Origin of the sequence: Streptomyces sp. HmicA12 (genome assembly GCF_000373565.1) — a bacterium.
Lineage (GTDB): Bacteria > Actinomycetota > Actinomycetes > Streptomycetales > Streptomycetaceae > Streptomyces.
Genome location: NZ_KB891831.1, coordinates 57,672 through 113,436, shown reverse-complemented (window position 1 = coordinate 113,436; position 55,765 = coordinate 57,672). Strand labels below are relative to the sequence as shown.

At 71.9% G+C, this 55,765-nt stretch carries 54 protein-coding genes, 1 pseudogene and 1 riboswitch (2 of these 56 only partly in view); of the genes and pseudogenes, 34 read left to right on the top strand and 21 right to left on the bottom strand.

Annotation, left to right across the window (positions count from 1 at the left end):
• Positions 1-386, bottom strand: the beginning of a protein-coding gene (locus B072_RS0130695) for a creatininase family protein (protein ID WP_026246477.1). It extends 406 nt beyond the left edge of the window; the window shows 386 of its 792 coding nt (coding positions 1-386); its start codon is at positions 384-386; the stop codon falls past the left edge of the window.
• Positions 387-427: 41 nt separating this feature from the next.
• Here B072_RS0130695 and B072_RS0130690 point away from each other — a divergent pair, with 41 nt between their 5' ends.
• Complete coding sequence (locus tag B072_RS0130690) at positions 428-1,378, top strand: ROK family protein (RefSeq protein ID WP_199791112.1); 951 nt, start codon at positions 428-430, stop codon at positions 1,376-1,378.
• A gap of 11 nt (positions 1,379-1,389) precedes the next feature.
• Here B072_RS0130690 and B072_RS0130685 read toward each other — a convergent pair whose 3' ends face one another.
• The 5 genes from B072_RS0130685 to B072_RS0130665 are packed head-to-tail and all read right to left on the bottom strand — an operon-like array spanning position 1,390 to position 6,455.
• On the bottom strand, positions 1,390-2,211 hold the full coding sequence (locus tag B072_RS0130685) for an ATP-binding cassette domain-containing protein (protein ID WP_018533789.1): 822 nt from the start codon (positions 2,209-2,211) through the stop codon (positions 1,390-1,392).
• Positions 2,208-3,026, bottom strand: coding sequence for an ATP-binding cassette domain-containing protein (locus tag B072_RS44445; protein ID WP_018533788.1), 819 nt, complete (start codon positions 3,024-3,026; stop codon positions 2,208-2,210). The genes B072_RS0130685 and B072_RS44445 overlap by 4 nt, the downstream gene beginning before the upstream one ends.
• Positions 3,023-3,919, bottom strand: a complete 897-nt coding sequence (locus tag B072_RS0130675) for an ABC transporter permease (protein ID WP_018533787.1) — start codon at positions 3,917-3,919, stop codon at positions 3,023-3,025. The genes B072_RS44445 and B072_RS0130675 overlap by 4 nt, the downstream gene beginning before the upstream one ends.
• Entirely contained in the window at positions 3,916-4,881 is a 966-nt protein-coding gene (locus tag B072_RS0130670) for an ABC transporter permease (protein ID WP_018533786.1), read from the bottom strand. The genes B072_RS0130675 and B072_RS0130670 overlap by 4 nt, the downstream gene beginning before the upstream one ends.
• A complete protein-coding gene (locus B072_RS0130665; RefSeq protein ID WP_051127321.1) occupies positions 4,881-6,455 on the bottom strand; it encodes an ABC transporter substrate-binding protein in 1,575 nt (524 codons plus the stop codon). The genes B072_RS0130670 and B072_RS0130665 overlap by 1 nt, the downstream gene beginning before the upstream one ends.
• Positions 6,456-6,509: 54 nt before the next feature.
• On the opposite strand from B072_RS0130665, the gene B072_RS0130660 reads away from it, so the two are divergent.
• Both B072_RS0130660 and B072_RS0130655 read left to right on the top strand, forming a co-directional pair.
• Positions 6,510-7,406 carry an IclR family transcriptional regulator gene (locus tag B072_RS0130660; RefSeq protein ID WP_018533784.1) on the top strand — a complete coding sequence of 299 codons (897 nt, stop codon included), beginning with the start codon at positions 6,510-6,512 and terminating at the stop codon, positions 7,404-7,406.
• Positions 7,403-8,455 carry a serine hydrolase domain-containing protein gene (locus B072_RS0130655; protein WP_018533783.1) on the top strand — a complete coding sequence of 351 codons (1,053 nt, stop codon included), beginning with the start codon at positions 7,403-7,405 and terminating at the stop codon, positions 8,453-8,455. The genes B072_RS0130660 and B072_RS0130655 overlap by 4 nt, the downstream gene beginning before the upstream one ends.
• Here the strand turns inward: B072_RS0130655 and B072_RS0130650 are convergent.
• The 3 genes from B072_RS0130650 to B072_RS0130640 all read right to left on the bottom strand — a co-directional run bounded on the left by B072_RS0130650 (position 8,433) and on the right by B072_RS0130640 (position 11,459).
• The gene (locus B072_RS0130650) at positions 8,433-9,344 is read right to left on the bottom strand and encodes a helix-turn-helix domain-containing GNAT family N-acetyltransferase (RefSeq protein ID WP_018533782.1); all 912 of its coding nucleotides are present in this window, start codon (positions 9,342-9,344) and stop codon (positions 8,433-8,435) included. The two genes, B072_RS0130655 and B072_RS0130650, sit on opposite strands and share 23 nt — an antisense overlap.
• 74 nt (positions 9,345-9,418) lie before the next feature.
• Positions 9,419-10,186, bottom strand: a complete 768-nt coding sequence (locus B072_RS0130645) for an SDR family NAD(P)-dependent oxidoreductase (RefSeq protein ID WP_018533781.1) — start codon at positions 10,184-10,186, stop codon at positions 9,419-9,421.
• Between the two features lie 391 nt (positions 10,187-10,577).
• Positions 10,578-11,459 (bottom strand): alpha/beta fold hydrolase, encoded by an 882-nt coding sequence (locus B072_RS0130640; RefSeq protein ID WP_018533780.1) that lies wholly within the window; start codon positions 11,457-11,459, stop codon positions 10,578-10,580.
• A 276-nt stretch (positions 11,460-11,735) separates the two neighbouring features.
• Here B072_RS0130640 and B072_RS0130635 point away from each other — a divergent pair.
• Positions 11,736-12,344 (top strand): annotated as a pseudogene (locus B072_RS0130635) (DUF6537 domain-containing protein); the annotation flags it as partial.
• A gap of 120 nt (positions 12,345-12,464) precedes the next feature.
• Positions 12,465-13,358 carry an alpha/beta hydrolase gene (locus B072_RS44440; protein WP_018533778.1) on the top strand — a complete coding sequence of 298 codons (894 nt, stop codon included), beginning with the start codon at positions 12,465-12,467 and terminating at the stop codon, positions 13,356-13,358.
• A gap of 97 nt (positions 13,359-13,455) precedes the next feature.
• On the opposite strand, the gene B072_RS0130625 is transcribed toward B072_RS44440, so the two are convergent.
• Both B072_RS0130625 and B072_RS0130620 read right to left on the bottom strand, forming a co-directional pair.
• Positions 13,456-14,238, bottom strand: a complete 783-nt coding sequence (locus B072_RS0130625; protein ID WP_018533777.1) for a CbtA family protein — start codon at positions 14,236-14,238, stop codon at positions 13,456-13,458.
• A 40-nt stretch (positions 14,239-14,278) separates the two neighbouring features.
• Positions 14,279-14,503 carry a CbtB domain-containing protein gene (locus tag B072_RS0130620; protein WP_018533776.1) on the bottom strand — a complete coding sequence of 75 codons (225 nt, stop codon included), beginning with the start codon at positions 14,501-14,503 and terminating at the stop codon, positions 14,279-14,281.
• Between the two features lie 58 nt (positions 14,504-14,561).
• A riboswitch (cobalamin riboswitch) is annotated at positions 14,562-14,636 on the bottom strand.
• 124 nt (positions 14,637-14,760) lie between these two features.
• On the opposite strand from B072_RS0130620, the gene B072_RS0130615 reads away from it, so the two are divergent.
• Positions 14,761-15,330: a histidine phosphatase family protein gene (locus B072_RS0130615; protein WP_018533775.1), complete on the top strand. Its 570-nt coding sequence runs from the start codon at positions 14,761-14,763 to the stop codon at positions 15,328-15,330.
• 94 nt (positions 15,331-15,424) lie between these two features.
• Here the strand turns inward: B072_RS0130615 and B072_RS0130610 are convergent, their stop codons facing one another.
• The gene (locus B072_RS0130610) at positions 15,425-15,712 is read right to left on the bottom strand and encodes a DUF4190 domain-containing protein (protein WP_026246475.1); all 288 of its coding nucleotides are present in this window, start codon (positions 15,710-15,712) and stop codon (positions 15,425-15,427) included.
• A 562-nt stretch (positions 15,713-16,274) separates the two neighbouring features.
• Between B072_RS0130610 and proP the strand changes: the two genes are divergently transcribed.
• Positions 16,275-17,756 (top strand): glycine betaine/L-proline transporter ProP, encoded by a 1,482-nt coding sequence (proP, locus tag B072_RS0130605; RefSeq protein WP_018533773.1) that lies wholly within the window; start codon positions 16,275-16,277, stop codon positions 17,754-17,756.
• Between the two features lie 36 nt (positions 17,757-17,792).
• Here the strand turns inward: proP and B072_RS0130600 are convergent, their stop codons facing one another.
• Positions 17,793-18,887 carry a glutamate--cysteine ligase gene (locus B072_RS0130600; protein ID WP_018533772.1) on the bottom strand — a complete coding sequence of 365 codons (1,095 nt, stop codon included), beginning with the start codon at positions 18,885-18,887 and terminating at the stop codon, positions 17,793-17,795.
• 233 nt (positions 18,888-19,120) lie between these two features.
• On the opposite strand from B072_RS0130600, the gene B072_RS0130595 reads away from it, so the two are divergent.
• The 9 genes from B072_RS0130595 to B072_RS0130555 all read left to right on the top strand — a co-directional run bounded on the left by B072_RS0130595 (position 19,121) and on the right by B072_RS0130555 (position 31,623).
• A complete protein-coding gene (locus tag B072_RS0130595; RefSeq protein WP_018533771.1) occupies positions 19,121-20,536 on the top strand; it encodes an extracellular solute-binding protein in 1,416 nt (471 codons plus the stop codon).
• On the top strand, positions 20,511-21,497 hold the full coding sequence (locus B072_RS44435) for a carbohydrate ABC transporter permease (protein ID WP_018533770.1): 987 nt from the start codon (positions 20,511-20,513) through the stop codon (positions 21,495-21,497). Before B072_RS0130595 ends, B072_RS44435 begins: the two co-directional genes overlap by 26 nt.
• Entirely contained in the window at positions 21,494-22,345 is an 852-nt protein-coding gene (locus B072_RS0130585) for a carbohydrate ABC transporter permease (RefSeq protein WP_018533769.1), read from the top strand. Before B072_RS44435 ends, B072_RS0130585 begins: the two co-directional genes overlap by 4 nt.
• Positions 22,345-23,466: an ABC transporter ATP-binding protein gene (locus tag B072_RS0130580; protein WP_018533768.1), complete on the top strand. Its 1,122-nt coding sequence runs from the start codon at positions 22,345-22,347 to the stop codon at positions 23,464-23,466. The genes B072_RS0130585 and B072_RS0130580 overlap by 1 nt, the downstream gene beginning before the upstream one ends.
• Positions 23,463-24,686, top strand: a complete 1,224-nt coding sequence (locus B072_RS0130575; RefSeq protein ID WP_018533767.1) for a CehA/McbA family metallohydrolase — start codon at positions 23,463-23,465, stop codon at positions 24,684-24,686. Before B072_RS0130580 ends, B072_RS0130575 begins: the two co-directional genes overlap by 4 nt.
• 237 nt (positions 24,687-24,923) lie before the next feature.
• Positions 24,924-25,862 (top strand): sugar phosphate isomerase/epimerase family protein, encoded by a 939-nt coding sequence (locus B072_RS0130570; protein ID WP_018533766.1) that lies wholly within the window; start codon positions 24,924-24,926, stop codon positions 25,860-25,862.
• Between the two features lie 98 nt (positions 25,863-25,960).
• Positions 25,961-27,118, top strand: coding sequence for a Gfo/Idh/MocA family protein (locus tag B072_RS0130565; protein ID WP_018533765.1), 1,158 nt, complete (start codon positions 25,961-25,963; stop codon positions 27,116-27,118).
• Positions 27,115-29,871 (top strand): glycoside hydrolase family 38 C-terminal domain-containing protein, encoded by a 2,757-nt coding sequence (locus B072_RS0130560; RefSeq protein ID WP_018533764.1) that lies wholly within the window; start codon positions 27,115-27,117, stop codon positions 29,869-29,871. Before B072_RS0130565 ends, B072_RS0130560 begins: the two co-directional genes overlap by 4 nt.
• A 285-nt stretch (positions 29,872-30,156) precedes the next feature.
• Positions 30,157-31,623: a catalase gene (locus B072_RS0130555; RefSeq protein ID WP_018533763.1), complete on the top strand. Its 1,467-nt coding sequence runs from the start codon at positions 30,157-30,159 to the stop codon at positions 31,621-31,623.
• Positions 31,624-31,654: 31 nt separating this feature from the next.
• Here B072_RS0130555 and B072_RS44430 read toward each other — a convergent pair whose 3' ends face one another.
• Positions 31,655-32,029, bottom strand: coding sequence for a helix-turn-helix transcriptional regulator (locus B072_RS44430; protein WP_051127332.1), 375 nt, complete (start codon positions 32,027-32,029; stop codon positions 31,655-31,657).
• Positions 32,030-32,173: 144 nt separating this feature from the next.
• On the opposite strand from B072_RS44430, the gene B072_RS44425 reads away from it, so the two are divergent.
• The 3 genes from B072_RS44425 (at position 32,174) to ppk2 (ending at position 35,246) form a co-directional block, all read left to right on the top strand.
• Positions 32,174-32,758 (top strand): ANTAR domain-containing protein, encoded by a 585-nt coding sequence (locus B072_RS44425; RefSeq protein ID WP_018533761.1) that lies wholly within the window; start codon positions 32,174-32,176, stop codon positions 32,756-32,758.
• A gap of 205 nt (positions 32,759-32,963) precedes the next feature.
• Positions 32,964-34,208, top strand: a complete 1,245-nt coding sequence (gene manD / locus B072_RS0130540; RefSeq protein ID WP_026246472.1) for a D-mannonate dehydratase ManD — start codon at positions 32,964-32,966, stop codon at positions 34,206-34,208.
• 48 nt (positions 34,209-34,256) lie between these two features.
• On the top strand, positions 34,257-35,246 hold the full coding sequence (gene ppk2 / locus B072_RS0130535; RefSeq protein WP_018533759.1) for a polyphosphate kinase 2: 990 nt from the start codon (positions 34,257-34,259) through the stop codon (positions 35,244-35,246).
• Between the two features lie 18 nt (positions 35,247-35,264).
• On the opposite strand, the gene B072_RS0130530 is transcribed toward ppk2, so the two are convergent.
• Entirely contained in the window at positions 35,265-35,702 is a 438-nt protein-coding gene (locus tag B072_RS0130530; protein ID WP_018533758.1) for an SRPBCC family protein, read from the bottom strand.
• Between the two features lie 168 nt (positions 35,703-35,870).
• Here B072_RS0130530 and B072_RS50010 point away from each other — a divergent pair, with 168 nt between their 5' ends.
• The 4 genes from B072_RS50010 (at position 35,871) to B072_RS0130515 (ending at position 37,928) form a co-directional block, all read left to right on the top strand.
• Entirely contained in the window at positions 35,871-35,948 is a 78-nt protein-coding gene (locus tag B072_RS50010) for a 50S ribosomal protein bL37 (protein WP_370443954.1), read from the top strand.
• A 227-nt stretch (positions 35,949-36,175) separates the two neighbouring features.
• Positions 36,176-36,535, top strand: a complete 360-nt coding sequence (locus tag B072_RS0130525; protein ID WP_018533757.1) for an STAS domain-containing protein — start codon at positions 36,176-36,178, stop codon at positions 36,533-36,535.
• A gap of 103 nt (positions 36,536-36,638) precedes the next feature.
• Positions 36,639-37,058 carry an ATP-binding protein gene (locus B072_RS45780; RefSeq protein WP_018533756.1) on the top strand — a complete coding sequence of 140 codons (420 nt, stop codon included), beginning with the start codon at positions 36,639-36,641 and terminating at the stop codon, positions 37,056-37,058.
• Positions 37,059-37,085: 27 nt separating this feature from the next.
• A complete protein-coding gene (locus B072_RS0130515; protein ID WP_026246470.1) occupies positions 37,086-37,928 on the top strand; it encodes a DUF1206 domain-containing protein in 843 nt (280 codons plus the stop codon).
• Between the two features lie 85 nt (positions 37,929-38,013).
• Here B072_RS0130515 and B072_RS0130510 read toward each other — a convergent pair whose 3' ends face one another.
• From B072_RS0130510 to B072_RS0130495, 4 genes are all read right to left on the bottom strand, one after another.
• Complete coding sequence (locus tag B072_RS0130510; protein WP_026246469.1) at positions 38,014-39,258, bottom strand: phospholipase D-like domain-containing protein; 1,245 nt, start codon at positions 39,256-39,258, stop codon at positions 38,014-38,016.
• 51 nt (positions 39,259-39,309) lie between these two features.
• Entirely contained in the window at positions 39,310-40,035 is a 726-nt protein-coding gene (locus B072_RS0130505; RefSeq protein WP_018533753.1) for a chitinase, read from the bottom strand.
• A 161-nt stretch (positions 40,036-40,196) separates the two neighbouring features.
• Positions 40,197-40,715, bottom strand: coding sequence for a lytic polysaccharide monooxygenase auxiliary activity family 9 protein (locus tag B072_RS0130500; protein ID WP_018533752.1), 519 nt, complete (start codon positions 40,713-40,715; stop codon positions 40,197-40,199).
• A 227-nt stretch (positions 40,716-40,942) separates the two neighbouring features.
• Positions 40,943-41,371, bottom strand: a complete 429-nt coding sequence (locus tag B072_RS0130495; RefSeq protein WP_018533751.1) for a response regulator — start codon at positions 41,369-41,371, stop codon at positions 40,943-40,945.
• 44 nt (positions 41,372-41,415) lie between these two features.
• Here B072_RS0130495 and B072_RS48385 point away from each other — a divergent pair, with 44 nt between their 5' ends.
• From B072_RS48385 to B072_RS0130455, 8 genes are all read left to right on the top strand, one after another.
• A complete protein-coding gene (locus tag B072_RS48385) occupies positions 41,416-41,718 on the top strand; it encodes a hypothetical protein (protein ID WP_018533750.1) in 303 nt (100 codons plus the stop codon).
• Between the two features lie 135 nt (positions 41,719-41,853).
• Positions 41,854-43,434 (top strand): sensor histidine kinase, encoded by a 1,581-nt coding sequence (locus B072_RS0130485; RefSeq protein WP_043245018.1) that lies wholly within the window; start codon positions 41,854-41,856, stop codon positions 43,432-43,434.
• On the top strand, positions 43,431-44,642 hold the full coding sequence (locus B072_RS0130480) for a PP2C family protein-serine/threonine phosphatase (protein WP_018533748.1): 1,212 nt from the start codon (positions 43,431-43,433) through the stop codon (positions 44,640-44,642). The genes B072_RS0130485 and B072_RS0130480 overlap by 4 nt, the downstream gene beginning before the upstream one ends.
• Positions 44,643-44,782: 140 nt before the next feature.
• On the top strand, positions 44,783-46,963 hold the full coding sequence (locus tag B072_RS0130475; protein WP_018533747.1) for a hypothetical protein: 2,181 nt from the start codon (positions 44,783-44,785) through the stop codon (positions 46,961-46,963).
• Between the two features lie 106 nt (positions 46,964-47,069).
• Positions 47,070-47,630: a hypothetical protein gene (locus B072_RS0130470; RefSeq protein ID WP_018533746.1), complete on the top strand. Its 561-nt coding sequence runs from the start codon at positions 47,070-47,072 to the stop codon at positions 47,628-47,630.
• Between the two features lie 75 nt (positions 47,631-47,705).
• Positions 47,706-47,978: a hypothetical protein gene (locus tag B072_RS0130465; RefSeq protein ID WP_018533745.1), complete on the top strand. Its 273-nt coding sequence runs from the start codon at positions 47,706-47,708 to the stop codon at positions 47,976-47,978.
• Positions 47,979-48,143: 165 nt separating this feature from the next.
• Positions 48,144-48,998 (top strand): PP2C family protein-serine/threonine phosphatase, encoded by an 855-nt coding sequence (locus B072_RS0130460; protein WP_018533744.1) that lies wholly within the window; start codon positions 48,144-48,146, stop codon positions 48,996-48,998.
• Between the two features lie 67 nt (positions 48,999-49,065).
• Entirely contained in the window at positions 49,066-50,094 is a 1,029-nt protein-coding gene (locus B072_RS0130455; RefSeq protein WP_043245016.1) for an MASE1 domain-containing protein, read from the top strand.
• Between the two features lie 21 nt (positions 50,095-50,115).
• Here the strand turns inward: B072_RS0130455 and B072_RS0130450 are convergent, their stop codons facing one another.
• On the bottom strand, positions 50,116-50,679 hold the full coding sequence (locus B072_RS0130450) for a TetR/AcrR family transcriptional regulator (RefSeq protein WP_026246467.1): 564 nt from the start codon (positions 50,677-50,679) through the stop codon (positions 50,116-50,118).
• A gap of 96 nt (positions 50,680-50,775) precedes the next feature.
• Here B072_RS0130450 and B072_RS0130445 point away from each other — a divergent pair, with 96 nt between their 5' ends.
• The 3 genes from B072_RS0130445 to B072_RS0130435 all read left to right on the top strand — a co-directional run bounded on the left by B072_RS0130445 (position 50,776) and on the right by B072_RS0130435 (position 53,449).
• On the top strand, positions 50,776-51,705 hold the full coding sequence (locus tag B072_RS0130445; protein WP_018533741.1) for an SDR family oxidoreductase: 930 nt from the start codon (positions 50,776-50,778) through the stop codon (positions 51,703-51,705).
• Between the two features lie 51 nt (positions 51,706-51,756).
• Complete coding sequence (locus B072_RS0130440) at positions 51,757-51,975, top strand: hypothetical protein (protein WP_026246466.1); 219 nt, start codon at positions 51,757-51,759, stop codon at positions 51,973-51,975.
• Between the two features lie 163 nt (positions 51,976-52,138).
• Entirely contained in the window at positions 52,139-53,449 is a 1,311-nt protein-coding gene (locus B072_RS0130435) for a glycoside hydrolase family 18 protein (RefSeq protein WP_026246465.1), read from the top strand.
• 66 nt (positions 53,450-53,515) lie between these two features.
• Here the strand turns inward: B072_RS0130435 and B072_RS0130430 are convergent, their stop codons facing one another.
• On the bottom strand, positions 53,516-55,765 hold the 3' portion of the coding sequence (locus B072_RS0130430; RefSeq protein ID WP_026246464.1) for a discoidin domain-containing protein. It continues 300 nt past the right edge of the window; the window shows 2,250 of its 2,550 coding nt (coding positions 301-2,550); its start codon lies off the right edge, out of view; the stop codon is at positions 53,516-53,518.

Genomic DNA, 55,765 nt, shown 5'->3' with positions numbered 1-55,765 from the left:
ATGATCTCGTCGTTGCCGCCGTGCCCGTTGACGACGAGCACCCGGCGATGTCCGCAGGCGGCCAGCGAGTCGAGCAACTCGTCGAGGACCGCGCCGAGCACCGGCGCGGACAGGGTGAGCGCCGCGGCGAACGTGTGGTGCGGACTGTGCCCGTACGGCAGCGTCGGCAGCCGCACCAGATCCGGCACGTCGGCACCGGCGGCGGCCTGCTCCGCGAGCAGGTCCAGGGCGCGGGAGAGCACCGCGTCCACCAACATGGTGTCCGTGCCCATGGGCAGGTGCCCGGCGTGCTGTTCCTGCGAGCCGATCGGCAGGACGGCGATCGCCCCGGCCGCCGCCGCGCGCGTCTCGCGCCAGGTGGTCTCGGTCAGATTCCGGAAGGTCATGCCGCTGTCTCCCCGGTCCGGGGGCATGACAGAGTCGGCGCATGGCGCATGAACGTATTCCTTTGCGATTGGTTCCCGAGCCAGGGCCGGACGAGCCGGTCCGTCGGGACGTCGGTGTGCTGGGCGCCGTCGAGGTGCTGCCCGGCGCGGTGCGGGCCGCGCTGCTCACCCGCACCGGAGTCGTACGGGAACGGGCCCAGGCCGCCTTCGACGCGTCGAGCGCCGACCCGGCCGTCGTCGACGCGGCGCTGCGGGCGGCTTCCCAGGTGTTCGCCGGTCAGGTGCCGGCCGGTGTCGGGGTCGCCGCGGCCGGTGTCGTGGACCCGGCGGCGGGCCGCGTCATCGAGGTCAACGACGCGCCCGCGCTGCGCGGCTACCCGGTCGCCGACCGGCTGACGGAACTGACGGGCGCGCCCGTGCGGGTCGAGCACCGGGCCCGCGTGCAGGTCCTCGGCGACCGCTGGTTCGGCGCCGGGCGCGGTCGGCGCTCCTTCGCCTCCGTCGCCACCGGGGAGGTGCTCGGCGTGGGCATCCTCTACGACGGCCAGGTGCTCGCCCCCGCTGGTGGACGCAGCGGCGCCCACATGACCGTCACCGCCAGCGGGGAGCTGTGCACCTGCGGGCGGCGCGGCTGCTGGAAGACGGTCGCGACGACCCGCTGGCTGCGCGGCCGGGCAGTCGAACTGGGCCTGGAATCGGGGGCGTTGGGCGACCTCGTGACCTCGGACGAGGCGGCCGCCCTCGGTCTCGTCGAGGAGTACGCGCAGAACCTGGTGCTCGGCCTCGCCACCGTCCAGCAGCTCTTCGCCTGCGGCCTGTTCGTACTGCACGGCGAGGCGCTGGACGGCGGCGAGCCGTTCCGCGCACTGGTCGAGTCGCGGCTGCGGGAGGACGCGCTCGGCGGGGGCGAGGCTCCCACCGTGGTGCTCGGCGAGCCGTCGGACACCGGTGCGCTGCTCGGCGCGGCGGGCCTGGTCCTCTCCGGACCGTAGGGTGCGCGGGATCATCCCGCCGCCTGGTGCGTCCGTCGCGCCCGCGCCGGATCGGGTACCGGAACGGCGTCCAACAGCCTGCGCGTGTAGGCGTGTTGAGGCTTCTCGAACACCTGCTGAGCGGAGCCGCACTCCACGATCCGCCCCTGCCGCATCACGGCGACCCGGTCGGCGATCTGCCGCACCACGGCCAGGTTGTGCGAGATGAAGAAGTACGTCAGACCCAGGCGCTGCTGAAGATCGGCGAGCAGATCGAGGACGCGGGCCTGCACCGACACGTCCAGGGCGCTCGTCGGCTCGTCGAGGACGACCAGGCGCGGTTCCAGGGCGAGCGCCCGCGCGATCGAGATGCGCTGCCGCTGCCCGCCGGAGAACTCGTGCGGGTACCGGTCGAGGATGGTCGCGTCCAGGCCGACGGCGTCCAGGAGTTCACCGACCCGCTCGCGCACCCGGGCCCGCCCGCGTCGCCCGCGTGCCCACTCCTCGTGCGTGACGAGCGGCTCCCCGACGATCTCGGCGATCCGCAGCCGCGGGTTCATGCTGGAGTACGGGTCCTGCAGCACGACCTGCATCTGCCGGCGCAGCGGCCGCAGCTCGGCCCCCTTCACCGACAGCAGCTCTGCACCGTCGAAGCGGACGCTGCCCGCGGTCGGCTCGAGCAGCCGGAGCAGCAGCCGGGTCAGGGTCGTCTTGCCGCAGCCGGACTCCCCGACCAGCGCGAACGTCTCGCCCTCGCGCACGGTCAGCGACACGTCGTCGACGGCGACGCTCGGCGGCCGCCCGGGGAACTCCTTGCGCAGGCCGCTGATCTCCAGCAGATCGTTCGTGCTCATGCGACGGGCTCCAGTCGAGGGGTGGCGTCCAGCAGGCCGCGCGTGTACGCGGCGGCGGGACGGGTGAAGACCTGCTCCACGTCGCCGCTCTCGACGACCTCGCCGTGGCGCATGACGACGACGCGGTCGGCGGTCTCGGCGACGACCCCCAGGTCGTGGGTGATCAGCAGGACGGCCATGCCGTGCCGTTCCTGGAGGCGCACGAGCAGTTCCAGGATCTGCCGCTGCACCGTCACGTCGAGCGCCGTCGTCGGCTCGTCCGCGATGAGCACGCGCGGCCGGGCGACGAGAGCGGAGGCGATCATCACGCGCTGGCGCAGGCCGCCGGACAGCTCGTGCGGGTACTGCCGGTAGCGCCGCTCGGGGTCGGGGATGCCGACCTCGTCGAGCGCGGTCAGTGCCCGGCGGCGGGCCTCGGCGCGCGAGTGCCCGCCGTGCAGCCGCAGGACCTCGGCGACCTGGTCGCCGACCCGCTGCAACGGGTCGAGGCTCGTCATCGGATCCTGGAACACCATGGAGATCTCGGCGCCGCGCACCGTGCGCAACTCCCGTTCGCGCAGGGCGAGTACGTCCCTGCCGTCGAGGAGCACCTGCCCGCCCGCGTACACGCACGGCGGTTCGGGGTTCAGGCGCAGCGCGGACAGCGCGGTCGCGGACTTGCCGCTGCCGGACTCGCCGACGACGGCGAGGGTCTCACCGGCGGCGACCGAGAAGTTCACACCGCGCACCGCGTGCACGGTGCCGGAGGCGAGGGTGAAGTCGACGCGCAGGTCACGGAATTCGAGGAGCGGCGGGGTGGGGGAGTGGTCGGTCATCGGCGGTACGCCTTCGGGTCCGCGACGTCGCGCAGCGCGTCGCCCAGGATGTTGATGGCCAGGGAGGTGAGCATCAGCGCGACGCCCGGGAACACGGCGATCCACCAGGACGTACCGAGGTACAGCTGCCCGTCGGCGAGCATGCCGCCCCAGGTCACCGTCTCCTTCGGCACACCCAGGCCCAGGTAGCTGAGCGAGGCCTCGGCGACGACGGCCGCCGCGATGTGCAGGGTGCCGATCGTGGCGAGCGGCGCCATGACGTTGGGCAGCAGGTGTCGTCGCATGATGGTCAGGTCGCCGACCCCGATCGCGCGGGCCTCGGTGATGAAGTCGCGGGTGCGCAGCGACAGCACCTCGGAGCGGACCACACGCGCGTACGACACCCATCCGGTGATGCCGAGCACGAGGATCACGTAGCCGAGCCCGGAGCCGACGAACCCGACGACGGCGAGAGCCAACAGGATGGCGGGGAAGGCGAGTTGGACGTCGGCCACGCGCATCACGACGCGGTCCGTCCAGCCGCCGAGGTAGCCGGAGGCGAGGCCCGCGACGGTGCCGATGACCCCGGCGAGCAGGGCGGCGCCCGCGCCGACGAGCAGCGAGACCCGGGTGCCGTACACGACCCGCGAGAGCAGGTCGCGGCCGAGCTGGTCGGTGCCCAGGAGATGAGCGCCGCCGCCGCCGGACTGCCAGGCGGGCGGCCGCAGCCGGGCGAGGAGGTTCTGCGCGTTCGGGTCGGCGGGCGCGATCAGCGGGGCGAACACCGCGCAGACCACGATCAGGACGAGGAAGGCGAGCGCGACGGCGGCGAGCCGGTTGCGCAGCAGGGAGCGCCACATGGAAGTCCGCGCCGCGGCGGTGGCGACAGGAGCAGGGGCGGTGATGGTGGTCATCGGGGGTTCCTCACCCTCGGGTCGAGGAGGCCGTAGGACAGGTCGACGAGCAGGTTCACCACGACGAACGTGGCGGCGAACAGCAGCACGGTGCCCTGGACCAGCGGGAAGTCGCGGTTGGCGATGGCCTGCACGGTCAGCTGCCCGACGCCCGGCCAGGAGAAGACCTGCTCGGTGAGGATCGCGCCGCCGAGCAGGCTGCCGACCTCCAGGCCGACGACGGTCACCACGGGCAGCGAGGCGTTGCGCAGTCCGTGCCGCAGCACGGTGCGCACCGGACCGAGGCCGCGGGCGCGGGCGGTTCGGATGTGGTCGGAGCCGAGGACGTCGATCAGTGAGGAGCGCAGCAGCCGTGCCACGACGGCGACCGAGTACACGGAGAGCGTGATCGACGGAAGCACGAGATGCGCGAACGTGCCGTACCCGGAGGCGGGCAGCGCGTGCAGGCCGACGGCGAACACCAGAATCAGCAGGATACCGATCCAGAACGGGGGCGTGGACTGGCCGACCAGCACGGCCGTGATGACCCCGCGGTCGGCTGCCTTCCCGCGGCGCAGCGCCGCGATGACGCCGGCGGGCAGTGCGACCACCAGCGTCACGACGAGGGCGCCCGCGGCGAGCAGCAGGGTGGCCGGGATGCGGTCGGCGAGGACCTCGCGGACCGGCTGGTTGTAGAAGAGGGAGTCGCCGAAGTCGAGGCGCGGCAGGCCCCACAGGTAATCGAAGTACTGCGTCAGCAGTGGTCGGTCCAGCCCCAGGTTGTGGCGCAGCACGCTCTCCTGCTGGGCGGTCGCGTCGGGCGGCAGCATCACCTTCACCGGGTCGCCCGACAGACGTACCAGGAAGAACACGACGGTGGCGGTGCACAGCAGCACGAGGAGCGCGGTGCCGAGCCGGGCGAGGGCGGGGCGGAGCGCGGTGCCGAGGCGTATCCCGAGGGGCGCGGTCAGGGTCTCGCTCATCACACGGCCACCTTCGCGCTGGCCATGTCGAGGACCCCGGCCGCGCCGGGCGACCACGTCGGCCGGGTGTTGTGCACGTAGATGTTGTCGATCTGGTACAGCGACACGAACGGCGCCTCGTTCTTGATGAGTTGCTGGAGATCGGCGAAGGCGCGGCGCCGCACGGCGGGCTCGACGGAGAGTTCCTCGCGGTCCACGAGCCGGTCGGCGCGCCGGTCGTGCCAGCGGCTCTGGCGGCGGTCGCTGCGCACGTTGGACTGGAGCATGCTCTCGCCGTCGAGCGTCCACACGGTCGACGCGGCCAGGTACATCGGGCCAAGCGCGCCGTGGTTGTCGGAGGTGAGGCGCTGCGCGTACGTGCCCGGGTCCAGGAGGTTCACCTTCGCGTGCACCCCGGCGCGGGCGAGGAGTCCCGAGATCGCCTCGGCGACGTTCGCGTCGACGTTGGAGGCGGTGAGCGTGGTGCTGATGCCGTCGGGGTGCCCGGCGTCGGCGAGCAGCGCGCGGGCCTTGGCAACGGAACGCTCGTACGGCTTGAGGGTCGCGTCGAAGCCGAACGCGCCGCGCGGGATCATCGCCGGCACCTCCGTGGCCTTGCCGCCGAGCACCGCCTTGATGAGCAGGGGTACGTCCACGGCGTGGTTCAGGGCCTGCCGGACCCGCCGGTCGCGCAGCGGGCCCTCGGAGAGGGTGTCGAGCGACAAGTAGGAGGTGCGGATGCCGGTGTGGTGGTCGATCCGCACGTCCGGGTAGCCGTCCAACTGCTGGGCGGCGTCCGGCGTCATGCCCGACACGATGTCCACCCCGCCGCTCTGCAGGGCGGCCAGCGCGGACGACGAGTTGGGCGCGGGGACGAAGACGAGCTCGTCGACGTGCGGGCGGCCCTGCCAGTGGTGCGCGTAGGCGGTGAGCCGCAGTTCGTGGTCGCGCTGCCAGTGCGCGAAGACGAACGGCCCGGTGCCGACGGGACGCGCGGCGAACCGCTCGTCGCCGACCTCCTTGAGGTACTTGGGAGGGACGACGACTCCGCCGAACAGTGACAGCTTCGCGGGCAGGATCGGGTCGTGCACCGAGGTGCGGATGTCCACCGTGTACCGGTCGACGACGGTGACGCCCTCCACGTACCGCAGCTCGACGATCGGTGACTTGGTCGCCGGATCCAGCAGCCGCTCGATGCTGAACCGGACCGCTTCGGCGTCGCACGCCTCGCCGTTGTGGAACGTCACGCCGCGGCGCAGCGTGAACCGCCACACCTTCGGCTCGATGGCCTTCCAGGTCAGGGCGATGCGCGGCTGCAGGGTGTTGTCGCGGCCCCGGGTGGTGAGCGTGTCGAAGAGGTTGATCAGGGCGTTCATCGACGTCATGTCGCCCTGTTTGTGCGGGTCCATCGTCTTCGGGTCCCCGGTCTGCGAGACCCGCAGGACGTTCCCCGCCGCCTGTGCCGGCGGCGCTCCGCACCCGGTGAGCAGCGCGGGGGCGGCCAGGGCGGGCACCGAGAGTGCCCCGGCGCGCAGCACCGAGCGGCGGGAGCGGCCGACGCGCGAGCCGCCTCCCCCTCCACGTATTCGTTCCATCGAGCAACACACCCGTTCCGGTGAATGGAATGCAGTGCGGGTAAGGTAGGTCACATGGGGAAACCGGTCAACAGTCGTTCGCAGCAACAGACGTCCGTCGCGGCGGAGGACGCCGTCGAACCGGGGCAGTCGGGGGCGCCCGCGCCCGGCCCGGTCGACAAGGCGATGGAAGTGCTGTCCGCCCTCGCCGAGACGGGGGCGCCGCACCGCCTCGCGGACCTCGCCCGGCGCACGGGGCTCGCCAAGCCCACCGTGCACCGCCTGCTGCGCGCCCTCGCCGCGGCCGGATACGCCGACCCGGCGACCGGTGGCAGCTACCGGCCGGGGCCGCGACTGCTCGGGCTCGCCGCGGGCGTCCTCGCCGACGACGCGGCACTGCGCGCGGCGGGGCCGGTCCTCGACGAACTGCGCGTGCGCACCGGCCTGTTCGCTTCCTACGTGGTCCGCGACGCCCGTACCGTGATCCACCTGGACGTCCGCGCCCCGGTCCAGGCGCTCGGCCTCGACCTGCGGCCCGGCGCGCGCGAGGCGGTGACCGCGGGCGCCGCCGGAATCTCTCTGCTCGCCGCGTTGCCGCCCGAGGACGCGGAGGCGCTGCTCGGCGAGACCGAGACCGAGACCGAGACCGAGACCGAGACCGAGACCGAGACCGATGCCGCTACCGGCGTCGGGGAGGCGACCCGTGCCGTGCTGGCCGCCGCGGTCCGTGACGGTTACGCGTTCGACGGTGCGGACGCCTGGCGGGACCGTCGCGCGTTGGCCGCCGTGGTGCGCGGCGCCGGCGGTGACGTGGTCGGCGCACTCGCCCTCACCGGCCTCGCCTTCACCCTCGACGACGCGGCCGCGCAGCTCTACGGGCCGATGGTGCGCTCCGCCGCGGCGGCCGTCTCGGCGAGCCTCGCGGCGCAGCCGGGAGTACGGCTCGGAGTGATCACGGGGGAGCGGCGATGAGCGAGATAGGGGGGCTTGCCGGGGCGCGTCGCGGCCTGCTCGAACAGGGCCGCGCGGACGGTCAGTTCTCGGGCGCCGCCTGGTCGTTCGGCGACGCGCAAGGGCCGGACGACCGCGGCTGGACGGGGACCCGCGCGCACGGCGGAGCTCCGCTGGACGGCACCGACCTGTGGGACCTCGCGTCGGTGACCAAACCGATCGTGGGCCTGGTGGTGATGGCCCTGGTCGAGCGCGGCACGCTCGACCTCGACGACACCGTGGGCCGCCACCTGGAGCGCTACCGCGACAGCCCGCACGCGGACCGCACGCTCGCCCAACTCCTCGACCACACCTCGGGGTTGCCCGGCGGCGTACCCCTCTACCGCGACCACCCCACCCGCGAGTCGCTGCTCGCCGCGCTCGCCACCCTGCCGCGGAACGCGGCGCCCGGCACCCACGTCACCTACTCCTCACAGGGGTTCATGCTGCTCGGCCTGATCGCCGAACAGGTCACCGGGCAGGGCCTCGACCGGCTCGTGGCCGAGTTCGTGAGCGCGCCGCTCGGCCTGACCGACCTGGGCTTCCGGCCGGGCCCCGAGGGCCGGCGGCGGGCCGTGGCCACCGAGGCCTGCCCCTGGCGCGGGCGTACCGTCGTCGGCGAGGTGCACGACGAGAACGCGGTGGTGCTCGGCGAAGTCGCGGGCCACGCGGGCCTGTTCGCCACCCTCGGCGACCTCGAACGACTGGCCCGCGCCCTGCTCGCGGGCGGCCCGCCGCTGCTGAAGCCGGACACGCTCGCCCTGATGACGGCGCCGCGCACGGACGCCCTGAATCTGCGCCGTGCGCTGGCCTGGCAGGGGCAGGACCCGGTCGGCTCCCCGGTGGGCGACGCGTTCGGCCCCGCCTCCTACGGCCACACCGGTTTCACGGGCACGAGCCTGTGGCTCGACCCGGAGGCCGGCCGGTACGCGATCCTGCTCACCAACCGCGTCCACCCGGACCGTACGGAGCGCGGGTTCACCGCACTGCGCCGCGCGTTCCACGAGATCAGCGGCAGCCCGGGTCGGTGACGCGCTTCTCGAACCAGTGATGCGCGTACGGCTCGTCGTTGAAGGCGGGCACCTCCTGGAAGCCGGAGGCGCGGTACAGGCCGATCGCCGCGTCGAGCGCCTTGTTGGTGTCCAGGCGCAGCACGGTGCGCCCGTGCCGCGCGGCGCGCGCCTCCAGTTCGGCGAGGAAGCGGCGGGCCAGGCCGAGGCCCCGGGCGTGCGGCGCGATCCACATGCGTTTGACCTCGGCCGGTGCGTCGGCGGGCAGCTTCAGTCCCGCGCAGCCGACGGGTGCGCCGTGCAGACGGGCGACGAGGAACAGGCCGTGCGGCGGCCGCAGTTCACCGGCGTCCGGCAGCAGGCTGCGGGCGGGATCGAAGCCCGTCTCGAAGAGCGACCCCAGTTCCGTGAAGTACGACCGCAGGCAGTGCTGGGCGTCCGGGTGGTCGGGGTCGACGGAGTCCAGGGTGACCGTCCCTGCGGTCAGCAGCCGGTCGACCTCCGCCATGGCGGTGACGAGGCGGGCGCGCTGGGCCGCGTTGAGCGGTGCCAGCAGGGAGCCGGCCAGCTCGTCGCTGCGGCCGTCGAGCACCGCGCGCTCCGCACGGCCCGCCTCGGTGAGCCGCACGGAGCGCACCCGGCGGTCCTCGGGGTGCGGCTCCACCGTGACCAGGCCGTCGGACTCCAGCGCGCGCAGCAGCCTGCTGACGTAGCCGGAGTCGAGCCCGAGGCGCTCGCGCAGCTGTCGGACGTCCTGGCCGTCCTCGCCGATCTCCCACAAAAGGCGTGCCTCGCCGATCGGGCGGTCGAGGCCGAGGTAGTGGTCGTGCAGCACGCCTACGCGTTCGGTGACGGTGCGGTTGAAGCGCCGCACCCGGTCGATGTGTGTCGGGTCCGTGTCCGTCGTCATTCTCTGACTTTAGTCAGGAAATGAAGAAGGAGGGACGGAGTGCAGGGACGGAGGGAGTGGCGGAGGGCGTGGGCTCAGAGACCGAAGCCGCCGTCGACGTCCAGCTTTTGGCCGGTGATGTACTTCGCGCGGTCCGAGGCCAGGAAGCACACGGCCTCGGCGACGTCCTCGGCCGAACCGAAGGAGCGCAGCGGGATGTTGGCCCGGGCGGCGTCGAGTGCCTCTTGGTGAAGATGGCCGGCGGCCGTCAGCTCGGCGGCCATGCCGTCGGTGAGCATGCCGGGCCCGACACAGTTCACCCGGACCCCGAAGCGGCCCTCCTCGGCGGCGAGGTTCCTCGCGGTCGCCTCGACGGCGCCCTTGGGCCCGGCGGACAGGCCGTCGCGGACGGCGACCCGCCGGGTGGCGGCGGTGGTGACCGCCGTAATGGTGCCCTTCGCCCGGCGCAGCGCGGGCAGCGCCGGGTGGGCGAGGTTGAAGAACGCGGCGGCCTCGGCGCCGAGATGCCCGGCGAAGTCCGCCGGCGCCACCGTCGACAGGTGGACCTGGGGCACCCATGGGCCGGCCGCGTGGACGAGGGTGTGCAGCCCGCCGAAACGCTCGACGACCTCGTGAACGAACGCGGCGGCCGCGTCGGCGTCGATGAGATCGACCTGCGCGACGGCGACGGCAGCGCCCCCTGCGGACAACTCCTCGGCCAGGTCCTCGGCCGCCGCCTTGTTGCGGTGGTACGTGAAGGCGACGCCCGACCCGAGCCGCGCCAGCTGACGGCAGACGGCGGCACCGATCCCGCCGGTACCCCCGCTGACCACGGCGATCCCCACTCTGTCCGCGAAGCCCATACCGATGGCCTTTCGTGGTCGACCGATGGATGCGAGCAGATGGAACAAGCGGTCGTGCGGCTGCAGAGGTTAGGTCCGACACGGTGAACTATCAACGGCCGGGACGGAGCGAGCGTGAGCCGGGTGCCGTTCGTGCGGGGCGCGGGCGGCGGCCTGCAAGGGCACGGTCTGCGCGGCGTAGCCGTAGATCCAGCCGCTACGGACCAGCGGATCACCTCCCGCGGGGGCCTTGTCGCGCGCCGCCCGCTCGGGGCCGTCGGGCAGACGGTTCTCCGCCTCCCGGGCGTGGCCGGCCGGCGCCATGCCGCAGGACCCCGAACCGGCCCTGTCCCGCTACGAGTCGGCGCGGCCGCGATCGGAGCCCGCGAGCACACCGACCCGCGAGGGTTGCTCAGCGCGTGTGCGCCACCACCGCGTCGATGAGGTCGGGCCACAGTTCGCGCGGCCGGTCGTGCCCCATGTCGGGAAGGAGCAGGAGCGTCGCCCCGGGCACCAGCGCGGCGGTGCGCTCGCCGCCGCTGGGGTCGATCAGGGTGTCGTCGAGGCCGTGGATCACCAGGGTCGGCACGCGCAGGGCGCGCAGCGCGTCGGCGCGGGAACCGCTGAGCACGATCGCGCCGAGCTGCCGTCCGACGCCGGACGGGTAATAGGCGCGGTCGTAGCTCCTCGCGGCCAGGTCACGGAGTACCGCGACATCGCCGTAGCGCTTCGACGCCCACACCAGTTCCGCCTCCGCCGCCGCGACGTGACCCTCGCGGTCCGACGGCTTCGGCCGCAGCAGCACGGCCTCGGCCTCGGGGCTCGACCGCCCGTACTCCGGCTCGCCGGTCGAGGACATCATCGAGGTCAGCGAAAGGACCCGCTCCGGCCGGGCGGCCGCCATCGTCTGGGCGATCATGCCACCCATCGAGGCCCCGACGACATGCGCCCGCTCGATGCCGAGCGCGTCGAGCAGGCCGATGCCGTCGTCGGCCATGTCCCGCAGCGTGTACGGGATCATCGCGCGGGCGCCCGCGACGTCCCCGGAGCTCACGGCGCCGATGAAGCGGGCCATGTCGACGGGACGCCCGTCGAACTTCGTGGACAGGCCGCAGTCCCGGTTGTCGTAGCGGATCACGTGGCGGCCCCGCTCGGCGAGGGCACGGCAGAAGTCCTCGTGCCAGCCGAGCATCTGCGCACCGAAACCCATCACGAGCAGCACGGCGGGATCGGCCGGATCACCGAACGTCTCGTACGCGAGGGACACTCCGGGGGCGACTTCGGTGATCGGCATACCGCGAGTCTCTCAGCCGGAGCGGAGCGCGCGCATCCGGGTATTCATGGCGCCTGACCTGTACGTTCCCTCGCCGCTCGCCGCTCGCCGCTCGCCGCTCGCCGCTCCGCGCGGTCGCGGGAGCCGCGGCGCTCACTCCTCCCGCGTCCATGAACCGAGCAGGCCGCCTTCCGCTGGGGCCGAGCCGCCGTCGCCGACCCGGAGGCGGTACGGCAGGCCGTCGCACCGCGGGGACAGAAGGCGGCGCCGCGCAGCAGCACGCCGGAGGAAGCCGTCGACTTCCGCGCGGATGACCTGACCGAGTATCAGAACCGTGCCTACGCCGACCGCTACCTCCGCGCCGTGCGGGCGGTCACCACCCTCGCCACCGAACGGGCGGGGGAGCGGGACGGCCGGCGCGTCGCCCACGCCTTCGCCACCTCGCTGCACCAGCTGATGGCGTACAAGGACGAGTACGAAGTCGCCCGCCTGCACCTCGACCCCGCCGAACAGGCCCGGATCCGCGCCGAGTTCGGGCCGGACGCCACCGTCTCGGTCCTGCTGCACCCGCCCGTCCTGCGCGCCCTCGGCATGGATCGCAAACTGCGCCTGAGCCGCACCGCCGGGCCCGCCTTCCGCGCCCTGCGCGCCGCACGCCGCCCGCGCGGCACCCCGTTCGACCCCTTCGCCCGAACCGAGACGCGCCGCACAAAGCGCGCCCTCGTCGCGGAGTACGAGCGGCTGATGCGCGAGGCGCTCGACCGGCTCACCCCGGACAACGCCGATGCCGTCGTCGCACTCGCCGCACTGCCGGGCACGGTCCGCGGAGACGAACACATCAAGATGGCCCGCGTCGAGGAGTACCGCGCACAGGCCCGACGCGCACGCGACGCCCTGGCGCGGTGACACGCCCCGTCGAAGATGTCCCACGGCCAGGCATCCGCCCTCACGCCGGTCGTCCCTTGTCGTCCGCAGAGAAGCACTCAGAATGATCAGGACCGAACGTGCGCTGACAGGAGGCGCGGCATGACCCTGCCGCAGGAACAGACCATCGAGACGACGGCCGGGCCGTTCAACACCCTCATCTGGAAAGAGGAGTCCACCACCGGCGGCGGCGCGTCAGCTCCCGTCCTCGCCGTCCACGGAGTCTCCAGCACCAACCGGCTCTGGACCTGGCTGCACGAGGCCGCACCCTGGGCGACGCTGATCGCCCCCGACCTGCCGGGCCGCGGAGCCACCCCCGCCCGCGACACGCGGCCCTCCTCGGTGCGGGCGCACGCCGACGGTCTCGCCGCCCTGCTCGACGCGCTGGAGCTCGACACCGTCGACGTGCTCGGCATGTCGCTGGGCGGATTCATCGCCGTCGAACTCGCCGCCCGCCATCCCGGCCGGGTCCGCTCGCTCACGCTCGTCGACGGCGGGCTGCCCGTCCCGGCCACCGTCCCCGCCGACCAGCTCGCCCCGGCGCTGCGCGCCCAGTACGGCGACGCGACGTCCTGGCCCGACGCGGCGGCGTACGCCCGGCACTACACCGGCGCCGCCGCACCCCTGGTCGACGCCGGCGACCCGCGGTTCGTCGCCATGCTCGCCCACGACCTGCGCGACGGCGCCGCCGGCGGACCCGTGCGCCGCGACCTGGACACCGTCGTGGACGACGCGGTCAGCGTCCTCGCCTCCTCGCGTCCCGCCGCCGCACTGGCCGAAGTCACCGTCCCCATCCGCCTGTTGCACGCGCAGTGGGCCGCCGGCGAGGGCAGTGCGCCGATGTACCCGGCGGACCATGTCGCCGATCTCGCCCGGCGCACTTCCCACCTCGTCCACACCGAGCTCGTCGACCGTGTCGACCACGCGGCGATCATCATGACCGACCACGGCGCCGGACACTGCGCCGCCGTTCTCCGGAAGGCGGTCCGACGATGACCCGTCGACGCCCCCGCGCGGCTCGATGACGTCGTACGCGTACGCGCCCGACGCGGTGCGCCGACATCCGGGCCCGTGATGCACCTGCGCGGCCGTTCTACGCGGTGCTGCTGAGGTCCCGGTCGGCCTGATGCGCCGCGGAGGCCGGTCGCGCGGGTGCGACCGCCGGCCGCAGCACGCGTTCGGCGAGATACCCGAAGACCAGGCCGAACACCGTCCACAGGGTGAGCTGCACGGCGAGCGCCGCGAGCCGGAACTGCCACAGCAGCGTGGCCGGGAAGTCCTTCGGCACCTCGTCGACGGAGGGCAGGAAGACGTAGGCGAGCGTCACCGCGGCGACCAGGGCCGCGCCGGCCGCGACCGTCGCGTTCCAGGTGCCGAGGCGTGGGGCGAGCCGTTTGCCGAGCAGGACGGCGGCGACGGTCAGCAGCACGCTCAGGGCGATCATCAGGAAGTAGAGCGTGGTCCGTCTCCCGATGGTGTCCGGGTCACCGACGGCGGGCGGATTGGCCGGGTACTTGAGGAACGGGACGACGTACACCGAGACCAGCGCGCCCACCGCGACCAGGGCGGCCGTGGCGCGCGGCCCGAACCGGCCGACGCGGCCCAGCGCGACGCAGAACGCGAGGGCGCCGATGCCGCCGAGCGCGACCCCGACGACGAGCAGTCCGGTGGCCAGGCCGCCGGTCGACTGAAGGGTGCGGCTGACGAGTTCCTCGCCGTGTTCGTGGCCGTGGGCGGCGTGCGATTCCTCGAAGGCGATGGCGGAGTCGATCCGTGGCTCGCCGAGGACGTAGGCCACGACGAGCGCGAGCGCGCCGGCCACGAGACCGGCGAGCATGCCGCGCACGAGCAGGGCCCGTACCGAGACGGAGTTCATGAGTGCGTTTTCCCCTGACTGTCCGGTTGCTCTCGACGTCTCAGTGGCAGGGGAAACCGAGCAGGTGGCGGCCGTCGTGCAGCCACTCGTGGACGCTCTCTCCGGAGATCACGGCGGAGGCGCCCTGCTCGGCGCCGACGAAGTAGAGCAGGACCAGCATGAGGATGCCGAAGAAGACGGCCCACGGGGCGATCGCCTTCAGCGAGATGGGGGCGACGACCGGAGTGGCGGATGCGCCGGGCGCAGGCGCGACGGGGTGAGTCATGGCAGAACCTCCTGGGGAACACGCGTCCCGTTCGTTGGTGCCTCGGACGACGGCAGGGGTCTGACTCCCCGGCCCCTCACAAGGGGCGCGGGCTCACAGTGGCGCGACCGTGCCGGATTCTCACCGGACTTCCGCATGCCGTCGTCATGTCCACGAGAAGGTACCGCGTGCCGGGCGGCGGCGCCACGGCGTACAACTGGCTTGTTCCGCAGGGAAGACGCGCCGGTGGGCGCCGACGGCAGGGAAGGACGGTACGGGTGACGCTGCGTGTGACGCTGATCTCTCCGGCGATGAGCATGGCGGTGCGGGAGGCTCGCTTCGACGGTGAAGTGGCGCCGGACGACGCTGCCTTGGCCGCCGCGGCGCGTGCCGCGGCCCGGGTGCCGCCCGCCGCCCGCGCGCTCACCGCGCCCGGCCGCGGCTGCCGTCGCACCGCGCTCGCCCTGGGCCTGACGGCCGACGTGGCACCGGAGTTGGCGCCCTGGGGGATGGGCCGCTGGAGCGGCCGCACCCTCGCCGACGTGGGCGCCGCCGCACCGGACGCGGTGGCCGCGTGGCTTGCCGATGCGGCGGCGGCCCCGCACGGCGGCGAGAGCCTGAACGCCCTGCTCGACCGGTGCGGACGCTGGCTGGAGCGACTCGACGGTGAGGGCCGGCTGGTCGTCGTCGCGGACCCGGCCGCCGTCCGGGCCGTGGTCGTACGCGCTCTGCAGCTCCCCGCGCAGGCGTTCTGGCGCCTGGACGTCGAGCCGCTGACGGCAACGGAATTGAGCGGCCGCTCGGGGCGGTGGAACGTGCGCCTGGGGCAGCGCTTGCAGGGGAGCTGAGGCGTCCCGGGAGCGGAATTGCGCGGGCGAGGCGTGCCCCACCATTTCGTGGTGGGGCACGCCTCGCCCGCGCAATTCGCGGTGAATTCAGCGATCAGCCGCCGACGTACCAGGTGAATCCGCCGGAGGAAGCCGCCACGGCGAACAGCACACCGAAGATGATGATGTCGAGGATGCCGAGAACGACGGCGGACTTCGCCAGTCCGACGTTTCCCTTGACCGCGGCCTGGCGCAGTCCGAGAACGCCGAAGACAATGGCGAGCGGGCCAAGGATGATGTTGAGGATAAAGATTCCGACGATTCCGCAGACCAGGCCCGCCACCGCAAAGCCATTGGTCCGCGAACCCGAAGCGGCAGCCGAAGACCTTCCGTATCCCGCCATGACACACTCCTTGCAGCTCGAATTCCTGTATCGCCCGGCTCATGTCAAGTGCCCAGGGATTCGTTGTGCAGTCGCTCATTTTCCGCGAAGAAGTGGAAGGAGAGATTCTCTCCGGAGGGGAAAGTCGGTGAAAGCCGGGGCTCGCGCGGGCCTCGTCTCCCCGACACGGTTGCGCGATGCCCCGGCTGGCGTCCGCCTCACTGCCGAAGCGAACCTCACGGCCCGGCCGTCACCGTCGCGCCGGGCTGTTGTCTCCAGTGTGGCCAGGAATTCGCCCCGGACAAGGGGCCGTTCGGCCCTCAAGGACCGGCCTGTCAGCCCTTCCGGCGGCGCAGCGCGAGCGCTCGTCCGGGCGGCCGAGCACCCCCGGGCGCCGGTCCACACCGGCCGCAGCGCCGCAGTGGCCGAGTGACTTTGGCCCGTGCCGCCGAGGACCTGAGTCACGGGCCGGCCAGGACCTTCGGCCGATGCCCCGCGGCCCCGGGCGCTGGCATCCTCCGACAGCGCCCCTGCCGTACCGCCGGTCCGGCCCTGCCCGCGCGAGAGGAACAGCAAGACCACCGTGAGCGCCCCCGAAACCACCGGGACCGACGAACAGCCGTCGCCGTCCCCGGAGTCCGTCGCCCGCCACCGCGCCCTGTTCCGCGCCGTGCACCGCCGCAGGCACCCGCGGCTGCGCCAGTCCGACATCACGGTCACGGAAGAGGCCCAGGTCAAGCGCGCCGTGAAGGCGACCGCTCTCGGCAACGCCATGGAGTGGTACGACTTCGGTGTCTACGCCTACCTCGCCGTCATCATCGGCAAGGAGTTCTTCCCGTCGGGCAACCCCACCGCCCAGACCCTGTCCTCGCTCGCGACGTTCGCCGCGGCCTTCCTCGTACGTCCCCTGGGCGGCATGGTCTTCGGACCGCTCGGCGACAAGGTGGGCCGCAAGAAGATCCTCGCCCTCACCATGATCATGATGTCGAGTGCGACCCTCGCGATCGGCCTGATCCCCGGTTACGCGACGATCGGGTTCTGGGCCCCGGTGCTGCTGGTCCTGTGCCGCATGGTGCAGGGCTTCTCCACCGGCGGGGAGTACGGCGGCGCCGCGACCTTCATCGCCGAGTACGCGCCCGACCGGCGGCGCGGATTCTGGGGCTCCTTCCTGGAGTTCGGCACGCTCATCGGCTACACGTTCGCCGCGGTCCTCGTGACGGCCCTCACCGCGCTGCTCGGGGCCGACGGCATGCAGTCGTGGGGCTGGCGCGTCCCGTTCCTGGTGGCTGCTCCGCTCGGCCTGATCGGCCTGTACCTGCGGATGCGTCTCGACGAGTCTCCGGCCTTCCAGAAGATGGAGGAGGCCGGCGGCGCCGGGGCCGAGCGGCGCGACAAGAAGTCCTTCAGGGAATCGCTCGCCGGACAGTGGCCGGCCCTGCTGCTGTGCATCGCGCTCGTGGCCGCCTTCAACATCACCGACTACATGCTGCTGTCGTACATGCCGACCTACCTCACCCAGCTCGGCTTCGGCGAGACGAGCGGGCTGATGTCGATCGTGGTCGTGATGTTGATCCTCATGGCGCTCGTCAACACCGTGGGCCGTATCTCGGACCGCGTCGGCCGCAAGCCCGTCCTGATGGCGGGATCGATCGCCTTCTTCGTCCTGGCGCTGCCCGCCTTCCTGCTGATCGGCCGCGGCGGCGTGCTGCCGGTCTTCGCGGGCCTGCTGATGCTGGGGCTCTCCCTCGTCTGCTACCTGGGAACCATGTCGTCGGCGCTGCCCGCCCTGTTCCCGACCGACGTCCGCTACGGATCGCTGTCCATCGGGTTCAACATCTCCGTGTCGCTGTTCGGCGGCACGACACCCCTGGTGGTCGCGGCGCTGATCGGAGCCACCGGGAACAACCTCATGCCGGCCTTCTACACGATGCTCGCCGGTCTGGTCGGCATCGTGGCGGTGCTGTGCATGAAGGAGACGGCGCGCAAGCCCCTCGAAGGTTCGCCCCCGGCCGTCGCGACGGCCGACGAGGCACGTGAACTGGTGGAGGCACAGCGCCTGGTGTGACCGTCGCCCGCGCGGAGGCGCACCAATGGCGGGCCGTCACATCCCGCCATCGGTGCGCCGCACGCATTCGGTGACCACGTCCCGGAGGCTGCCGGTCCGCTCCAGGGCCGCCCGCTGGATCTGCGCGCCGTTGCCGTCGCGCCGCAGCCGGGACCACAGCCGCTGGGCCTCGTCGAGGTCGCCCGCGTCCTCCAACGCCGACCGTACGTGGGCGAACAGGGCCGCCACCGCGTCCGCCGCGGCCACCGGCCGCATCAGCCGGGGGTGCATCAGCTCTCCGGTCAGGCCCGAGCGGGCCGCACGCCAGGAGGCGAGACGCAGCAGCGTCACCGGGTGCGCGGCGGCGGGCTCACCGGCGCGCCAGTCACGGGCCGCCGCCTCGACCAGACCGCGCACCAGCATGGCCAACAGCACCGTCATGAACGGTTCGAGACAGACGTCGGCGACCCGGACCTCCACGGTGGGGTGCGCGGCCGAAAGCCGGGCGTCGAAGTACACCATGCCCTTGTCCCGCAGGACGCCCGTCGCCACCATGGCATCGATCTGCTCGTGGTAGGCGGCCGCGCTGTCGAAGAGCTCCACCGGCCCCGCAGACGGCCAGCGCCCCCACACCCGGCTGCGGTAGCTGCTGTACCCGCTGTCCCTGCCCTGCCAGAACGGGGAGTTGCCGGTCAGCGCCAGCAGCACCGAGAGCCAGGGCCGGATGCGGTCCAGGACCGCGACGCCCTCCTCGTCGGACTCCACGAAGACGTGGACGTGACAGCCGCAGGTCAGCTGCTCCTGCGTGGTGAGGCCGAACTCCCGCGCCAGCCACTGGTGTCGCTCCCCGGTGCCGACGCTGGGGCTCACCGGGAGCGGCGAGGTGGCGAGCGCGGCGACGGTGCCGCCGAGCGACTCCGCGTGCCGTACGGCCGCCGAGCGCCACCGGGTGATCTCCTCGGCGAGATCCGGCATCGACCGGTGCGGGCTCGTCGCGAACTCCAGCTGCTCACGGTGGAGTTCCGCCTCGAAGGCGTCGTCCCCGTCCGCCTTGCGCTCGGCCACCGCCAGGACCGCGCTGGACAGCGCGCGCGGTTCCCCGCTGCCGCCGTCGACGAGCAGCAGCTCCTCCTCCACCCCGACACTGCGCATCCCGATCGTCCCAACGCGTAACCGGGCACGTACGCCCGTGGGTTGACGTGAGGACCCGTTCTAGCAGGTGCTCGGGGCGTGGGGACGGCTCCGCGCCGGTGATCCGCGGCGGGGGAGGGAGGTGACGGCAACGCACCTCGGCCCGCATTGCCAAAATGTTAAGACATTAGGTCTTCACGTCATGCCGATGTCGTGTGAGCCTTCGGTCAGATCATTTCGCGCAAGGAGGCCGAATGGAAGGCGTCACGCGACGTACCGCGCTGACAGCGGCCGCCCTCGGTGCGGGTTCGACGCTGCTCGCGGGATGCGGCACGCCACTCGACCCGACCCGGAACGAGGACGGCGGGGGCGGTGACAGCGTTCAGCTGACCATCGCCACCAACGCGGTGTCCGGTGGCAAGAACACCGATGAGGCGGACTGGATCCAGGACTGGGTCGTCCCGCGCTTCGAGCGGGCGCAACGCGCCAAGAAGCGCCAGGTGCGGGTCCGGTACATGCCGAGCGGTGTCGACGACGAGCAGTACAAGACCAAGCTCGCCCTCGACCTCAAGGCGCACGCAGGACCCGACATCATGGCCCTCGACGGCATCTGGGTGGGCGAGTTCGCCCAGGCCGGCTACATCGAGCCGCTGCGGAGCGTGGTCGGTTCCGGCTTCGAACAGTGGGAGGGCTGGCGGCAGATCAGCCGGCAGGTGCGCCGACTCGCCACGTTCGAGGGCGCGTTGTACGGCATCCCGGCCGGCACCGACGCGCGCGTCCTCTTCTACAACAAGGCACTCTTCCGCAAGGCGGGCCTTCCCGAGGCGTGGCAGCCGCGCGACTGGCAGGAGATCCTCGACGCCGCCCGCCGCCTCGGCCGCCTGGACGGCGTCGTGCCGATGCAGCTCAACGCCGGTACGGCGATGGGCGAAGCCACCACCATGCAGGGACTGCTGCCGATGCTCGCGGGCGCGGGCGGCACCGTCGAGGCGGGTGGCAAGTGGCACGGTGACACCCCCGAACTCCGCGCCGTGCTCGGCTTCTACCAGGACCTCTACGGCAAGGGCGCGGACCTGGGCGACCCCCGGCTCCAGCAGGAGGCCAAGGGGCGCGACAAGTCCTTCCAGCTGTTCGCCGACGGACGGATGGGGATCCTCGCCGAAGGTGACTACTTCTGGCGGGACGTCATCGTCCCGAAGACCGGAACGGCCCCGATGAAGCGCCGTGACAACGATGTCGGATATGCGCTGTTCCCCGCTCGCGCCCGCGGCGAGGGCCTCGGCGGACGCGCGTTCGTCAGCGTCTCCGGCGGCGGCGTGCACGTACTCAACCCGCACACCCGCCACCCCGACCTCGCCTTCGAGCTGCTGAGCTTCCTGCACTCGGCGCCCGCGCTGCGCGCCCGGCTCGGTGACACCGCGCAGATCACCGAGCGCGACGACGTCAACGAGACGGTTCTCGCGCGCGACCCCATGCTCAAGTTCGCCGCGGACAAGGCGCTTCCCGTCACCACGTACCGCCCCGGCCTCGCCGCCTACCCCGAGGTGTCACTCGCGCTGCAGGAGGCCACCGCCCAGGTGGTGTCGGGACGTTCACCGAAGCAGGCCGCGGCCGCGTACGCCGCCCAGTTGAAGGAGGTGCTCGGTGGCAGCGACGACATCGCCCGCTGACCCCGTCACGCCGGCGCAGCCGCAACGGCCGACGCAGGACCCGGCCGCGGCACCCGAGCAGGACGCCGTCGGCCTCGGCCGCAAACGCGCCGCCGGATTCGTCGCGCCCGCGCTCGTCCTGATCGCCCTGTTCCTCGTGGCGCCCGCGCTGTGGACGCTCTACCTGGGCGCCACCGACTACCGGCTCACCGGCCTCCCGGCGATCCACCCGAGCTTCGTCGGCCTCGACAACATCACGCACGCCCTCGGCGACGACGGCTTCCTCAAGTCCCTGTGGCTGACCCTGCTGTTCGTCGCGGGGTCCGCGGTCGCGGGCCAGGCCGTGCTCGGCTTCGCGCTCGCCTGGTGGATGCGCGAGCGCAGCGGCCGGGTCAAGGGCCTGCTCGAAGCACTCGTCATGCTGTCGTGGATCCTGCCCAGCTCGGTTGTCGCGTTCCTGTGGATCGCGCTGCTCGACCGGGACGGCGGCACCCTGAACTCGGTGCTGCACACACCCGGCGCCGCCTGGCTCCTCGACCACCCGATGCTGTCGATCATCGCCTACAACATCTGGCGCGGCACCGCCTTCTCGATGATGCTCTACAGCGCCGCCCTCGGGAACGTCCCCGTCTCCCACCTGGAGACGGCCCGCCTGGCCGGTGCCTCCCGCTGGCAGCAGCTGCGCGACGTCGTCTTCCCGTGCGTCCGCGGACACGTCCTGACGAACCTGCTGCTGATCAGCCTGTGGACGTTCAACGACTTCTCGCCGTACCTCATCACGGCGGGCGGCCCCGACGGAAAGACCGAGACGCTGCCCGTCTTCATCTACCAGACCGCTCTCGGCAGCGGACAGCTCGGCTACGGCTCCGCGATCTCCCTGCTGATGCTGCTCGTCAACCTCGTGGTCGCGCTCGTCTACCTGCGTCTGCTCGGCCGGAAGAAGAAGGAACGCGGCACGACCGAGGAGGCGAAGACCGCATGAGCGTCCTGCGACAGACGGGACAGCGGGGCCCGGTCGGTGCGCTGCTGCGCGGCATCGGCCAGTACGTCCTGGTCGCCCTCGGCCTCGCGTTCTTCGCGCTCCCCATGCTGTGGCTCGTCACCGCCCCCTTCGACCGACACCCCGGCATCACCGCCTCCCTGCCCGAGTTCACCCTCGACAACTTCCGGCGGCTCTTCGACAACCCCAACGCCATGACCTCGCTGGCGAACTCGGTGATCCTCGCCTTCGGCACGGCGATCCTCGTCGTCGTCCTGTCGGCGCTCGCCGCGTACGCCCTCAGCCGGGTCCGCGTCCCCGGCCGCGACGCCCTGCTGTACGCGCTGCTCCTGCTGTCCTCGATCGTCACCGGTACAGCCGCGATGGTGCCGATCTTCCTGCTGGCCGCCGACCTCAACCTGGTCGACTCCTACCTCGGCGTGATCCTGGTCCTGACCGGCGGACTGCTGCCCGCCGCGATCTTCATCCTCAAGGACTTCATGGACACCACGCCCCGGTCCTACGAGGAATCGGCGCGGGTCTTCGGCGCCGGACCGCTGCGCATCGTCAAGGACATCGTCGTGCCGATCGTCCGGCCCGGCCTCGCCACCGTCGGCGTCTGGTCGGTGGCCCAGGTGTGGGGCAACTTCCTCATCCCGTTCCTGCTGCTGCGCTCGCCGGACAAGTCCCCGGCCGCCGTGGTCATGTACACCTTCTACACCGAGGGCGGCCAGCCCGACCTGGCCCTCATCTCGACGTTCTCGCTCCTGTACTCGCTGCCTGTGGTGCTGATGTTCCTGTTCGTCAGCCGCCGGTACGGCTTCCGCTTCCACGGAGGGATCAAAGCCTGATGGCTGACATCAACCTGCGCCGCCTCGCCAAGGTCTACCCCGGCGGGGTCCGCGCCCTCGACGACCTCGAACTGGCAGTCCGCGACGGCGAGTTCTTCGCCCTGCTCGGCCCCTCCGGTTGCGGCAAGTCCACGCTGCTGCGCACCATCGCAGGGCTGGAGGGCGCCACCGGCGGCTCCATCGAGATCGGCGGCCGCGACGTCACCGGCCTCGAACCGGGAGCCCGCGACATCGCGATGGTCTTCCAGGACTACGCCCTCTTCCCGCACATGACGGTCACCGAGAACATCGGCTACCCCCTGAAGATCAAGAAGGTGGGCAAGGCGGAGCGCGCGGCCAAGGCCGCGGAGACCGCCGACGCGCTGGGCCTCGGCCACCTCGGCGACCGTCGGCCCGCGCAGCTCTCCGGCGGCCAGCAGCAGCGCGTCGCGCTCGCCCGCGCCATGGCCTGCCACCCGAAGGTCTTCCTCTTCGACGAGCCGCTGTCCAACCTCGACGCCCGGATGCGCCTCGAAGCCCGTACGTTCCTGAAGAAGCTGCAGCGCGAACTCGGCGTCACCACCGTCTTCGTCACCCACGACCAGGCCGAGGCCCTCGCCATGGCCGACCGCATCGCGGTCATGGAAGGCGGCAGGCTCCGCCAGGTCGGCACGCCCGCCGAGGTGTTCCGGCGGCCCGCCAGCACCTTCGTCGCCTCCTTCATCGGATCGACGCCGATGAACCTGCTGCCCGCGACCGCCGGTGCCTCGGCGGTGCATGTCCTCGGCGCCGAACTCCCGCTGCCCGACGGCATCGAGCCGGGCACCGTGCGCGACGGCGAGGAGATCGTCTACGGCATCCGGCCCGAGTACGTGCGCTGGGCGGCCGCCGAGCCGTCCGACGCCGCCGCGCTGACAGGCACCGTCTCGGTCGTCGAGAACCTCGGCAGCGCCCACCTGGTCTCCCTCGACGTCGACGGCACCACCGTGCAGGCCGTCGTCGACGAGGAGTTCGAACCCGCGGTCGGCGACCGGGGCCGGATCGTGCCGCGCACCGACCGGGCCCTGCTGTACCGCGACGGCACGCTCGTCGAGACCCGGGTCGACAGTGAGAACCCGGAGAAGGAGGGCGTCCCGGCATGACCGGCCGAACCACCGCACACCGCGGCACCTGGACGATGGCGGTCCGCGCCGACGACGTCCTGCGGGAACTGCCCTTCGAGGTGCCGCCCGGCACCGGCGCCCTGACCGTCACGCTCACCTACGAGCGTGGCGCGGGCGGCGTCGTAGACCTCGGACTCCTCGGCCCCGAGGGGGAGTTCCGCGGCTGGTCGGGCGGCGCCCGCAGCACGTACACCGTGACCGGGTCGTGGGCGACGCCCGGCTATCTGCCCGGCCCGCTCACGCCCGGGACATGGCGGGTGCTGCTGCGGCTGCACCGGGTGCCGCCGCAGGGCGTGCCGTACGAGGTGACCGCTGTCGCCCTGGACCGGGCGCCCGAGGAGCCGGCCGTCGCCGTGCCGGAGCCGCTGGCCGCCGACGCGCGGCGGGCGCGGCGGCGCGACCTGCCCGACGTGGACGGCGCCCGCTGGCTCGCCGGTGACCTGCACGCGCACACCCTGCACAGCGACGGGGCCCTGACCATCGACGAGTTGGCGCGGACGGCAGCGGGGGAGGGCCTGGACTTCCTCGCCGTCACCGACCACAACACCGTCAGCCACCATCCGCACCTCGCCGCCGCGGGCGCCCGCCAGGGCATCGCGCTGCTGCCCGGCCAGGAGGTCACCACCGACGTCGGCCACGCCAACGTCTTCGGCGACACCGGCTGGATCGACTTCCGCGCCCCCGCCGACAACTGGCTGAAGCAGGCCGAGGCGGGCGGCGGGTTCCTCTCCGTCAACCATCCGCTCGCCGACGACTGCGCCTGGGAGATGCCGTTCACCCGGCGGCCCCGGCACGCCGAACTGTGGCACCACACCTGGACCGACCGCACCGACGGCGCCCCGCTGGCCTGGGCCCGCGCCTTCGCCGACGGCGCGCTCGTGCCGCTCGGAGGGAGCGACTTCCACCGCCCCGAGCAGGGACGGCCGCCGGGCGCGCCCACCACCTGGGCGCTGGTGCAGGGCGACGACGTGCTCGGTGCGCTGGCCGCGGGCCGCACGGCGGTCTCGGCCGGCCCCGACGCGCCGGTGCTGCTGCGGTGCGGTGACGAACTCCTGGCGCTGGACGCCGAGTCGACGGTCCTGGTCCGGCCGGACGGATCGCGCTCGGTGATCAGATCCGCGCGGGAGTCGTTGCCCGCCGTGCCCGGCCTGCACCGGTTGGAGACGTATCGATGCGAGGTCGTGGCGCTGTGCGGGTGACCTGCTCTTCGCCGGTGCGGTCGCGTATTTCGGCCGCTGCTTCGGTGGGGGCTGGTCGCGCAGTTCCTCGCCCCCCTGAAGCGAGCTTCGCTCGCTCAGGGAGGGCCGCGCGCAGCGCATGCCTCGGGGCGCGGGGAACTGCGCGACCAGCCACGACGAGACCCGCACCCGACCAGGAGAATCCCCGCACCGCAGCCCCGCTCACCACTGACCCCCCCCGCGGAAGGCGTCGCCCACATGACCACCGGCCACCCGAACACCCGCTCCGGCGCAGCCGTACGCATCGCCAACGCCCCGGTCTCGTACGGCATCTACGCCCCCGACGCGGCCCCGCTCGACCCCGACGCGCTGCTCGCCTCTTTCGACGAGGCCGGGTACGAGGGGACCGACCTCGGTCCGCTCGGCTACCTCGGCACCGGCGACGAACTCGTCGGTCGGCTCGCTCGGCACCGGCAGGCACTGGCCGGCGGCTGGGTCGACCTGCGCTACGGCGACCCCGAGGGCTTCGCAGCCGACCTGCCGGGCCTCGACGCCGCCCTCGACATCTTCACCGCCGCCTCCGTCGACGACGAACGGTTCGCACCCCGACCCACGCTCGCCTGCCCGGGCAACCCCGCGCGGTTCGCCGCCCCAGGCCTGCCGGTCGACCCCGCGCTGCAACTCACCGACGCCGACTGGCCCGCCTTCGCCGCCGATGTGCAGCGCGCCGCCGACCGGGTGCGTGCCCGCGGCCTCGAACCCGTCTTCCATCCCCACCTCGGCACCGACGTCGAGACCCCCGACGAGATCCGCCGCCTGCTCGACCTCACCGACGTGTCGCTGTGCCTGGACACCGCCCACCTGTGGCTCGCGGGCGGCGATCCGGTGGAGGCGATCCGCGCGTGGGGGCCGCGTCTTCGCCAGGTGCACCTGAAGGACGCCTCCCGCGCCGCCCACGCGGCCGCTCGGGCCGACGGCGGCGACCTGTGGCGGACCGTCGGTGACGGCGGATTCACCGCACTCGGCCGCGGCGATCTCGACTTCGGTGCCATCGCCGAAGCGCTCGACGCCATCGCCTACACCGGCTGGATCGTCGTCGAGCAGGACGCCCTCGCCACCGGCCAGGACCTGACCGTCATCACAGCCGACCAGCGGGCCAACCTCGCACTCCTGCGCTCCCTGCCCGCACTCGGGTAGAGCGGCCCGAACATCCGGGCCAGGGGGACCTACCCGGCCCGGAGCACCGCCCCGACCCCGCACGCCGACCAGAGACACACCGAGAAGGATTCCTGCCCATGAGTGCTGCCGCCTCCCGCCGGCTGAAGGTCGCCGTCGCCGGCCTCGGTGCCATTGCCCGCACCGCTCACCTGCCGCTTCTCGAGCGGCGCCAGGACCTGTTCGAGATCACCGCCCTGTGCGACCTCTCACCCACCGCGCTCGCCGAACTCGGTGACCGCCACGGCGTCCCCGCCGACCGGCGGCACACCACCACGGACGCCCTGCTCGCCGCCGGTGGCTTCGACGCCGTACTCCTGCTGACCGGCGGCTCGCACGGCGACGTCGCCGAGGCCGCCCTGCGCGGCGGACACGCCGTCTTCTGCGAGAAGCCGCTCGCCTTCACCCGCGCCGAGGTCGAGCGCGTCGCAGCCGCCGAACGGGCCCAGGACAACGGGCCGCGCCTGATGGTCGGCTACATGAAGCAGTACGACCCGGCGGCCGTCCGGCTCGTCGAACTCCTCCAGCAGGCGGGCGGCGCCGAGACCGTCCGCTCCGTCGAGGTGACCGTGCTGCACCCCACCAGCGAGGCCCAACTCGCCTTCGCCCACCTGCCGGCACCCGCCCAGGACACCGACCGGGCGGTCCTGGACGCGCTGCGCGCCGCCGACACCGAACGCACCGACGAGGCACTCGGCACGGACGCCCCGGAGCGACTGCGCTCGCTGTACCACATCGTCCTCGGCTCGATCTGCCACGACCTGTCCCTCCTGCGCCTCGTCGACGGCGCACCCGAGAGCGTCGACCTGGTCGCCATGTGGCCGAAGGACGCCAACCCCGGCTCCGTCGAACTGACCGGCCGACTCGCACACGGCGCGCGGTACTCCATCCGCTGGCACTTCCTGACCGAGCACGCCGCCTACCGCGAGACCGTCGCCGTGCACCACGAGACCGGCAGCCTCGAACTCGCCTTCCCCGCCCCCTATCTGATGAACGCTCCGACCGTACTGACCGCCACCGACGCCGCCGCCGGGATGGAGCGCAGGGCACGGTTCACCAGCCCCGTCGAGGCGTTCGAACAGGAACTCGCCGCCTTTTACGACATGGTCGTGAACGGCACCCAGCCGCGTACCGGCGTCGCCGGCGCACTCGACGACCTGACCACGGCCCAACGTGCCGCCGCCCGCTTCGCCACCCAGCACCAGCTCCCCTGCGCAGGAGAGGCCAAAACCGCATGAGCACCGTCATTCCCGAGAACAACGGCCGGCCGCAGGAACTGATCGTCGTCCCGCACACCCACTGGGACCGCGAGTGGTACCTGCCCTTCCAGCAGTTCCGCCTGCAACTGATCGGCCTCCTCGACGAGGTCCTGCAGCGCATGGAGGACGACCCGCGCCAGCGCTTCACGCTCGACGGCCAGGCCGTCGCCGTCGACGACTACCTGGAGGTCAGGCCCGAGCAGCGCGAGCGCCTCACCGCCCTGGTGAAGCAGGGCCGCCTCGCCGTCGGCCCCTGGCAGATCCTCCTCGACGAGTTCCTGTGCTCCGGCGAGAACATCGTCCGCAACCTCGAACTCGGCCTCGCCCGCAGCCGCGCTCTCGGCGAGGCCATGGAAGTCGGCTACCTGCCCGACATGTTCGGTCACGCCGCCCAAGTCCCGCAGATCCTGCGGCAGTTCGGCATCGAGCACGCCTGCGTGTGGCGCGGAGTGCCCGCCGCCGTCGACTCCCACGCCTTCGCCTGGCAGTCCCCGGACGGCACCGCCGTACGCACCGAGTACCTGGCCGCCGGAGGATACGGTTCGGCCGCCGGACTCTTCGACGACCCGGCGCGGGTCGCCGAGCGGGCCACCGCCATCGCCGCGAAGCTGCGACCGTGGCGCCCCGACGGCTCACCGATGCTCGCGATGTACGGCTCCGACCACACCGCTCCCGCCGCGGACCTCGCCGACCTGCTCCAGGCCCACAACGAGGCGCAGGGCGAGGGAGGGATGCGGCTGCGCCTCGCCACCCTCGCCGAGTACTTCGCCACGCAGCCCGTCACCACGGAGGGCCTGCGCACCGTCACCGGTGAACTGCGCAGTCACGCCCGCGCCAACATCCTGCCCGGCGTCTTCTCCGTGCGCGCCCCCGTCAAGCAGGCCATGGCCCGCGCCGAACGCGCCGTCGAACGCTACGCCGAGCCGTTGTCCGCCCTGTTCTACGAAGGCGACGCCGCCCGCTTCCTCGCCATGGCCTGGCACCGCCTCATCGAGGTCTCCTGCCACGACTCGGTCACCGGCTGCGGCTGCGACGAGACCGCGCAACAGGTCGCCGCCCGCATCGCCGAGGCCGAGCAACTGGGCCTCGCCGTAAGGGACATGACCGGCCGTGGCCTCGCCGCGCGCGTCCCGCACACCGGCCACGTCCTGCTCAACCCGACGCCACGGCCCCGCACCGCACTGGTCGAGCTCGACGTCCCCGGCACCGGCCCGGTCCACGTCACCGACTCCGAAGGGCGCACGTACCCCGCCCAGGAACTCACCGCATCCCCGACGCTGCTGGCCGACGACACCTTCCCGTACGAGAGGCTGCCCACCGTCCTCGCACGCGTCCACGGCATCGAGCTCTACGGACAGGAGATCACCGCCTGGACCGTCGACGCCGAGGCGCGCGAGCTGCGCTTCACCGTCGCACGCCGCTCCGAACTCGCCTTCGACGTCGCGGAGGTGAAGGCGGCCCTCGCCGGAGCCGGGCCGGGCGGTGACTGGCGCGTCGTGATCGAGGCCGAACCGCGCCGCACGGTGGCCGCCCTCGTCGACACCCCCGCCCTCGGCCACACCGCCGTCCGCCCGGAGCCGGGCGGCGCGCCGCTGCCCGAGCGCACCGTCACCGCCGGGGACAACACCCTCGGCAACGGCCTGCTCACCGTCTCCCTCGCCGATGACGGCACCTTCGCCCTCACCGGCGAGCACGGCACGACACTGTCCGGCGCGGCCAGGATCGTCGACGGCGGCGACCTCGGCGACACGTACAACTACGCGCCGCCCGCCCAGGACCACGTGGTCGACACCCCGTCGACCGTCACCGTGCGCCGCATCGTCGACGGGCCGCTGCTGTCCGCGTACGAGATCGTCCGCGCCTACGCGTGGCCGACCGCCGGTGACTTCGGGGCGGACGGTCGCACCGAGGACACCGAGCCGACGACCGTCACCACGCGCGTGGAACTGCGCGCCGGGGAGCCGTTCGTCCGCCTGAAGGTGGCCTTCGACAACCGCAGCGACGATCACCGCGTCCGGCTGCACGTACCGCTGCCGCGCCAGGCGTCCACCTCGTACGGGGAGGGCCAGTTCGCCGTCGTCGAGCGCGGACTGACCGCCGAGGCGGGCTTCGGCGAGGAGGCGCTGCCCACGTTCCCGGCCTCCGCGTTCGTCGCGGCCGGAGGCGTCGCCGCGCTCCTCGACCACGCCACCGAGTACGAACTGGTCGACGAGGGGCGCGAGTTGGCGCTCACCCTGCTTCGCTCCACCGGACAGATCTCCCGGAACCGGCACGCCCACCGCGACGAGCCGGCCGGCCCGCAGGTCCCGACACCCGAGGCGCAGTGCCGCGGACTGCGCACGGTCGACCTCGCGCTCCTCCCGTACGAGGGGGAGTGGCACGAGGCCGGAGTCCTCGACGCGGCGGAGCGGTTCCGCCACCCGGTGGCGACCCTGCCCGGCACCGCGCCCTCCGCGACGGCGCTGCCCGGAGCCGTCGAGGGACTGCGGATCGACGGCGAGGGCGTCGTCCTCAGCTCGGTGCGCGAGCGGGACGGCCACCTGGAGGTCCGGGTCGTGGCCCAGACCCCGGCACCGACGACGCTCCGCGCCCGGCGGCCGGCCATGACGGCCGCCCGCCGCGTGGACTTCACCGGCACCACGCTCGCCGAGCTCACCGTCACCGACGGCACCTTCGAGGCGGATCTGCGTCCGTGGGAGATCGCGACGTTCCGGGTGACCGCCACCCGGTAGGCGCGGTCGTCGTCCGGGGGCGTTCCCGCCGCTCACAGGCGGGAACGCCGCCGCCGACGATTCCAGCGGATTCCGTCCGTTTAGAGGCCTGGCGCTCGGTTATCCGGCAGGGAGCCGCCGGACAGGGCCTCCACGGTCCGAAAAATGGCCGGGTAGCGGAAGGAGTCGCAGGATGGACGGAGGTACGGCCGGGGGACGCGCCCGTGCGGACCTGCGTGCGGGCTCCCGCACGGCCGGGCCTTGTCGGCGCGGAGAACATCACCCATCGAAAGGCGCGCGTGTTCCATGAGTGACGTCACAGGCAAAGCGACCACCACGGATGCCGGCGTTCCGGTCGAAAGCGATGAACACTCGCTCACGGTCGGTGCCGGTGGCCCGATCCTCCTGCAGGACTCCTATCTGATCGAACAGATGGCGCAGTTCAACCGGGAGCGGATCCCCGAGCGGCAGCCGCACGCCAAGGGCAGCGGCGCGTTCGGCCACTTCGAGGTCACCGCGGACGTCAGTGCGTACACGAAGGCCGCACTCTTCCAGCCCGGCACCCGGACGGAACTGGTGACCCGGTTCTCGACCGTCGCCGGCGAGCGCGGCAGCCCGGACACGTGGCGTGACCCGCGCGGATTCGCGGTGAAGTTCTACACCACCGAGGGCAACTACGACATGGTGGGGAACAACACCCCGGTCTTCTTCATCAAGGACCCGATGAAGTTCCAGCACTTCATCCGGTCCCAGAAGCGCCGGGCGGACAACAATCTGCGCGATCACGACATGCAGTGGGACTTCTGGACCCTCTCGCCCGAATCGGCCCACCAGGTCACCTGGCTGATGGGGGACCGGGGTATCCCGCGCACCTGGCGCCACATGAACGGCTACACCTCGCACACGTACATGTGGATCAACGCGCAGGGCGAGCGGTTCTGGGTGAAGTACCACTTCAAGACGGACCAGGGCGTCGAGTGCTTCACCCAGGACGAGGCCGACCAGATGTGCGCGGTCGACACCGACTTCCACACCCGGGACCTCTTCGAGCACATCCGCGACGGGGATTGTCCCAGCTGGACGCTGTACGTGCAGGTCATGCCGTACGACGACGCCGCCACGTACCGCTTCAACCCGTTCGACCTGACCAAGGTGTGGCCGCACGCCGACTACCCGCTGGTCGAGGTCGGCAGGATGACCCTGGACCGCAACCCCACGGACAACCACGCGGAGATCGAGCAGGCGGCGTTCCAGCCGAACAACCTGGTCCCGGGCATCGGCCCGAGCCCCGACCGGATGCTGCTCGGCCGGCTGTTCTCGTACGCCGACGCGCACCGGCACCGGATCGGCGGCAACTACCAGCAGCTGCCGGTCAACGCTCCCGTCGCGCCCGTGCACACGTACTCCAAAGACGGGGCCATGGCCTACCGCAAGACCGAGGACCCGGTGTACGCGCCGAACTCGAAGGGTGGCCCGGCGGCCGACACGAGCCGCTACGGCACTCCGCCCAGTTGGTCCGCGGACGGGGAGATCACCCGCTCCGCCTACGTCGACCACGCCGAGGACGACGACTGGGGGCAGGCGGGCACCATGGTGCGCGAGGTCCTCGACGACGCCGCCCGCGACCGTCTCGTGGACAACGTCGTCGGCCATCTCCTGAACAGGGTGAGCGAGCCGGTCCTCGCCAGGGCGTTCACGTACTGGTCGAACATCGACAAGTCGATCGGCGAGCGCATCGAGCAGGGAGTGCGCGCCCAGCAGCACCAGGCCTGATCAGGCCGGTCGTCGTACGGCCGGCCACAGCTCAATCCGCGTCCGCACCGTGCCCCCGCGCGGTGCGGACGCCGTCGTCGCGCAGTCCGTCGGTGCGGTGCGCCTCGTCCTGCGCGAGCAGGCCGAGCAGTGACGCGACGGTCAGCCCGGCCTCGGCCTCGGCCGGATGGCGCAGTATCTTGCCCGGCTCGATGCGGTACGTGTTGCCCCGTCCCTCACGCGTGTGGGAGAGGAAGCCGCTCTCCTCCAGGTCGGAGATGATCTTCTGCACGGCCCGCTCGGTGAGCCGGCAGTGCGCGGCGATGTCCCGGATCCGTGCGGTCTGGTCGTCGGCGATGGCGGCGAGCACGCGCGCGTGGTTGGTGAGAAACGTCCATCCTGTGTGCGGTTCTGGTACTCCACCCATGACACCCATGACCGAATCGTAGGCCCGACGGTTCACGTTCTGGAATACCTGAACCTCACTTCCGGTATCGCTTGACGTGTGTCGGCGGCGAGGTGACTCTAGGGCGTGGAGGAGCAACCGCCTGAGAGACAGGGGGAGTCGACCATGCCGGAGTCCGTGTGGACCGGGGAGGGCACGGTGCCCGCCGACCGCGGCGCCCGCCGACTGTCCGGACTGACGCTGTTCTACCGCCCCGTCGGCGACCGGACGGTCGTCAGCGTGCGCGGTGACCTCGATCTCGACGGCGACGACCGGCTGCGGGACGCCCTGCAGGCGGCGCTGGCCGGGTCCGACGACTCCGGCGTCGCCCTGGAGCCCGGCGGCGTCGAGTCCTGCGGCTGTTCCGCCGTGAACATCGTGCTGAACATCGCCCCCTGGCCCACGGAATCCGCCGCCCGCACCGTCGAGCAGGACGGCCCGCAGGAGGACGACCTGCACGTCGAGGTCGCGCAGCTGCGGCGGGCCATGCGCAGCCGGGGCGTGATCGACATCGCCCGCGGCGTTCTCGTGGCGGCGTTCGGCCTCAGCCCGGAGAAAGCCTGGGACGCCCTCGTCACCGTCTCCCAGCACACCAACACCAAGCTGCACGAGGTGGCCCGCCAGCTGGTGGACTCCACCCACGGCACGGCGCCCCTCCCGGACGCGCTCCAGGAGGAACTGTCCGCGGTGGTGGCCCGGTTCACCGCCTGAGGCCGTGCGGCGGCCGGGCTACCCCGCGGCCGTTTCAAGATCTACGGTGACGGGGCGCCGCGCGACCTGGACGCAGTGATGATCCGTCGGACGCGCGGCCCGTTCCTCCGCCACGGCCCCGATCCATGGAGATGTCCACGTGTCCACCGCACGGACCGCCCAGAGCACCCCCGCCCCCGGCGTCGCACCGGACGACGCCACCCGCATCGTCTCGGCCGAGGTGCTCGTCGCCTCACCCGGCCGCAACTTCGTGACGCTGCGACTGCTGACCGAGGACGGAGTCGTCGGACTCGGCGACGCGACCGTCAACGGCCGCGAACTCGCCGTCGCCTCCTACCTGAGCGACCACGTGGCACCTCTGCTGATCGGGCGCGACGCCCATGCCGTCGAGGACACCTGGCAGTACCTGTACCGGGGCGCGTACTGGCGTCGCGGGCCCATCACCATGGCGGCGATCGCGGCGGTCGACACAGCGCTGTGGGACATCAAGGCCAAGCTGGCGGGCATGCCCCTGTACCAGCTGCTCGGCGGCCGCAGCCGGCGCGGATGCCTCGCCTACGGGCACGCCAGCGGCGCCGATCTCGAGGAACTGTTCGACTCGATACGCGACCACCTCGACCAGGGCTACCGCGCCATCCGCGTCCAGAGCGGCATCCCCGGACTCGGCTCCGTCTACGGCGTCGCCTCCAGCGCGAACGCCGCCGCGGGCGGCCGCGGGGCCACCTCGCGCTACGACCACGAACCCGCCCGCCGCACCGACCTGCCGGTGGAGGAGGCGTGGGACACCCGTGCCTACCTGCGGCACGCCCCGAAGGTGTTCGAGGCCGTACGCGCCGAGTTCGGCCCCGAACTGCCCCTCCTGCACGACGCGCACCACCGCCTGACGCCCATCCAGGCGGCCCGCCTGGGCAAGGACCTGGAGCCGTACGACCTGTTCTGGCTGGAGGACGTCACACCGGCGGAGAACACCGCGATGCTCCGCCGCGTCCGCGAGCACACGACGACACCGCTGGCGATCGGCGAGGTCTTCAACACCATCTGGGACTACCGCGAACTCTTCGAGGAACAGCTCATCGACTACGTCCGCTCCCCCGTCACCCACGCGGGCGGCATCACCGCGCTGCGACGCATCCTCGACTACGCGGCCGTCTACCAGATCAAGTCGGGGGTGCACGGCCCCACGGACATCTCCCCGGTCGGCCTCGCGGCCGCGCTGCACCTCGGCGTGGCCATCCCCAACTTCGGGATCCAGGAGTACATGAAGCACTCCCGCGCCACCGACGAGGTCTTCCGGCCCACCTATCGCTTCGAGGACGGCCTGCTCGCCCCCGGTGACGAGCCCGGCCTCGGCGTCGACTACGACGACGACGTGGCCCGGGCGCACCCCTATGCCGCCGCCTACCTGCCCGTGAACCGTCTCCAGCTGGACGGGTCCCTGCACGACTGGTGACCGTCGGCACGGGCGAAGGAAGGTCTCCCCGGCGGCGGTGGCGGGGCTGTGTTTGACTCGAAGCCCTGTGACCAGACCGAGGAGACCTTGGTGCCCGAGCACGGCGACGACGAACTGCTCGAAGGACTGCGGGTGGACGCCTCCCGTCCGGAACGGCCTGTCCTGCTGGACGAGAAGGGGCAGCCGCTGCGCACGTGGCGCGAGAACTACCCGTACACCACGAAGCTGAAGCGCACGGAGTACGAGCGCCACAAGCGCGTGCTCCAGATCGAACTGCTCAAGCTGCAGAAGACCGTGCGCGAGCAGGGCCTGCGCGTCGTCGTGCTGTGCGAGGGCCGCGACGCGGCGGGCAAGGGCGGCACCATCAAGCGGTTCACGGAGCGGCTGAATCCGCGCGGTGCCCGCGTCGTCGCCCTGGACACGCCGACCGAGCGGGAGGCCGGGCAGTGGTACTTCCAGCGCTACGTCACCCAGCTGCCGAGCGCCGGCGAGATCGTCTTCTTCGACCGGTCCTGGTACAACCGCGCCGGGGTGGAGCCGGTGATGGGGTACTGCACCCCCGAGCAGCACCGCCACTTCCTGGAGCAGGCGCCCCTTTTCGAGGAGATGCTCACCGACGACGGCATCGTCCTCGTGAAGTTCTGGTTCTCCGTCTCGCGCGGGGAGCAGCGCACCCGGTTCGCCATCCGGCAGGTGGACCCGGTGCGGCAGTGGAAACTGTCACCCACGGACCTCGCCTCGCTGGACCTCTGGGACGCCTACACCCGGGCCAAGGTCGCCATGTTCCGGGCCACGGACACGGAACACGCGCCGTGGACGGTGGTCAAGACCAACGACAAGCGCCGTGGCCGCCTCGAAGCGATGCGCCACCTTCTGCTGCGCGTCGACTACGGGGCCAGGGACGAGGCGGCGGTGGGCGCGTCGGATCCGCTGGTGATCGGCCCCGCCGACACCCTCCTCGAACCCGGTGAGGACCCCACGGACCTGTCACCCAGCCGCCTCGCCGACCACGCCCGGGGGCCGGGTCAGCATCCTTAGGCCCGGCCGTGTCCGGGCTCAGCCGGTGGACTCCTCGCGGGCCGTCGCCTCGGCGAGCTTCTGGAACTCGCCGAGGTCGTAGTTGGCGAGGGTCGAGTCGAGATTGGTCAGCGCGCCGAGACGCTCGACGAAGCCCTTCGGGTCGTACTCGATCTGGAGCGTCACCCGGCTCGACGTGTCACTGAGCCGGTGGAAGGTGACGACACCGGCGTGGTCGACGCCTTCGGTCGTGTGCCAGGCGATCCGGTCCTCCGGGATCACCTCGGTGAGCTCGGCGACGAAGTTCTTGTCCGCACCCGGCAGTTCGAGCTGCCAGGCGAAACGGCGCTCGTCCAGGGGCTCGACCAGCCGCACATGGCTCAGGAACGCGGGCCAGCGCGACACGTCGCTCCACAACCGCCAGGCGACGGCCACCGGAGCCTGGAGGTCGACGGACTCGAGCAGGGACGCGGACATGCGCACCTCTTTCATGGTCGGCGGCCGCGGGCTCTCCGGGCCTGCCGCACCCGGTACCCCGGTGTGGCGCAGGCCACGCCATGCGTCCCGGTCTTTCGGGGCAGGGGATCGGGAGCTCGCCTGGGACACCCAGGGAGAACGACCGCACCAACCCCCTGGGAGGCACGCATGTCGTCGAAGCGACGTCGTAAGAAGAAGGCCCGCCGCAAGAACGGCGCGAACCACGGCAGCCGTCCGCAGTCCTAGCGGCGGCGGTACGGCGGAGGCGGGGCGGCACCCAGGTGCCGCCCCGCCTCCGCCGTTGCGGGCCGGACCCGTTCGAGGGGACCCCGGGACGCATGTTCTGCGGCCGCGCGCGGTGCGGAACGCTCCGTGGTGGAAAGGCGTAGCGTCAGGCCGGTGCCGTCCCACGGACCGGTAGGACGGCTGCATCCGACAGCAGTCGACGGACACACCCGGAACAGGTTCACCGCATGACTCACAACGCCGATCTCTGTGTGATCACGAGCTGCAGCAACGGCCTGCTGACAGCGCGGGTGGAAGGAGCGCTGGACTTCGACACCGGCGACCACTTCACCCGGGCCCTGGCCAACGCCCTGGCCGAGCACCCGCAGGCCCACACCGTCCTCCTGGACTGCACCGAGCTCGGACACGTCGACTCGCTCGGCCTGGCGACCCTGCTGATGCTGCGCAGGCGGCTCGTGGAGGACGCCGTTCGGCTGCGCATCGAGCACCGTCCGGCCGCGCTCGACCGGGTGCTGGAGATCACCGGTACCCGGGACCACCTCCTGGGCGCACCCGCCGAGGACACGGCGCGCAGCGCTGTCTCCTGAGCGGGCGCCGGCCTGTCCGGCGTGTGCCGCCCCGGAGCCCGGGAAAGTGAGAGGGCACAGGGCGCACGAATCGGTGCCCGTCGACCCCAGGAGGAGACTCGACATGAGCGCTCCCGAAATACCCGATGCGGAGCGCACGACCTGTTCGCAGGCGCGGGCCGAGACCAGCGCCGCCGTCCGGCCGCTGTGCGCGGCCCTTCCGTGGCGCCTGGCACGCGGGCTCTACGAGGACGCGCTGCTGGTCGCCGACGAGCTGGTCGCCAACGCGATCCGGCACGGCGACGGCATGACCCGCTTCAGCGCCTGTGTCCACGGCCGCGATCTGGTGATCAGTGTCCGCGACCGCAGCACGCGACTCCCGTGCGACCAGCCCCACGACCCCACGCGGCCCGGCGGCTTCGGCTGGCTGATGATCCAGCATCTGGCCCGCCGGGTGAGCGTCGACCGGCACGACGACGGCAAGACCGTCACGGCCGTCCTGAGGATCGACCGGCCGAACGGAGATACCGCTTCCAGGCGTTGAGCGTGGATCCGGGGGCAATCGGCATGCATGGCTACTGGATCGGCGACGACACAAGGTTTCGGACAAGCTCGGCGTGCGGCGAACAGCCCGGCGGTCGCGGCGGCGGCCCGCGCGGGCTTCGTCGCCCGCGGAGTCATCTACGTACTGATCGGATTCCTCGCGGTGCGCATCGCCTTCGCCGACGGAGGCGGCAAGCAGGCGGACCGCGGCGGCGCCGTCGCGGAGATAGCCGAGAAGCCCTTCGGCATGGTCCTGCTGTGGCTGCTCGGCGTCGCCCTGGCCGGGATGTCACTGTGGCGGCTGTCCGAGGCGGCCTTCGGGCAGGCGGGGCCCGACGGGAAGAAGGCGAGCAAGCGCGTGATGGCCGCGGGGCGCTGCGTCTTCTACGGGTTCGTCTCCTACTCCGTGCTGTCCTTCGCCGCGGGGGACAAGTCCAGCGGAGGCAGCAGTTCCGACGAGAGCTCCAAGGACATCACGGCGATGGCGCTCGACTGGCCGTACGGCCAGTGGATCGTGGCCGCCGCCGGAATCGGCGTGGCGGCGGCGGGTCTGTGGATCGCGGCGCGGGCCGTCATGCGCAAGTACCACAAGCACCTGAAGCTCTCCGAACTCTCCGCCCGGGCCCGCAAGGCCGTCGACGTCTTCGGGGTGTTCGGCGGGACGGCCCGCGGCATCGTCTTCGCCGTCGCGGGCGGGTTCGCCGTCACCGCCGCGCTGCAGCACGAGCCCGGCCGTGCCAAGGGCATGGACGACACCCTGCGCTCCTTCACCGAGACCCCGGCCGGACCCTGGCTGCTCGTGCTGGTCGCCGTCGGCCTCGCCGCCTTCGGGGTCTTCTCGTGGGCGAACGCCCGCTGGCGCAAGGTCTGACCGGCCACCAGGCCCCCCAACACTGTGGAGGCGCTCCCCGAACGGGGGAGCGCCTCCACAGTGCTTTCCGTACGTGCGCGGCGGATCAGAGAAAGTGCTGGATGGTGCGGGTCGCTTTTTCGGCGGCGCGGAAGGCGATCGGCCGGTCGGCCCAGCGCTCGGGGCGTACGCGCACGCTGTGCGTGATGTCGCGGTCGTAGTCGGCGTCGAGCGCCGCGGCGAAATCGTCGTCCAGGACCGCGAGCATGACTTCCTCGTCGTGGTCCAGGGAGCGGCGGTTGAGGTTCGTGGAGCCGACGAGCGACGCGATCCCGTCGACCGTGACGACCTTGCAGTGCAGCATCGTGCGCTGGTACTCGCGCACGACGACCCCGCACGCCAGGAGACGCTCGTAGTGGTGACGGCCGGCGATCCGGCTCACCTGCTTGTCCGTGTGCGGCCCCGGTACGAGCAGTTCGACCTCCACGCCCCGCCGGGCCGCCTCGCAGAGCAGGTCGACGAAGTAGAGATCGGGCGAGAAGTAGGCGGTGGCCAGGCGCAGCCGGGTCTGCGCGGACTGGATGACCACGCGCAGCAGGGTCTGCATGTCCTGCCAGCCGATGCTGGCGGAGCCGCGCACGACCTGGACGACGGCGCCGCCGCTCGCCTCGTGGTCGACGAAGCGGTCGTGGTCGTCGAAGAGTTCGTCGTGGCACTCGGCCCAGTTCTGGGCGAAGGCCGCGCAGATGCCGTCGACGGCGGGCCCGCGGACCTGTACGTGCGTGTCGCGCCACTCGCCCGGGTCGCGGGCGTCGCCGCACCACTCCTCGGCGATGCCGACGCCGCCGGTGAAGGCCGTCGTCTCGTCGACGACCAGGACCTTGCGGTGGCAGCGGTGGTTCTGCTTGAACGGCGAGAGCAGCAGCGGCTTGCGGAACCAGGAGACCTGCACCCCGGCCTCGTCCATCAGGGCGAGCAGGTCCTCCTCGATGGTGCGGCTCCCGAAGCCGTCGAGAAGCAGCCGGACGCGGACACCGTCGCGGGCGCGTGCGGCGAGGGCGTGCGCGAAGTCACGGGCGATCTCGCCCCGCCAGTACACGAACGTCATCAGGTCGATGGTGTGCCGGGCGCCGTGGATGGCGTCCAGCATGGCGGGGAAGATCTCGTCACCGTTGCGCAGCGGCGTGAGCGTGTTGCCTTCGGTGGCGGCGATGCCTATCAGGCGCTCCAGACGCCGGCGCAGTCGCTGACGAGGGTCCTGGGGGCCGTCGTCGGCGACTGCGGGGCCGGTGGGGGCCGTGATGCTCGTGGTCACAGGTGCTCCGGGGGGTCGGGGGCAGGGCCACGACATCCACTGCCCCGTCACCTTCCCTTCACACTGTGACCTGCGCCGGTCCCGAGGTCAGCAGCTGAGGTTGCCGCCCGGTTCGACGCCCAGGATCTGGGTGAACTTCTCGTAGTTGTCGATGCGGCTCTGGACCTGGGCGGGGTTGGCGCCGTCGCACTCCAGGGTGCCGTTGATGCTGCGGATGGTCTGGCCGAAGCCCGCGCCGTTCACCATGGCGTTGTGCGGGGTCATGGTGCCGGGACCGGTCTGCGTGTTCCAGTACCAAAGGCCCGTCTTCCAGGCCACGGCCGCATCGTTCTGCACGAGGTCGGGGTTGTTGAGCAGGTCGATGCCCAGGGCGTCGCCCGCCGCCTTGTAGTTGAAGTTCCAGCTGAGCTGGATCGGCCCGCGGCCGTAGTACTTGTCGGTGCCGGCCGGGCAGCCGTAGGGCTGTGACGTGTCGCAGTAGTGCGGGTAGTTGGCGGTGTTCTGCTCGACGACGTAGACCAGGCCGCCGGTCTCGTGGCTGACGTTGGCGAGGAAGGCGGCGGCCTCCTGCTTGCGCACGGTGTCGCTGCCGGTCCCGCTGAAGCCCGGGTAGGCGTCGAGGGCGGCGGTCAGTCCCGCGTACGTGTAGAAGGGGTTGCGGCCCGGGAACATCTGGTCGAACTGGGCCTGGCTGACGACGAACTCCGCCTGCGGGGCCGGTTTCTCCGCGAACGCCGGAGCGGTGAGGGTCAGTGCGGTGAGCGTCGCGGCGGATCCCGCGGCGGTCAACAGGGCAAGGACACGGTGGCGCATGGGTGCGCTCCTCGGGGCGAGGTGTGTGGGGGGTGTGTCGTGCTGCCGTCCGTCCGTGGCGCGGGGGCGGGCGGTGGACCGTGGGGCCGCGGGCCGTGACGAGCCGCTGTGGCGCGCCGTGGGGGAAGGGCCCGCGGCACCACGGTGGTGGGGGAGAGGTGTCAGCCGCCGACGTTCACGTCGATGCACGCGTAGAACGCGTTGGTGGTGTCGGCGATGTTCCAGACGGCCAGTACCTTCTGCTTCCCGGTCAGGGAGCCGAAGTCGACCTGGTGGCTGACGGTGGCGCCCGGCTTGGCACCGTTGTCATCGAACTCGGCGATCTTCTGTCCGCCGACGAAGTACTGCCAGGTGCTCGTCGCGTGCTGCGCGGTGAGCTTCCACTCGAACGTCGTGGTGCTCTGCACCGGCGTGGCGACCCAGCCCTTGGAGTCGTCGTCGAGTTCGGCGAACCTGCTGTTGCCGCCGCTGCAGCTGGTCAGGCCCCTAGGCCCCTCCACGCTCTGCGGCTCGTACGTGATGTCGCCACAGGACACCGTGCCCGCCGCGCACTGTGCCTGCCGGCTGGGCGGTGAGGAGATGTAACCGTGGGCGCTCGCCGAACCGGCGGGAAGGCTGATGGCCAGGACCGGGGCGAGCGCGGCGCCTATGAGGGCAGCCGTCTTCTTACGGGCGTTCATGCCTACTCCTTCACTTCAGGTCTTCCGGAGCGCACGCATGTGGGGGCGCACGCCCAGGACGGCCTCTCGAGGGTGGGGCCAAGAGGCGCGAAGGGACATGAGGAAACGGCCCTGCGAGGCAGGGTCGATTCCCCTAAGCGGAACGGCCGTTGACGCTTGGCCTAGACCATACAAGTGGCTGTGATCCTGTCAAGGTCCTGTCAAGATCACGGAGGTGGGAGAGAGCCTCAGGTGCGGGGGAGCTTGGCCGCCGTCTCGAGGTAGAAGGCGTCGATGCTGCGGACCGCCGCCTCGAAGTCGTCCAGGTTGACCGGCTTGGTCACGTAGGCGTTGGCGTGCTGGTGGTAGGCGTCGGTGACGTCGTCGGGGGCGGCCGACGTGGTCAGCACGACCACGGGAATGGCCCGCAGAGCGGCGTCGTCCTTGAGGATGCGCAGCAGCTCCCGCCCGTTCATCCGCGGCATGTTGAGATCGAGCACGATGAGGTCGGGGTGCGCCATCTCCGGGTCGCGCAGGTACTCCAGTGCCTCCAGGCCGTCCGCGACCTGGGTGAGGTTGCGGGCGCCGCGCTCGGCGAGAGCGTCCTGGATCAGCAGGGCGTCGGCCATGTCGTCCTCGACGAGCAGGACGTCGTACGAACGGGAAGTCGCGATCATGATGGTGTGCTCCGGGGGACGAGTGGGGGGCATGGACGGGCATCGTGCGTGGTGACGAGCCCGGGCCAGCGGCGGCGCGCCCCCTGACGGCTGAGGTGTGTCGCTTCGCCGATCTGAGGGTATCCGGCGCCCGCGGCGGCGGCGTCGCGGGCCGCCTCGCCCTCCAGCGCGCTCACGGCGTGCTGGAGCTGGGTCAGGACGCGAAGGCGGCGCAGCGCGTTGTGGCGCGCGTCGCCGCGGTGATCGTGATCGGGGGTGTATCCGACCTGTGCCACGAGGTCGGCGACGAGGGCCTCGACGCCCTGGGCGGCCAGTTTTTCGAAGGCGTGGTTTCCAGGGAGTGGTGACGGATCATTGCCTGGCATGACCGCACCGTATAGCCAGGGGACGCGGGCGACAACAAGTGTTGTCGGGTGCCGTATCGTATCGACGCCGCTGGTGTCCGCGGCGCGGGTAGTGACGGTCGAAGGAGCGCACGGAACATGGACGTTGGCGCAGGTCGGCGCGGGCCGGTGGGCATAGCCCGCTGGACGACGCGACGCTGGCTGACCCTGGGGATCGCCGTGAGCGGCGTCCTGCTGCTGGTCCTCGGGTCGCTGGGCGCATGGGCGCTGGGCAGGACCTCGCAGCTGACCGACGAGGTCGTCCGGTACCGCTCCCCGGCGCTGATCAACTCGGTGCGCCTGGAAGCGGCATTGGTGAACCAGGAGACCGGCATCCGCGGGTACGGGCTCACCGGGCGCCGCGACTTCCTCAAGCCGTACACGGAGGGCCGGGCCGACGAGAAGACCGCGCTGCGGGCGCTGGACGGCCTTGTCGGCACGTCGACGGAGGCCGAGGACGACCTGCGGGCCGTCCGGACCGACGTACGGGCCTGGCAGCGGAAGGTGGCACAGCCGATCGCCGCCGCGTCGGCCCGGGACGCGGTGCGGATCTCCGCCGACCGGGCCACGGACGGCAAGCAGCTGTTCGACACCGTCCGGGCTTCCCTGGCCGGACAACAGGAACACCTCAGGGCCGCGCGCGTGCGGGCGGGCGCCGAGCTGGACACGGCGCAGCGGCTGCGGAACTGGATGTTCACAGCTATCGCCCTGGTGATCGCGGTGCTGATGTGCGGCATCACGTACGCGCTGCGGCGCGGGGTGACCGTCCCCCTGACCCGCCTCAGCGCCGCGGCGCGGGAAGTGGGCCGGGGCCAGTTCGACCGGCAGGTCCCCGCGACCGGCCCGGCCGACCTGCAGCAGCTGGCCCGTGACGTCGAGTCGATGCGCGAGCGCCTGGTGCGGGAGCTGGCGCGCAGCGAGGAGGCCCGCACGCTCCTCGACCAGCAGGCCGAGGACCTGAAGCGCTCGAACGCGGAGCTGGAGCAGTTCGCGTACGTGGCCTCGCACGACCTGCAGGAGCCTCTGCGGAAGATCTCCAGCTTCACGCAGCTGCTGCAGCGGCGCTACGGAGACAAACTGGACGAGCGGGCGGACCAGTACATCGGCTTCGCCGTGGACGGCGCCAACCGCATGCAGGTCCTCATCAACGACCTGCTGATGTTCTCCCGGGTGGGACGGGTCCACGACGAGCAGACCGTCGAGGTGGGGGACTGCCTGAGCAACGCGATGGACTCGCTGAGCGTGGCCATCGAGGAGTCCGGCGCGCGCATCGATCACGACGAGCTGCCGGCCGTGCACGGCGACGCGGGCCAACTGAGCCTGCTCTGGCAGAACCTGCTGTCCAACGCCATCAAGTTCCGCGCCCCGGACCGCGCCCCGCACATCAGGGTCACGGTGCGCCAGGAACAGGACATGTGGCGCTTCACCGTGCGGGACAACGGCATCGGCATCGCCCCCGAGTTCCGCGAGAAGGTCTTCGTGATCTTCCAGCGACTGCACACCCGCGAGGCCTACCCGGGAACCGGCATCGGCCTCGCGATGTGCAAGAAGACCGTCGAGTTCCACGGCGGCACCATCGCCGTCGACCCGGTCGACGGCGAAGGCACCTCGATCAGCTTCACGCTCCCCCTCCAACCGTCCGCACAGGCGGCCGACAGTGAAGGATCGCTGCTGCGATGACACTGCTCGACGGCACCTCAGCACCCTGCCGGATCCTGCTGGTGGAGGACGACGCGGGCGACGCCCTCCTCGTCGAGGAACTGCTGCTCGACACGGACCTCGACCATGTGCTCGTGCACTGCCGCACCCTGCGGGAGGCCCGCGAGACGCTGGCCGGACAGCGCAGCGACTGCGTCCTGCTCGACCTGCATCTGCCCGACGCCTCCGGGGTCGGCGCCGTCGCCGAGCTGCTCGAGGCGGCCGGGGACGCGGCCGTCATCGTGCTGACCGGCCTCGCGGAGTCCCAAGCCGGTATCGAGGCGCTCGCCGCCGGCGCCCAGGACTACCTGGTCAAGGGCAAGGTGGAGCCGGACCTGCTGCAGCGGGCCGTGCGCTACGCCCTGCACCGCAAGCAGGCCGAGCGGGCCAACGCCAACCTTCAGGCGGGCAAACTGCGCGCCGAGGAGAACGCCCGTCTGGAGCGCGGGCTGCTGCCGGCCCCCATGCTGCACTCCGGCGACGTCGTCGCCACCAGCCGCTACTTCCCCGGCCGCCAGCAGGCGCTGCTCGGCGGTGACTTCCTCGACGTGGTGGAGACCGCCGACGGGCAGGTGCACGCCGTCATCGGCGACGTCAGCGGGCACGGCCCGGACGCGGCCGCCCTCGGCGTGTGCCTGCGGATCGCCTGGCGTTCCCTGACCCTGGGAGGCCACCGCGGCGCCGCGCTCCTCGACCTCCTGGAGCAGATGCACATCGCCGAGCGCAGCAGCGGTGACCTGTTCACGACCTGCACCCTGATCACCGTGGACCGCAGCGCGGGAAGCGCGATCCTGCACCTGGCCGGTCACCACGCGCCGCTGCTGACGTCCCACGGGCGCACCCGTGAGCTCGGCATCGAGCACGGAGTGGCCCTGGGAATAGCGCCCGGCCTGCACAAATGGCCGGTCACCCGGCTCGAACTGCCGCCCACGGGCTCGCTCCTGCTGTACACGGACGGCCTGGTCGAGGGGCATGTCGACGAGAGCTCCGAGCGGCTCGGCGTCGACGGGCTGCTCGGCATCATGGACGCCTGCGCGGACTCCGACGCGGGCGCGCACCTGGACCGCATCCTCGACGAGGTCCGGATCCGCAACGCCGGCCGGCACACGGACGACCTCGCGGTCCTGCGACTCGACTGGGCCGGCCTGCCGACGGTGCCGCCCCAGCGTGCGCGGGCCGGCGTGCGCTGACCTCTCCACCGCGCACCTGTCTCTCCATCGGGTCCGTCCGCCCGTCTCCTTCCGGGCGCGGGTGGTGGCCGCAGGCGGGAGAATCGGGGAGCGGTGCGGGCCGGGCCGCCGCCCGCACCCGGCCGGAAGGAGAGGGCCGCATGGAGAGGTCCGGGACCCGGGAGACGACGCGGCGCCGACTGCTGCGCGTGGCCGCCTTCGTGGGAGCCGTGCTCGCCACCGCCTGTGTCGTCGCGGCGGCATGCCTGCGCGGCACCGTGCTCGCGCCCGACTTCCACGCCTCGGCCCTCGACCGGGAGCACGCCTACGAGCGGCTCTACGACGAGGTCCTCGTCGATCCCCGGACCGCTCCCGTGACCCGGCAACTCCTCGCACAGCTGCCGGTCCCCGAGGCACAGGTGACCTCCAACATCAAACTCGTCCTGCCGCCCGACACCGTCCGCACACTGACACGGCAGCAGATCGACGCGATGGTCGGCTATCTCAACGGCAGCCGCTCCACCCTGGACCTCACGGTCGACCTGCGGCCGGTCCTCGCCAACCTCGACGACCTCGCCCAGGTCTACCTCGGCGACCTGGTGGCGGGCGTGCAGAACCGGCCCGAGCCGGACTTCGAGCGGTTCGCCACCGACCTGTCGGACGCCCTGCGCGAACTGACGGCCGGGCGTGCGCCCCAGGGCATGCCCGCACTGTCGCTGACCGAGAGCCAGACGGAGGCGGCCACCTCAGCTCTCCTCGGCGCGGTGTCGGCGGACCGGCGGGCGGCGCTGCGGCCCGAGGTCGAGACCGCGCTGGCCGACGGCGACGTGGGGACCGCGCTCGCCGCCGTCGCCGCGGCAGCCTCCGTCGACCGCTCCGGTGCGGCCGTACGGCAGCTGCGGCAGCTCCTGGACGGCGGCACCTGGGACCCCGCACCGGCACTCGCCGCGTCCGGCAACGACCTGCGGGCCGTGCACGACATCCGCCCCTACACCGCCACGGGCCTCGGCCTGGTGGAGGTGCTGGCGGCGGTCGTGCTCCTGCTGTGTCTGCTCGCCCTGTGGGTCACCGGTCCACCGCGGCCGGGCCGCCGACTCATGCTCCTGGCGCTGCCGCTGCTCGGGGGCGCCGCCCTGGTCGCCGCGGCCGTCGGCGTCGTGGAACTGCTCGGCGACGGACAGGTCGTCACCCCGTCCGCGTCGTGGCCGCCGTCCCTGAACCGGCTGGTGGACGACGTGCAGGCACGCGCCCACGCCATGCTGATCCGCACCACGCTGCTCACAGCTCTGACCGCCGTGGCCGCCGCCGCGGTGCTCCTCGTCGCGGGCCGCCTGCTCGACAGGCGGGACGCGCGCCCCGCCCCCTCATGGCGGGCCCCCGGGATCGGTCTCGCGGCCGTCGCCCTCGCTGTGGCGGGCATCGTCGTGACCCCGTCGGCCGGCGCCGGGTCCGCCCCGCGCCGGTGCCAGGGCAGCGCGGCGCTGTGCGAGCGCCCGTACGACGAGGTCGCCCAGCTGACGGCGCACAACGCGATGTCGACGACGGTCGACCGGTTCATCGGGCCGCTCCAGGACCCGGCCATCACCGCTCAACTGAACGACGGCGTACGCGCCCTGCAACTCGACACCTACCGGTGGGAACGCCCCGAGGAGATCACCGCGCGTCTCGACGGGGCCGACTTCACGGACGAGCAGAAGGAGCTCGTCCGGCGGGCCGTCGACACGATCAATCCGCCTCGCGACGGACTGTGGCTGTGTCACGCCGTGTGCCGGGCGGGCGCCGTCGAACTCGTCCCGGAGCTGCGGGAGATCGGTGACTGGATGCGGCAGCATCCCACGGAGGTGATCACCCTCATCGTGCAGGACGAGATCAGCGCGAGCGACACCGAGCGGGCCTTCCGCGAGGCGGGCCTGGAGTCCCTGCTGTACACCCCGGACCCCGACCCGGCCGAGCCCTGGCCGACCCTGGGGCAGATGGTCGACAGCGGCCGGCGTCTGGTGGTGTTCGCCGAGGACGCGGACGGCCCCGCGCCCTGGTACCGGAACTTCTACCGCTACGGCATGGAGACGCCGTTCGCCTTCCGGGCCCCGGACCGGATGAACTGCTCCCCGCACCGCGGCGGGACCGGCAAGCGGCTCTTCCTGCTCAACCACTTCATCACCGACAACGGCGGCAGCCGCCTGGACGCGGGCACGGTCAACGCCCGCCGGTTCGTCCTCGACCGGGTCCACCGCTGTGAGAACGAGCGCGGCCACCCCGTCACGTTCGTGGCCGTGGACTTCGCCACCATCGGTGACGCAGCGGGCGCCGTCGCCGAGCTCAACGAGGAACGGGCAGGCTGAGGCACCCGCGGACGATCGGCCTCCGCATCGCGTGCCGCGGTGGCCGCGTGTGCGCTGGTGGCAGGGGTACTCGCAAGGTCCGGCCGTCGAGCGGAGGGGACCGTCCGTGCAACGTGTCAACGCCTTTCTCACCAAGCACCTGTGGGCCCAGCTCGTGCTGGCGGTGCTCGCCGGCGCCGCAGTGGTCCAACTGCTCTACCCGCAGGGCTCGTTCGGCGCCGTCCTGATACGCACCGCGTTCATGTCCATCGGAGCCGTCGGCATCGCGGTGGTCGCACGGCGCAAGGAGAGGCGTGCCGCCGGCAGCACGGACGGTCTGATCTCCCTGGACCGGCGACTGCGCACCGGCGACGTCCCCGCCGATCCCGGCGAGCGGCAGGCGATGCGGAAACTGGTCGACCAGCGCCTGCACAGGACGCGGCACCGCAAGGCCGCGCTCGTGTTCCTGGCGGTCATGTTCGTGACGATCACCGTGCTCACGGGCTTCACCGCGGGCCCGCGCCAGACCGTCGGCCTCGCCGTGCTGACCGTGGTGTTCCTCTCCTGGATGGCGTACTTCAGCAGCCTGCAGAACCGTCGGCTGCGCACGATGGACGCCGCGTTGCGGGGCGCCGGTGAGCACGGCCCGACCGCGGACACCGCCCGGCCTCTCGCCCGGCGCGACTAGAGCTCCGATCCGCGCCGACGCCCGGGGCGCGAAAAGGCAGGTGTCGTCGCGCGTTCTGGGGGCAGTCGGGTCGCCATGAACGCATGTGAAGAGCGCGGAGCCGCCACGGAGCTCGGTGAGACGGACCGCGGCGCGCCCCAACGGCTCGCGACGCATGGGCGCGTCCGGGCGCTGGCGTCGACCGCCCTGTGCATCGTGTTCGCCCTGTGGTCGGTGGTCTGGAGCATCGGCTGGGCGACCGGCACCACGAGCGCCTCGTCGTACAGCATCGCCGGACTGCTGCTCCTCGCCTGCGCCGTCTGGGCCCGGCAGTCGGCGCTGCGCAACACGTCGCCCCGCCACCTGTGAGCCACGCGGTGCGGTGACCCTCCTCGGGCCTCCCCGCACCGCGCTGAGCGGGATCGGCGGTCCCGGGTGCGACGCGCGCCGTCTGCGGGCAGGGTGGAAGCAGAACCGTGCCGCCGCGCGCGGCACCCAGCGACGCGAGAGGCTCTCGCGGAACCGGAGCGCCCCATGTTCCGCAGCGAGACGGTCGACGACGGCGAGGAACTGCTCAACAGACTCGGGACGATGACGGCCCGGGCGCGCGAGCTGGCCGCGACCCAGCGCTCCCGGGTCGAACTCGCTGTGGAACTGCAGCAAGGCATGCTGCCCGGCGTCCTTCCGCATCCGCCGGGCATCCGGGTAGCCGTGGGGTACGCGCCGGCCACGCACGGGCTCAACGTCGGCGGAGACTGGTACGACGCCTTCGTCCTCCCGGACGGCCGGCTCGGCATGTCCATCGGCGACGTGCAGGGGCACAACATCAAGGCGGCCGCCTTCATGGGGCAGATCCGCGTCGGGCTGCGGGCCCTCGCCTCCGTCACGGCCGACCCCGGAGAGCTGCTCCGCCGCACGAACGACCTGCTGATCTCCCTCGACTCCGACCTCTTCGCCACCTGCACCTTCATGAGCCTCGACCCCGCCACCGGGATCCTGGAGTGCGCGCGGGCCGGGCACATCCCGCACATCTGGGCCACCGCCGACGGCCGGTCCGGCGTCGACGCCGAGGACGGCGGGCCGCCGCTCGGCGTGCTCAAGGGCGCCGAGTACCCCGTCGCGCGGCACCGGCTCACGGTCGGTGGTGTCTTCGTGCTCCTGACCGACGGGGTGGTGGAGGGCCCGTCGCTGAGCCTCGACGAAGGCCTGCGGCAGGTCACCCGGCTCGCCGAGATCGCCGTCGTCGCCGGCATGAGCATCGACGCCCTCGCCCAGGCCGTCATGAAACTGGCGGACACCGTGGGGCATGAAGACGACGCGGCCGTCCTCGTGGTCGGCCACGACGGCGGCACACGCTGGCGGCGGCCCACGGGCACCGGGGACACCTGAGATTTCTGGGCGTCCGGCACCCGAGCGCGCGCGGTGCCGGTGGCCGACGCGGCCGGGCCGGTGTCTGATGGCAGTTGTGGTGGACAGCCGACAGTTCGGGCGGCCCGTACAGGCAGCCCTCACAACCCTGGCCGTTGCCGCGGTGTACTACCTGTCCGGGCGGCTCGGCCTGCTGGGCAGGCTCGACGTCGAGGGCATCGTGGTGACGCCCGTCTGGCCGCCCACCGGCGTCGCCGTCGCCGCCCTGCTGGTCTACGGCGTCCGGGTCTGGCCCGGCATCGCCCTCGGGTCCCTGCTCGTCATCGCCTCCCTCACCACGCCACAGCCCATCACCCTGGTCAACGTCGCCGGGAACACCGCCGCCCCGCTCTGTGCCGTCCTGTTGCTGCGCCGGGTCGGGTTCCGGCTGGACATCTCGCGCCTGCGGGACGGCATGGCCCTGGTCTTCCTCGGCGGACTCTGCGCGATGGCCGTCAGCGCGACGGCGGGCGTCGGCATCCAGGTGCTGACCGGCGGTCTGGCCACGAGGGATTTCTGGGCCGTGTGGCTGGCGTGGTGGGTGGGCGACGCGATGGGCGTCCTGCTCGTCACCCCGCTGCTCCTGCTGCTCCTGCGGCCGATGGGACGGTTCCGGGTCCGGCGGTGGAAGGAGGCGGTGTGCCTGGTCGTCGCGGCCGCCGTGCTCGTCCCCCTGGCGGCGCTCAGCCCGATGAGCCTGCTCTTCCTCGTCTTCCCCCTGCTGGTCTGGGCCGCGCTCCGCTTCCAGCTGGCCGGCAGCATGCTGTGCGCGCTGTTCGCGTCCGTCCTGACCACGTTCGAGGCCAACGTGGCGAGCGGGGCGTTCGTCCACCAGACCGACATCGAGATCATGGCCAAGCTGCAGGCCTTCAACGGCGCCGCCGCGCTCACCGCCCTGCTGCTGTCCTCCCTCGTCACGGAACAGCGCGCCACTCGCCGCTCGGTACAGCGGGCCTGCGACGAACTCGCGGAGGTGCTGGAACACCTGACCGCGGGGGACGACCTGCCCGGGGCGGGCGGGCACCCGTCGGCGCCGTCTGCACGGCCACCGCGCCCGCCGCTGCCGCCCTCGACGTGAACGGCCCGGCTGTGCGCCGGTTCAGGCCAGGCTCTCCCGCAGGACCCCGAGCGCGTCGGTGATGCCCTGACGCAGTCCGGCCGGCGGCTGCTCCGGAGTGATCCACTCCTCGAACGCCACCTTGAAGACGCCCAGGCCCGCTTCCGCGGTGAGCCGGGCGGTGGTCGGCGCGACGTCGCGCTCCGTCAGGGCGTGCGCCAGCGCCCGGGACCACGCGTTGACCTTGGCCAGCTCCCGTTCCTGCAGGTCCACGTGGGTGGCGATGACGGCCTGGCGCTGCCGGGCCAGATCGCGCCGCTCCTCCATCAGGTCCGCCAGCGACCCGAACGCCTCGCACACCGCCTCGATGGGGGAGAGGTCCCGGGGTGCGTCGGCCACGGCCTGCTCCAGCGCCGTCGCGAGCTGCTCATTGCCCGGGAAGAGGACTTCACGCTTGTCCGTGAAGTGCCGGAAGAACGTCCGCTCGGTGAGTCCCGCGCGCTGCGCGATCTGCTTGGCCGTCGTCTGCTCGAACCCCAGCTCCGCGTACAGCTCCAATGCGGCCCGCTCGAGTCGGTCGCGTGCGTTCGGTTCCCATCTGCCCATGAGGCGATCTTACGAGATGACAGTGGCTGACATCGGGTATACGCTGGTGATGTCAGCGAATGACATCACTGTGTGCGCGACCCCTTAGGACTTCTCATGCGTGTTTTCGTCACCGGTGCCTCCGGCTGGATCGGTTCCGCCGTCGTTCCCGAGCTGCTCACCCATGGCCACCAGGTGCTCGGCCTGGCCCGGTCCGACGCCGCCGCCGCGGCGCTCACCGAGGCCGGGGCGGAGGTGGTGCGCGGCTCGCTGGACGACCTCGCCGTACTGCGCGCGGCCGCGGCCGACGCGGACGGCGTCGTCCACCTGGCCTTCCGGCACGACCTGATGTTCGGCGGAGACGTCCAGGGCGCCGTCGACGCCGACCGCAAGGCCGTCTCGGCGATGGCCGAGGCGCTCGTCGGCACCGGCCGTCCGCTCGTCCACACGGGCGGCACGCCCGCGATCCCCGGCCATGTCGCCACCGAGGCCGACGGTCGTGTCTCCGCCGACGCGCCCTCCGCGGCGGACAACCCGGCCGCCCGCGCCGCCACGGACGAGATGGTCCTCGCCCTGGCCGACGAGGGGGTCCGCTCCGCCGTGGTGCGCCTGCCGCGGACCAATCACGGCGAAGGGGACGCCGGGTTCATCGCCATGATGATCGCCACCGCCCGGGACCGCGGCGTCTCCGCCTGTGTCGGCGACGGATCGCAGCGCTGGCCCGCCACGCACCGGCTCGACACCGCACGGGTGTTCCGCCTCGCGGTCGAGAAGGCACCCGCCGGTTCCGTGCTGCACGCCGTCGGCGAGGAGGGCGTGGCGATGCGGGACGTCGCCGAGGTCATCGGCCGGCACCTGGACGTGCCCGTCGCGTCGGTCGCCCCGGAGGACGCGATGGCCCACTTCGGCTGGCTCGGCGCGATCATCTCCGTCGACCAGCCCGCGTCCGGCGCGCACACGCAGGAACTGCTCGGGTGGCGGCCGACGGAGCCCACGCTCCTCGCCGACATCGAACAGGGTCACTACTTCCGTGTACCGACCGCCTGACCGGTCCCGTACGGAGCGTGGCGCGGGCCGATCGTGGTGCACAATGCGGCGATGGACGTGGCCAAGATGGAACTCGCGCTGCAGAGGTACCAGGACGCTGTCGCCGCACTCGACGCGGCGCGAACGGATCTGGAGTCCGAGGCGGCCGCCGCCCTGCGGGCCGGTGACGCGACGCCCGGGGACTGGGCGCGGGTGTCGGAGCTGACGGGCTGGAGCGAGCAGGAGCTGCGGCGCCTGGTCACCGCGGCGGACTCCATCGACCTGAGGTAGGGGATCCGGAACCACACAAGAACGGCGTTTCGAGGCGGGACGGGCTTTCCGAACTCTTGACCTGGATGGTCCAGACCAATAACTTCACGTGCGCGCAAGTCCGTTGTCCCCTGCGGCAGTTGCACCCCGCCTCACAGGAATGAGCCCCACCATGCGTTCACGCCTGCGCCGAAGACTGCTGTCCCGGGCGGCCGTCGCCGTCACGTCGCTCTCCCTCCTCGGCGCCTTCGCGCCGGCCGCGTCCGCCCACGGCGGTCACCACGACACCCCGCGCCGGGTCGGCTACTTCACCCAATGGGGCGTCTACGGGCGGGACTTCCAGGTCCAGGACCTGGAGCGCAGCGGCGCCGCCGCCCGGCTCACCCACATCAACTACGCCTTCGGCAACATCGGCCCGGACGGCAAGTGCCTCATGGGCAACGTCCCGGGCGAGTCCGACCCCTGGGCCGACTACCAGCGCCCGCTGGACGCCGAGAACTCGGTGGACGGTGTCGCGGACACCGACACCCAGCCCCTCGCGGGCAACTTCAACCAGCTGCGCGAGCTCAAGGCCGCCCATCCCGGTCTCAAGGTGATGATCTCGCTCGGCGGCTGGTCCTGGTCCACGCACTTCTCGGACTCGGTACGCACCCCGGCGGCCCGCGAGGCCCTGGTGTCCTCCTGCATCGACCTCTACCTCAAGGGCAACCTGCCCCAGGACGGCGCGCGCGGCGGCGCGGGCGCCGCGGCCGGTGTCTTCGACGGCGTCGACCTGGACTGGGAGTGGCCCGGCTCCGAGGGTGACACCGACACCGTGTACCGCCCGGAGGACAGGCGGAACTTCACCGCGCTGGTCGCGGAGTTCCGCCATCAGCTCGACGCCTACGGCCGCACCCGGCACAAGGACTACGAGCTCTCCGCGTTCGTGCCGACCGCGCCCGCGAAGATCGATGCCGGCTTCGAGGTCCGTAAGATCATGAAGGACTTCGACTTCGTCAACCTGCAGGGCTACGACTTCCACGTCAGCGGCGAGAAGACCACGGCCCAGCAGTCCGCGCTGTTCGCCCGGGACGACTTCAGCGTCGACGGCACGGTCGACGCCTGGCTGCGCCGCGGAGCCCCGGCCCGCAAGCTCGTCGTCGGCATGCCGTTCTACGGTCAGGGCTGGACCGGCGTCAGTGGGGGAGGCGACGGCCTCGGACAGCCGGCCACGGCACCGGCCCCGGCGAAGTGGGCCAACGGGTACGCGGACCACAAGGAGTTGAAGACGCTGGCGGACTCGGGCACGTACGACCTGTATCGCGACCGCCGTGGCGGCCACGCCTGGCTCTTCGACGGCACGACCCTGTGGACGTACGACGACCCGCAGGTGCTGGCGCGGAAGTCGCTGTACGTACGGGCCAAGGGTCTGGGCGGGGCGATGTTCTGGTCGCTCGACGGCGACACCCCCGACGGGCAGTTGGTGCGCACCGTGGACCGCGCCCTCGGGCACTGACACGGCACTCGGGGGTGGCCTGCGCACAGGCCACCCCCGAGCTCATGCCGTCACGGGATCAGCGCGCTACGGGAACGACGTGATCTTCGACGGGGTGGTGCTGGTGCCCGAGGTCGGGGCGCCGGTGTTGTTGACGACGTGGGCGTACTGCCCCTTGCCGCCGAGCGAGATGACCTGGATGTCGTGCAGCTTGACGCCCGACTTCACCGGCACCTGGAAACCGTGCTGCTGCACGATGCTCGGATCGGACGTGAAGTTGCAGTAGCTGCCCAGACCCCACGCCTCATGGGTGTTGACTCCGTCGGCGACCTTGTACGCCGCGTATCCGACGATGCCGTCGTGGGTGATGGACGCGGCGTTCGGAGCGTCGTACGCCTTCTCGTTCTGGAAGAAGATCGTGCGACCCCGCTCGCCGTTCCAGAGCACGTCGTACTTGTTGAAGTGCTCCACGAACAGGCCGGTGGCGAGGACGTCGTCACCGTTCACGACGAGTCCGTAGTCGGCGCGGTTCGTCTCCCAGCCGACGCCGTCGCCGTGGTCGGCCCGCCAGATCCAGGTGTGGTCGACGATCACGTCGTCGCTGTTGACGACCACGGAGTTGGTGGCGAGGCCGGGGCCCGCGCCGCCGATCCGGACGAACACGTCCTGCATGGAGGTCGGGTTCGCGGCGTGGTCGGCGCTCGCGCCGGCCCCACCGATCTGCAGGAGCGTGTCCGACTTCTTGGCACCGGCGTCGATCAGGAAGCCGGCCAGCTTCACCCCGTCGACGTCGGCGACGTGCAGGGCGTCGACGCCGTTGTCCGGGACGATCGTGGCGAGCCCGAGACCGAGCACCACCGTGTTGGCGCGGTTGACGTTGATGGTCTGGTCGAGGTGGTAGACGCCGGGCGTGAACAGCAGGTTCAGACCCTGGGAGAGCGCCTGGTTGATGGTGGCCGCGGTCGCGCCGGGCTTGACGACGTAGAACTGGCTCAGCGGGAGCGAGGTCCCCGCGTTGGCGGGCCAGGAGACGCCGCGCGCGTTGGTGCGCTTGGCCGGGACGAACACCTTGTAGTCGTTGCCGTCCAGGTACAGGAACGGCTTCTCGCGCGAGACCGGGGTGTTGTCGAGGGTGGTGTACGGGCCGGTGTCGAAGTTGGTCGCCGGGGCGCCCTGCACACCGCTGAACGTCATGTTCCACACGCCGTTGGTCCAGCCGCCCACCGAACTGTCGCGGGTGTACCACTGCTGCTGCGAGTACGGGCCGACCGTGCCGTCGATCTTGGAGTCGGCGATGTAGCCGCCGGAGGCCCAGCCGTAGCCGTTCGGCGCCAGGTTGAGGCCGCCGGTGACGTGGATGCGGCGGAACGGCGCGGCCTGGGCGACGGCCCAGCGGTCGGTGCCGTTCACCGGGTTGAGGGAGAGGTTCTCGGCGGAGCGCCAGAAGTTCTGCGTCGCGTTGCCGTTGAACCAGCCCGCGTCGACGGTGACGTCACCGTTGATCTTCACGTCGTCCGGGTTGAGGCCGAGCCCGGAGATCGAGGTGTAGAAGCCGAGTTGGGCGTTGATGTTGTTGTACGTGCCCGGCTTCAGCAGGAACTGGTAGCGCTGCGAGCCGAACTGGTTCGACTCCTGCTGGGCGAAGACCTGGTCGAACTTGCCTTGCAGATTGGCCGTGTTGGGGTCGACGACGATGACGTTCGGGCCGAGGTCGCCGCCGCCCTCGACGGGCGGAGTGGTGGAGCCGGAACCGGTGTGCACCCCGACCTCCCACAGCGAGTAGCCGTAGCCGGTGGCGCGGGTGGTCCCGTAGATCCGCAGGTAGCGGCCGGTGCCGCTGACGTCGTACGAGGTCGTGCCGCCGGTGGCGCCGGTGACGTCCTTCAGGGTCGTCCAGTTCTGGCCGTCGGCGGATGCCTGGATCTTGAAGGCCTTGGCGTACGCGGCCTCCCAGTTCAGGTCCACCTTGCAGATGCTCTGCGACGAACCGAGGTCGACCTGGACCCACTGCGGGTCGGCGGCGGCGCTCGCCCAGCGGGTGGCGGTGTCGCCGTCGAAGGCGGCCGAGGCCGGGGTGCCGCCGTTCTCCGTGGACGAGGCCGTCGCCGGGCGGCCCTTGGCGGCGTTCGCGGTGGCGCAGCCGTCGGCCGGCGGGGTGGTCCCGGAGTCGCCGAAGACCTGGAACTCCCACAGGGAGTAGCCGTACTGGGTGGCGCGGGTGACGCCGGTCATGCGGACGTACCGGCCCTGGCCGGAGACGTCGACGGTGTCGGTGCCGCCGTCGGAGCCGGTGACGGACTTGAGGTCGGACCAGGTGCTTCCGTTGTCGGAGACCTG

Coding starts and splice junctions, on each gene's coding strand:
- B072_RS0130580 (WP_018533768.1), top strand. CDS start 22,345: ATGGCTGACATCAACCTGCGCCGCCTCGCCAAGGTCTACCCCGGCGGG.
- B072_RS44430 (WP_051127332.1), bottom strand. CDS start 32,029: ATGGGTGGAGTACCAGAACCGCACACAGGATGGACGTTTCTCACCAAC.
- B072_RS0130475 (WP_018533747.1), top strand. CDS start 44,783: ATGGAGAGGTCCGGGACCCGGGAGACGACGCGGCGCCGACTGCTGCGC.
- B072_RS0130610 (WP_026246475.1), bottom strand. CDS start 15,712: ATGGCGGGATACGGAAGGTCTTCGGCTGCCGCTTCGGGTTCGCGGACC.
- B072_RS0130655 (WP_018533783.1), top strand. CDS start 7,403: ATGAGCGAGATAGGGGGGCTTGCCGGGGCGCGTCGCGGCCTGCTCGAA.
- B072_RS45780 (WP_018533756.1), top strand. CDS start 36,639: ATGAGCGCTCCCGAAATACCCGATGCGGAGCGCACGACCTGTTCGCAG.
- B072_RS0130455 (WP_043245016.1), top strand. CDS start 49,066: ATGGCAGTTGTGGTGGACAGCCGACAGTTCGGGCGGCCCGTACAGGCA.
- B072_RS0130570 (WP_018533766.1), top strand. CDS start 24,924: ATGACCACCGGCCACCCGAACACCCGCTCCGGCGCAGCCGTACGCATC.
- B072_RS44425 (WP_018533761.1), top strand. CDS start 32,174: ATGCCGGAGTCCGTGTGGACCGGGGAGGGCACGGTGCCCGCCGACCGC.
- B072_RS0130640 (WP_018533780.1), bottom strand. CDS start 11,459: ATGCCGATCACCGAAGTCGCCCCCGGAGTGTCCCTCGCGTACGAGACG.
- B072_RS0130585 (WP_018533769.1), top strand. CDS start 21,494: ATGAGCGTCCTGCGACAGACGGGACAGCGGGGCCCGGTCGGTGCGCTG.
- B072_RS0130595 (WP_018533771.1), top strand. CDS start 19,121: ATGGAAGGCGTCACGCGACGTACCGCGCTGACAGCGGCCGCCCTCGGT.
- B072_RS0130465 (WP_018533745.1), top strand. CDS start 47,706: ATGAACGCATGTGAAGAGCGCGGAGCCGCCACGGAGCTCGGTGAGACG.
- B072_RS0130665 (WP_051127321.1), bottom strand. CDS start 6,455: ATGGAACGAATACGTGGAGGGGGAGGCGGCTCGCGCGTCGGCCGCTCC.
- B072_RS0130675 (WP_018533787.1), bottom strand. CDS start 3,919: ATGACCACCATCACCGCCCCTGCTCCTGTCGCCACCGCCGCGGCGCGG.
- B072_RS0130620 (WP_018533776.1), bottom strand. CDS start 14,503: ATGACTCACCCCGTCGCGCCTGCGCCCGGCGCATCCGCCACTCCGGTC.
- B072_RS0130485 (WP_043245018.1), top strand. CDS start 41,854: ATGGACGTTGGCGCAGGTCGGCGCGGGCCGGTGGGCATAGCCCGCTGG.
- B072_RS0130555 (WP_018533763.1), top strand. CDS start 30,157: ATGAGTGACGTCACAGGCAAAGCGACCACCACGGATGCCGGCGTTCCG.
- B072_RS0130565 (WP_018533765.1), top strand. CDS start 25,961: ATGAGTGCTGCCGCCTCCCGCCGGCTGAAGGTCGCCGTCGCCGGCCTC.
- B072_RS0130625 (WP_018533777.1), bottom strand. CDS start 14,238: ATGAACTCCGTCTCGGTACGGGCCCTGCTCGTGCGCGGCATGCTCGCC.
- B072_RS0130495 (WP_018533751.1), bottom strand. CDS start 41,371: ATGATCGCGACTTCCCGTTCGTACGACGTCCTGCTCGTCGAGGACGAC.
- B072_RS44445 (WP_018533788.1), bottom strand. CDS start 3,026: ATGACCGACCACTCCCCCACCCCGCCGCTCCTCGAATTCCGTGACCTG.
- B072_RS0130510 (WP_026246469.1), bottom strand. CDS start 39,258: ATGTCGTGGCCCTGCCCCCGACCCCCCGGAGCACCTGTGACCACGAGC.
- B072_RS0130690 (WP_199791112.1), top strand. CDS start 428: ATGGCGCATGAACGTATTCCTTTGCGATTGGTTCCCGAGCCAGGGCCG.
- B072_RS0130670 (WP_018533786.1), bottom strand. CDS start 4,881: ATGAGCGAGACCCTGACCGCGCCCCTCGGGATACGCCTCGGCACCGCG.
- B072_RS0130600 (WP_018533772.1), bottom strand. CDS start 18,887: ATGCGCAGTGTCGGGGTGGAGGAGGAGCTGCTGCTCGTCGACGGCGGC.
- B072_RS0130660 (WP_018533784.1), top strand. CDS start 6,510: ATGGGGAAACCGGTCAACAGTCGTTCGCAGCAACAGACGTCCGTCGCG.
- B072_RS50010 (WP_370443954.1), top strand. CDS start 35,871: ATGTCGTCGAAGCGACGTCGTAAGAAGAAGGCCCGCCGCAAGAACGGC.
- B072_RS0130685 (WP_018533789.1), bottom strand. CDS start 2,211: ATGAGCACGAACGATCTGCTGGAGATCAGCGGCCTGCGCAAGGAGTTC.
- B072_RS0130645 (WP_018533781.1), bottom strand. CDS start 10,186: ATGGGCTTCGCGGACAGAGTGGGGATCGCCGTGGTCAGCGGGGGTACC.
- B072_RS0130575 (WP_018533767.1), top strand. CDS start 23,463: ATGACCGGCCGAACCACCGCACACCGCGGCACCTGGACGATGGCGGTC.
- B072_RS0130505 (WP_018533753.1), bottom strand. CDS start 40,035: ATGCGCCACCGTGTCCTTGCCCTGTTGACCGCCGCGGGATCCGCCGCG.
- B072_RS0130500 (WP_018533752.1), bottom strand. CDS start 40,715: ATGAACGCCCGTAAGAAGACGGCTGCCCTCATAGGCGCCGCGCTCGCC.
- B072_RS0130525 (WP_018533757.1), top strand. CDS start 36,176: ATGACTCACAACGCCGATCTCTGTGTGATCACGAGCTGCAGCAACGGC.
- B072_RS44440 (WP_018533778.1), top strand. CDS start 12,465: ATGACCCTGCCGCAGGAACAGACCATCGAGACGACGGCCGGGCCGTTC.
- B072_RS0130530 (WP_018533758.1), bottom strand. CDS start 35,702: ATGTCCGCGTCCCTGCTCGAGTCCGTCGACCTCCAGGCTCCGGTGGCC.
- B072_RS0130460 (WP_018533744.1), top strand. CDS start 48,144: ATGTTCCGCAGCGAGACGGTCGACGACGGCGAGGAACTGCTCAACAGA.
- B072_RS0130445 (WP_018533741.1), top strand. CDS start 50,776: ATGCGTGTTTTCGTCACCGGTGCCTCCGGCTGGATCGGTTCCGCCGTC.
- B072_RS0130440 (WP_026246466.1), top strand. CDS start 51,757: ATGGACGTGGCCAAGATGGAACTCGCGCTGCAGAGGTACCAGGACGCT.
- B072_RS0130450 (WP_026246467.1), bottom strand. CDS start 50,679: ATGGGCAGATGGGAACCGAACGCACGCGACCGACTCGAGCGGGCCGCA.
- B072_RS0130480 (WP_018533748.1), top strand. CDS start 43,431: ATGACACTGCTCGACGGCACCTCAGCACCCTGCCGGATCCTGCTGGTG.
- B072_RS0130515 (WP_026246470.1), top strand. CDS start 37,086: ATGGCTACTGGATCGGCGACGACACAAGGTTTCGGACAAGCTCGGCGT.
- B072_RS0130560 (WP_018533764.1), top strand. CDS start 27,115: ATGAGCACCGTCATTCCCGAGAACAACGGCCGGCCGCAGGAACTGATC.
- B072_RS0130650 (WP_018533782.1), bottom strand. CDS start 9,344: ATGACGACGGACACGGACCCGACACACATCGACCGGGTGCGGCGCTTC.